Raw genomic sequence first — 57,671 nt, 5'->3', positions numbered from 1 at the left:
GGTGAGACCCTTCACCGCCTTCACCACGTCGGCAGCCGAAACGCTCGGCCAAACGCGCACGAACAGATGGATATGATCGGGTTGGATCGCCAGCTCCACGATCTCCCATCCCTGCTCGGCGCACTTCTGCTCAATCAGCCGCCGACAGTCTACGGCAATCGCATCTTTGAGGACAGCCTTGCGGCGCTTCGGCGTCCAGACGAGGTGATAGAGGATGAGATGAACCCGGTGTTCGTCGCGCTGGTACTCCATCGCCCTGCCTTGCAGTTGTTGATTTCTATGTTGACAGGATAGCATAGAATGACAACAACCGCAAGGATGTTCGATGTTCTGGCTAAAGCCAGCGAGAAACCCGCCTAACCGCACGCCCTAAAGGGCGGCGGCTTGCGGCGGGTTCCCGAAGGTCAAGATAGACCCGCATGACGTCAGTCGCTCCTTCGATGCGCAGCATTCACAGACATCGTTATTGTATCACAGGGCATAGCGGGTACGATGGGAGGGATGCGCGCTTACGGCGACCTAACGAACATGAATTAGACGGCGTTTTTGCTACTTCCGCCCGCCATACCCGTGCCACACCGCGCTTTTGCCACCTCCACCCGCCATACCCGTGCCACACCGCCCATGCGCCGTCTATGCGAGTTTTCGGTCATATTTCGCGCAGAAGCGCATCGGTAACGAGCAACGGATATTCGGTACGTTGATCAGCAAGCGCCACGGTGCAGCCGGATGAGCGGCTGGCAGCTATAGATGCGGTTCGCTTATGACTCAGCGCCTTTCGTCGTGGGATGATCCGCATCGTTTCCGCAGCGGGCTTGGTATAGCTCCACAATCCGCTCTACGCTGGCGAGGTGTTCGTGGCGGTGGGTGATTGTGAGTGTGGTGCGCCCCTGGCGTAGTTCTTCGAGTGCGGCGACGACGTCGCTGGCGGTGGTCTGGTCGAGATGAGCCGTTGGTTCGTCGAGGATGAGAATCGGGGCGTCTTTCAGCAGGGCGCGGGCAATGGCGAGCCGTTGACGTTCGCCGCCACTGAGTTTCATGCCTTGTTCGCCGATCCAGGTGTCGTAGCCGTTGGGTAGCCGGTTGATCAGGTCGCTCAGGTGGGCGCGCCGACACGCTTCGTCCAGTTCGGCCTGGCTTGCCATTGGGCGGGCGATGCGTAGGTTGTCGGCGATCGTGCCGTTGAAGAGGTGTGTGTGCTGCGCGACGACGCCAATCATCTGCCGTACGTCTTCGGCGCGATACGCCCGGAGCGGAACACCACCAAGCAGAATCTCGCCGCTCCATCCTTCCCAGAAGCGCAAAATCAACTGCACCAGGGTGCTTTTGCCTACCCCGCTTGGGCCGATCAGGGCGAGTTGCTGCCCCGCTTCGATGCGCAAACTCAGGTTTTCCAGGACGTTCTGGGACTGGCCGGGATAGCTGAAGCTGACGTTGCGCAGTTCGAGACTGTAATCTTGTGGCTCTGGTGAGGTGGCTGGTTCGTTGCTGATCTGCGCTGGGGTGTCGGTGATGGCGAAGATCCGGCGTGCCGCCGCCAGGCTTGTTTCGAGGCTCTGTAAGGCGACCGCGAGTGGGGTCACGGCTTCAAATGAGGCAAGGGCGGTCAGCGCAAGCAGGGCCAGGTAGACCCCGTCGAGCTCGCCGTTGCGCACTAGGGGGATGGCAAGCAGCAGCATTGCTAGTGCCGCGAGGTGGCTCAGCAACAGTACGAGGCCGTTGCCGAGGCCGCGTACCGTCGCCAGGTGTTCCTGGGCCTGCGCCAGGCGGCGACTATCTTCGCGCACCCGTGCCAGCAGCAGATCCTCTCGCCCAAGCGCTAGCAGGTCGTCAAGCGCTTGCACGCCTTCGACCAGGTTTGTCGAGAGGGCGGCACGGTGGGCGATGCTTGCCCCGGCAGAACGGCGACTCAGGACGTGGACAAGCAGGGGGACGACAAGGCCAGCAAGCCCGAGGAGCAGCAAGAGCATAAGGGCCAGGCGCAGATCAAAGGCGAGCATCAGTCCGCAGGCGAGCAGGCCGGCGAGCAGCGCGACGAGAGGCGGCGCGAGCACACGCAGGTAGAATTGCTCAAGCGTTTCAACATCGCCGACGGCTCGTGCGAGCAGGTCGCCCCCGCGCTGATCAATGAGACCGGCGGGGGCCAGCGGTTCGACTGTCTCATAAAACCAGCCCCGCATCCCTGCGAGCAGCCGGAAGGTAGCCGTATGCGCCGTATAACGCTCGGCATACCGAAAGAGCGCCCGCGCAATGCCAAAGAAGCGGACACCGACAATCGGTATACTCAAGACGGCAATCGAGGGCATCAGGGCGGCACTGGCGATCAGGTAGGATGACGTTGCGATCAGGCCGATGCTGCTGCCCACCGTCGCAAAACCGAGCAAGACCGCGATGGCAAACCAGCCACGATAAGGCGCGATCAGCACGAGCAGGCGTAAGAACAGGCGTGGCGTGCTCATCGCGGGGCCTCCCGCAGCATGGCTGATGGCGAACCCTGCGCTACCATCGTCTCCTTGTCGCCAAGCGGTTCGAGTTGCACCACGTGATCGACCTCAGCTAGCAGTGATGCGCTATGCGTGATGATCAGCGCTGTCCGACCGCGCAGCAACTCACGCAACGCTGTGCGGATCTCCAATTCGCTGGCCGGGTCAAGGTGCGAGGTTGGCTCATCGAGGATCACAAAAGGCGCATCTTTGAGCAAGGCGCGGGCGAGCGCGAGACGCTGGCGTTGCCCTCCCGAGAGCCGTGTTCCGCCTTCGCCGATGGGGGTGGCATACCCTTGCGGCAGCGCCGTGATGAAAGCGTGCGCACCGGCGGCACGTGCGGCCACTTCCAGCGCCTCATCGGAAGCGTCGGGGCGCGCCAGGCGCAGATTCTCGGCGACACTGCCATAAAAGAGTGCCGGATGCTGGCTGACCCAGGCCACCTGCTGCCGCCACGCGCCCAGATCGACCTCGGTCAGGGGGACGCCGCCAACAGAAATGCTGCCTTCGTCGGGTTGAACAAAGCCCATCAACAGCGCCGCCACACTGCTCTTGCCGACGCCACTTGGCCCAACCAGCGCAACCGTCTGCCCCGCCGGAATGCGCAGGTCGAACTGGTGCAAGACCGGACGGGCACCGTGGTCATAGGCAAATGAAACCCCCTTGAGTTCGAGGTCTCCGTGCGTAGGTGGTGCCTGTCGCATTGGCGAGGGTGGCACAGCCACTGGGGTTGCCAGGATCGCCTCGATCCGCCCGAGCGCCTCTTTGCCCGCCATGCCGGCGTGGTGGCGCTGGCCGAGCAGACGCAGCGGCAGGTAGAACTCTGGCGCGAGGATCAGGATCGTCAGGGCTGGCTCGAAGGCCATGCGCCCATAGAGCAACCGTAGCCCGATCTCGACCGCAATGATCGCCGTACTGAGGCTCGCAATCAATTCGAGGGCAAAGGCCGAAAGAAACGCAATGCGCAGCACCTGCATCGTCACATCGCCAAACTGCGCACTGATCGTCGCAACCTCTTGCAGGCGTTCGCGGCTGCGCCCAAAAAGCTTGAGCGTCGTCAAGCCCTGGAGTGTATCGAGAAAATGGGCACTCATCCGGCTCATATCGGCCCATTGGCGTGCCGTCAGTTCTTTGGCGAGCGAGCCAATCAACCAGAGAAAGAGCGGGATAAGCGGAGCCGTCAGCATCAAGACCAGCCCGGAGAGGGGGTCGAAGGGGAGGACAAAGACCAGCACGATCAAGGGCATCAGCGCTGCTAGCGTCACCTGGGGCAGATACTGACTCAGGTACTCATCAAGTGCCTCGACGCCCCCGAGCGTCGTATTCGCCAGTTCGCCACTGCGCTCGCCCCGGACAAACGTCGGTCCGAGGGCCACCAGATGTGTCAGTACACGTTCACGGAGCGCCTGCTTGACGAGACTGGCGAGCCGTTGCCCCGTCATCTCGCCTGCCCAACTCAGCGCTGCGCGCAGCAGCGCCAGGGCGACCAGGCCAAGCAGCAGCGCCTGCACATCGGCCAGATCGGCCCCACCCAGAAAGACCTGCGCAATCACCCTGCTCAAGAGCAACGCCTGACCAACGGCCACCACCGCCGTCAACGCCCCCAGCGCAATCGTCACCCATAACCAGGGGCGCTGCGTTGTCATCAGGTTTGATCGTCTTGACCGGGTCATATTCCCAAACCGGGCCATATTCCCAAGCATCGCAGGGGCGGGACGACAGTCCCGCCCCTGCGATGCTAATACGTCAACTCACTCTCAATGCTTATACGATGCCGAAAGACCCAGTAGGTCCAGGTCTGATACGCCAGCACGATCGGAATAAAGATCAGGGCGACGATGCTCATAATCGTCAGGGTCTTCGGGCTTGACGACGCATTGTAGATCGTCAGGCTCCAGGCGGGATCGAGGCTTGAGACCATCACCCTGGGGAAGAGCGCCATAAAGATGGTAATGACCGAGAGGCCAATATTGACGCTGGTCATCAAGAAGGCCCAGCCGAGGCGCCCGATATGCACAAAATAGGCGGCGGCAAAGAGAGCGCCCAGGGAAGCGATGGGAATCGGGCCGGGATTGACGCCGAGGCGGCTGAATGAATCGGTCATCAGATACGTTGACACAATGAAGATCGCAACCATCACCGTTGTCACCGGGCCAATGCGCCGGGTCAGGTGCAGCGCCCGTTCGCTCAGTTCACCGCTTGTCTTCAGGTTCAAGAAGATCGCCCCGTGCAGGAGAAACATCGAGAGCGACGTCAACCCGCCGATGATTGCATACGGGTTCAGCAGGTCAAAGAAGGTACCGACGTAGTGCATATCGGCATCAATGGGCACCCCACGCAGCATATTGCCGAGTGCGACCCCCCAGAGGATCGCGGGGATCAGACTACCAAAGACAATGCCCCGATCCCACCAGGCGCGCCATTTGGGATCTTCGGCCTTGCTGCGGTACTCAAAGGCAACGGCTCGGATGATCAAAGCGACCAGCATCAAAAAGAGCGCAAGATAGAAGCCGCTAAAGAGGGTCGCATACCAGTGCGGAAAGGCCGCAAAGATCGCGCCGCCAGCGGTCAGCACCCAGACCTCATTGCCATCCCAGACCGGGCCGACCGTATTGATCACCACCCGCCGTTCGGTATCGGTCTTGCCCATAATTGGCAAGAGAATGCCCACCCCATAATCAAAGCCTTCGAGGATGAAGAAGCCGATAAAGAGCACGGCGACGAGTATAAACCAGAGGATATTGAGATCCATTGCAGGGTGTCCTTTCAGTCGCCAGCGGGAGCAGGGCGCAGCGAAGGTTGTTTGCTCGGCTGAGGTTCTTCGCCGGGTACCTGACGGGCATATTTCAGCATCAAAAAGACTGTGGCGGCGATCAAGCCTAGATAGACCAGGGTGAAGCCAATCAAACTCATCAAGACATACCCGACGCCAACAGTCGCCGAGACGCCTTCACTCGTCAACATCACGCCATAGACGATCCAGGGCTGGCGACCCATCTCGGTGAAGATCCAGCCGGTCGCATTCGCCAGGTAGGGCAGGCCGATCGCAGGGATCAGCAACCAGAGAAAAGCCGTACTACTCGTAATGCGATTGCGCAAGACAGAGTAGAGGGCCACTACAGCCAGGCCAAGCATGGCAAAGCCTGCGCCAACCATTGCCCGGAAGGTCCAGTAGGCGAGAAAAACATTGGGCGTATAATTGCCAGGCCCATACGTTGCTTCGGCTTCGGCTTGCAGATCTTTGATCCCCGGAACTGCACCCTCAAACCGATTGTAGGCCAGGAAACTCAACAGACCCGGAACCTTGATCACAAAGAGATCGCGTTGTTCTGGCGTGCTTGCTATGGTAAAGAGCGACATCGGTGCGGGATCCTCGGTCTCCCAGATTGCCTCGGCTGCCGCCATTTTCATCGGCTGCACTTGGATCATATATTGCGCCTGGGCATGGCCTGCCAGAATGACGCCGACCACCCCGATAACGGCGGCAATGGCCCCAATCTGGAACGAGCGGCGGAACATGTCGTGCCCAGCCTCGCTGAGTGGGCGGCGCAGATGGTAGGCACTGATACCCAGCACAAAGAAGGCCGCTGTGCAGATCGCCGCCATCATCGTATGCGGCCACTGCACCCAGACATGCCCGTTGGCAATCAGCGCCCCAAAGCTCTCCATCTCGGCGCGGCCATTGCGGATCACATAGCCAACCGGCTGATGCATAAACGAATTCGCCACCAGGATCCAGAACGACGAAATCGTTGACCCGATGGCGACCATCCAGATGCAGGCGAGATGAACGCCTTTAGAGAGCTTGTTCCAGCCAAAGAGCCAGAGACCAAGGAAGGTCGATTCGAGGAAAAAGGCCATCAATGCCTCGATTGCCAGCGGAGCCCCAAAGATGTCCCCGACAAACCGTGAATATTCAGCCCAGTTCATGCCAAACTGAAATTCTTGCACAATTCCAGTAGCTACCCCGATCGCAAAATTGATCAAGAGTAACTTGCCCCAGAATTTTGTCATGCGTTTGTAGGTTTCATTGCCACTACGGAAGTAGACCGTCTGCATAATGGCGACAAGGAGCGAGAGGCCAATCGAGAGGGGAACAAAAAAGAAGTGGTAGACCGTCGTAATTGCGAACTGCCAACGTGCGAGAATGGTGACGTCCATCATTGCCTCCGAGCCAGGCCAAAGCCTTGGCATCAAGAGATTGTGCCAATATACACAATCGTATCAGGTTCCACCCCTGGTGCGGTTATGATCGTATAACTGGCAATGAAGGCTTGATACTTGTGGTTCGGGTTGTCGGCTGATAACCGGGTTTTCAGGCAATGCAATTTTGTTGTCTACTCTGGTTGGGTACAATAAGGGTGTTGCTTTGCTGGCACAACCGTCAGTTTTGCTGGCGGTTGTGCCAGCGAAGCAACGATTGATGGGGTGCCGCTCCTAGATATGGCTTGCTGCTCTGCTGGTGGTCTGGGTTGGCATTCCCGCGAGGGTTCGAACGAAGGAGTACGTTGATGATACGTAGAAATGTTTCACGCTGGTCGCTCCTTGGGGTGGCGACGCTCTTGCTGATGTTCGTTTTTGCTGGGCGCGTTGCTGCGGCTGATCCAGCTGCACGCGCCGTCTTTTTCTATTCGCCGAGTTGCCCCCATTGCCATACGGTCATGGACGAGGTCTTTCCGCCGCTTCAGGCGCGCTATGGTTCACAACTCCAGATTGTCCGGATTGACGTCAGTCAGCCTGCTGGTCAGACCCTTTATCAGGCGGCGATTACGGCCTTCAATATTCCCGACAATCGCCTCGGCGTGCCCACCATGGTCTTTGGCGAGACAGTGATGGTTGGCAGTGGCGAGATTCCGGCGATGTTGCCTGGTTTGATTGAACAGGCGCTTGCGGCTGGCGGCAATGCCTGGCCCACTATTCCGGGGATCGAACCGGTCATTGCGGCGCAGGTGGTCACGACTGAAGCGGGCGAGGTTGCCGTGGTGCCACAACCTGAACCTGCGGTGAGCCCGTTTCAGCGCGATCCGCTGGGCAATAGCATTGCGGTCTTGATGCTCTTGCTGATGACAGTTTCCGTCTTTGTGCTGGGCATTACCACACGCCCGCCCTTTGATCGCCCGCTGCTTGGGTGGCGCAATCTGGCGGTGCCAATCCTTGCCGTCGCTGGCATCATCGTCTCGGCTTATCTTGCGTTTGTGGAAGTGAGTGGTGCCGAGGCGGTCTGTGGCCCTGTTGGTGATTGCAATGCGGTGCAACAGAGTGTCTATGCGACGTTCCTTGGTATCCCGGTTGGGGTGCTGGGGGTTGCTGGTTATGCCCTCTTCCTGATCGCGTGGCTTGTGTATCGTTTTGGCGCAGGTCAGGCCGCCCACTATGCCAGGCTCGCGATGCCCCTCATGGCCTTCGGCGGGACGATCTTTTCAATCTACCTGACGTTTCTCGAACCCTTTGTCATTGGCGCAACCTGCATGTGGTGCATTGCCTCGGCTGCAATTATGACGGGTCTGCTCTGGGTGACGACTCCCCGTGGGGCACCGCCTGTGCAACGGGGGCGGGGCAAAGTCAATCGTCGCCCCGTGGCAGCTAATCGCTAGCGATGCTACACCACTTCGACCCCTACCAATGAAGGGTACCTATATCCTGGTACTCCAACTTGACCAGACGCTCACTCAACTTCAGATTGGGCGTCTGGGTTCTTTTGCCTTTGCACCGGGTTTTTACCTCTATGTCGGCAGTGCCTTTGGTTCGGGTGGGTTGGCGGCGCGCCTCAAGCATCACGCAAACCCCCACAAACCTCGTCTGCACTGGCATATTGATTATCTCCGGGCACAAGCCCATCTCCGCGCCGCCTGGACCTTGACTGGCACCGGGCGGATGGAGCATGCCTGGTGTCGTGCGCTTGCATCTGTTTCTGGTGTTACAATGCCTGTGCCGGGGTTTGGTGCCAGTGATAGCCCCTGCTCTACTCATCTCTTTGCGCTTGCTACGGCACCTCACCCTACGTTGCTGGCCGAGGTCATCTTCGGTTCGCTTGATCCAACCCAGAGTGCGCATGTCCAACTCGATATCCATCTCTTTGATTGAATCGTTACCATGCATCCGCTACGCTTCTCTGAAGCTCGCTTGTGCTGGTGAAAACGGCCAGCTTCGCTGGCCGTTTTCACCAGCACAAGCACGGGTTTTGAGGGCGGCAGCCCTACCGTTCATGCGAATGGGGCGCATCCCCCAGGAAGCGTACGTGTGTCAGCACACGTACGCGTTGTAGCCACCAGGAGCCTGTTATGCCTGAGAGTCTCTTTACCATCGCCGTCCACGCTGGCCGTCCCGATGAAGGCAATCCTTCGATTCCGTCTGTTCCCGGTATTGACTTGGCGGTGAGTTACCGGGCCGCTGATGCTGCCACCCTCCACGCGATGCTCGGGGGCGATGCGCCAGGCTTTTCGTATTCGCGCTATGGTAGCCCGACCAATGCTGCGCTCGAAGCGGCTCTTTGTCAGATGGAAGGGGCAGCGGTGGCGCGTGCGTGTGCTTCGGGTATGGCTGCCGTCCATCTCGCCCTGTTGCTCACCGGGTTACAGGCCGGCGATACGCTGCTGGTGGCCCAGGACTCGTATGGTGCGACGTTTGCCCTGGTTGATACGATCATGCGCCGCATGGGGGTCTGTCCGGTTTTTGTCGACGCAACGAACCGCGCCACCCTCGCGGCGGCGCTGGCCGAGCATCGTCCCCGGGCGCTGATCCTCGAGCCGATCTCCAATCCGTTGCTCCGCCTCTGTGATGTTTCGGCAGCGGCTCGGCTCTGTCACGAACACGATGTGCAATTGGTGGTTGATGCGACCTTTGCGACGCCGTATCTGTTGCGGCCACTCGAACTGGGGGCCGATATTGTGTTGCATAGTTTGACCAAGTATCTTGCTGGTCACGATGATGTGCTTGGTGGCATTGTGCTGGCTGGCGAGTCGTATGTCGCCGAGTTGCGCACTCTGACAATCCTGACTGGCGGCCTGCTCGATCCGCATGCCGCCTATCTTGCGTTGCGTGGCCTGCGCACGCTGCCCCTGCGCATGCGTGAGCATTGTCGCAATGCCGCCGAGGTTGCCAGTTGGCTCGTCGAGCAACCCGGCGTGGCCCAGGTCTACTATCCCGGCTTGCCGTCACATCCCCAGCATCACCTGACGCGCCAACTGTTGCCGAATGGTGCAGGCGGGATGGTTGCGTTTGATCTGGTGCAGGCCAACGAAGCCGCTGTGCTGCGCTTTCTCGATGCCCTGCAGATGATCTTGCCTGTCACGACGCTCGGCGGTGTCGCCAGTCAGATCCTCTATCCGGCCTGCTCTTCCCACCGCTCACTCTCGGTTGAGCGCCGCCATGCCCTTGGTATTGGCGATGGTTTGCTGCGCCTCTCGGTTGGTATTGAGGATGCGGTTGATATTCAGGCCGATCTCGCCCGTGGGTTTGCCGCTGCTGCAAAGGAGTAAACGATGATCCAGCAAACGGTGCCGCTGATTGGGGCGGCCTTACAGATCAAAGACCTTGAAGTCTATCGCGACTGGTTGCTCGATGGTCCACGTGATCTTGAAATCCAGGATCCGATTGCGCCCGAAGTCCTTGATGGTGATTGGCGCACCGCCGCTCGCCATGCTCGCGAGATGCTTCGCGGCTATACCGGGCGTCTGGGCATCCACGGGCCGTTTCTTGGCCTCGATCTGGCCCCCTACGATCCAAAGGTGCGCCAGGTGGTCATCGAACGGCTGCGCCAGGGCCTCGCGTTTGCCGAGGCGGTTGGCGCGACCCATATGGTGCTGCATAGTCCCTTTCTCTGCTTTGGCACCCCGGCCCACGTCTTTACCCCGTTTGCGCGTCGTGAGTGGACAATCAAAGAGGCCCATGCGGTCATCGAGCCACTGTTGCCCCAGGCCGAGGCGCTTGATTGCATGCTGGTGATCGAGACGATTGCCGATGGCAGTGTGGCCCCCCTGCTTGATCTGGTGCGTTCGTTCGATACGCCTCTCGTACGGCTCAGCATTGATGTAGGCCATGTGTGCATGATGCAGCAAATCGGTGGCCCTACCCCTGATCAGTGGGTGCGCGAAGCCGGCGATCTGCTTGCGCATGTGCATCTTCAGGATACCGATGGGCACCTTGACCGTCATTGGGCGCCCGGTGATGGCGCGATCAACTGGTATGCCTTTTTTACCGCCCTGCAAACCTTGTCCCATCAGCCACGTCTGTTGCTTGAACTCGAAGATCATGCGCACATCCCCCGTGGGATGGCCTATCTGACGAGGTGCGGTTTTGCGTGTTGAACCTGTCCGGGCTTCTTTTACGTAATCTTTTCACGAAGTTAACGCCGGCTTAATCTCAATGCAGTAGGCTATGCTGATGCAAGCACACGAGCTATTGGATATCTTGACCCGCTCCCCTGCGGATGCGGTCAAGCGCTTTGCGGAGGATCTGCTGCCGCGCCTTGAGCCGGTAGAGGTGTTGCGCAACCGAACAGGATTGGCGATGTTGCCATTTCGTGAAACGGCCCAGGAGAGCAGTTTTTACCTGGGCGAGATTTTGTTGGCCGAGGCTCATGTCCGTGTCGCTGGGGTTGAAGGGTATGCAGCCTGTCTTGGGCGCGATCTTGAACAGGCGCTTGCCCTTGCGCTTATCGATGCCGCCCATCGTGCCGGGATCGCTGGCCCTGCTATCGCCGATTTTGCCCGTGTCCAGGCTGCTGATCTGGTGGAGACCGATGAAGCTTTGATGCGTGCGGTTGGGCAAACCAGGGTTGATCTGGAGACGTTTTGATGTCTATGCCGCACATGACTCCCGCCGAACTCCGTCAGCACGCGACCTTTACGGCGTTGATGTGGGCGTTCAGTTACCCTGGACGCCCTCAGCGCCTCCCCGCCGCTGGCCTGGCCGCCTTTGTTGCCATCGGTGAGACGTTGCTTGATCTCGAGACCGGTTTTTTTACGCCGCATGACGATCTTGTTCCTGCCCTCGCCGCAACCGGCGGACGTCCACTTCCGCCGATCCACGCACCCTACCAATTTTATCCTCAACTCACGCTCGCCGAGCTTGATCTGCTCGTGACGGCACCGCTTGGTACCTACGCCGAGCCGGATCGTGGGGCAACCCTGGTGCTCGGCTGTGGTTTTGCGCATGGAACGCCGTTGCACCTCAGTGGCCCCGGTCTTGCCCAGCCATTGACGATCACGGTTGCTCGGTTGCCTGACGAACTTTGGCGTGCCCGTGCGACGGTGGCTGTCTATCCGCTTGGCTGGGATCTCTATCTCGTGGATGGCGATCAGGTCATTGGCTTGCCACGGACGACCAGGGTGGAGGTGGGTTGATGGCGTATGTGGCAGCACGCGGCGGCGAGGCGGCGATCCTTCAATCCGAGCAGTTGCATCAGTTGCTCAATGCTCCGTTGAGCCTCGCGACGGTGCGGATGATCGAAGCGAGCCTGCCGTATCTTGTTGATCGCGTGATGGGCGAAGGTTCACTCTATGCGCCTGAATTGGCTGCACTTGCGCTCGCCCAAACGGGCGGCGATCTCTACGAGGCGGTCTTGCTCTTGCGGGCCTATCGTTCGACGCAACCCCGCCTTGCGTATGCCGAGCCGGTGACGCAGACTGAGTTGCTGACCGTGCGCCGCATTTCGGCCTCATTCAAGGATATCCCGGGGGGGCAGATCCTCGGGCCAAGTCTTGATTATAGCCATCGCTTGCTGCGGCTTGATCTGCTCGATCAGGACAATCAGGAGCACAGTGCATCCGCGCCTCCTGCGGCTACCGTGTCATCTGATGCACCAGCGGGCGAGGCTCCTCCCTCGTACGATCCATCGCCGCTGGCGGTCGCTGATTGGCAACGTAGCGAAGGTTTGCTTGCGGCAGTGCCTGAAGTCCCGCCCACCGATCCGGCCTCTTTACCTGATCTGACCCGCGAGCCGGCCGATTTTCCGGCCCCTCGTGCGCATCGCCTGCAAGCCCTGGCACGCGCCGATACGGGGGGCGTGCTGGCACTTGGTTATGCCAGTATGCGTGGCTATGGCCTCGCTCACCCGACCGTCAACGAGTTGCGGCTGGCCTATGCCGATGTGCGGCTGCGCCATCCCGTCACCGGCGAAGCTTTTAGCATCGGGCGGGTGCGGGTCAGCCAGTGCGAGGTCGTCAATACGCAGGCCACCGAATTGCGCCTCGGCTACACGGCAACCCTGGGCTGGAATGAGGTCAAATGCATCGCCGGGGCGATGCTCGATCTCGAGATGGATGCCCCGCAGCCGCATCCGGCCCACAGCGAAGAGTTTGTGCTCTACCATACTGAACCCGTCGAAGCGTCCGGCTTCTGCATCCACTACAAACTCCCTCACTATGTCACATTCCAGAGTGGCCTCGATGCCCTTCGCGAGGCACGCGCAACCGCTGCCGACGCCCCCACAGAGCCAGGAGACGCGCAATGAGCCTTGCCTCGCTTGCCCATCCTCGTCAGGATTTCAGCTACGGTTTTCTGGATGCGTTCGCGAAGCGTGAATTGCGTCGGCGCATGCTCAAGGCCATTGCCATTCCCGGCTTCCAGGTGCCCTATGCCAGCCGCGAGTTGCCGATTGCCCGCGGTTGGGGCACCGGCGGCCTCCAGGTGACGCTGAGCATCGTGAGTCCAACTGATACGCTCAAGGTGATCGACCAGGGTGCCGACGATTCGGTCAACGCGGCTAACCTGCGCCGCTTCATTGCCCGCATGACGAGTGTCGCTACGACAACCGATACCCTGGCCGCCACGGTGATCCAGAGCCGCCATCGCGTGCCCGAGGAACGTCTGCGCGAGGGGCAGGTGCTCGTTTTGCAGGTGCCCGATCCAGAACCTCTGCGCCAGGTGCAACCTGATAGTTCACGTGCCCGCGAGATGCACGCCGATGCTGACTATGCCCAGATGTGGCTGACGCTCTATGAACAACTGGTGCGCTTCGGACGGTTCATGCAGGGGGCCAGCTACCCTGTTCTTGTCCACGGGCGCTATCTGATGAGTCCTAGCCCCATTCCACGCTGGGATACGCCTGCGCTGCACCAGGCTGCTCATCTCACGCTGCTCTCGGCGGGACGTGAAAAGCGACTCTATGCGGTGCCGCCGTATACCGACGTGCGCCCGATTGAATTTGAAGATGTCTTTTTCCAGGTCGAGAACATGGCCGGACGAATCTGTATGCTTACCGGGGCGCGCAACAAATTTATGGATGAACTACCAGTTGCCGAAGGTGGTTCACAGTTCCGCCTTTCCGACACTGGGTATGCCGCCAAATTGCTACGTCGCGCACGCGGCGACGCAGCCACCCTTGGCGCGACCTATTTTGATGATGAGGGCCATTTTTATCAGCCAGGGGTCATCCGTGCAGAGTGAGCCAGGTATGAACATCGAGCCTGTGACGCCTCAACCGCAGCCACACCAGCGGCGCCTGCTACCGCCGCGCCTGGTTCGACAGGCACCCCTGCTGGAACTACGCGGCCTGAGCAAGCGCTATGGGCGCATTGTTGCGGTGCAGGGCGTGAACCTCGAACTCTACCCTGGCGAAACAGTGGGCATTGTCGGTGAGTCGGGCTCGGGCAAATCGACCGTCTTGCGGATGCTCAACCTGGAAGAGGCAACCGACACAGGCACGTACCACCTGGCTGTGCCAGGGTTCACGGGGCAGAACCTCTTTGCGCTCGATCGCTTTCATCAGCGGCAACTGCGCATCCAGCAGATTGGCATTGTCTACCAGCAGCCGCATATGGGCTTGCGGATGCAGGCGACCAGTGGCGGCAATGTGGCCGAACGGCTCATCATGGCGGGCGAGCGTCGTTTTGCGACGCTGCGGCGGGCTGCAAGCGACGCGTTGGCAAGTTCCGAATTTCCGGCTGATCGCATTGATGATCCGCCAGCGGTGCTGTCGGGCGGGATGCAACAGCGGGTGCAACTCGCCAAAGCCATTGCGCTGCGACCGGCCTTGCTGCTGCTTGACGAGCCAACAACCGGCCTCGATGTCTCGATTCAAGCCCTCGTCCTTGACACCCTGCTCCGTCTGAGGCGTGAGCGCCAGATCACCACGCTCATCGTCTCGCACGACCTGGGCGTCATTCGTACCCTGGCCGACCGGGTACTCGTCATGCGCCATGGTGCAGTTGTCGAATGCGGCCTGACCGATCAGATTCTTGATGATCCCCAACATCCCTACACCCAGCAACTCGTCTCGGCCCGTCTCTGATGGAGGGCTGTCGCCCTAAAAGCCCATACTGCTTCTGGCAAAAATTGCCAGCAAGGTTGGTAGTTTTTGCCAGAAGCAGCCTTTTCCAGGAGGCCGTAAGCCTCACACTCGCAGCCGGAGGCTGAACGTATGCCGCTTCTTCACGTCGAAGATCTGAGCAAGAACTTTGTCATTCACGCCCTGGGTCGCACCATTCCAGCCTTTCAAGGCGTTAGCTTTACGCTTGAAGCGGGCAGTCTGTTGCTGATCCGTGGGCCGAACGGGGCCGGCAAATCGTCGCTTTTGCGTTGCCTCTACCGCACTTACCTGCCTGAGCGGGGTCAGGCGCTCTTTGCGGCGGCTGACGGAACAATTGATCTTGCCTCGGCCGCTGATGTAGACATAGCCCTCTTGCGCCGGACCGAAATCGGCCATGTCACCCAGTTCCTGCGCCCACGTCCACGAGTGACGGCGCTTGACCTTGTCGCTGAGCCATTGCTCGTGGCGGGGCATAGCCTCGCCGAAGCGCGTGAGGCAGCAGCGGATTGGCTTGGGTCGCTGGGGCTCAAGGCAGCGATCTGGCAGGCCTATCCGAGCACCTTCTCGGGGGGCGAGCAACAGAAGATCAACCTGGCGCGTGCGATGATCGCCCCGCGGCGCCTGCTGCTACTCGACGAGCCAACGTCCGCCCTTGACCCCGACGCCCGCGCTGCGCTGTGCTCGCGGATCAAGACCCTCAAGGCTGCTGGCGTTGCGATGATCGGTGTCTTTCATCACCCCGAAGATATCGCAGGATTGATTGATGTAGAATTTCATGTAGCATGATTAGTGTGTAACCTACGTTTCTTGATCCCAGCGGGAGCTTCGACAGGCTCAGCCTCCGTCCGTTCGCACCGCCCATCGTCCGCCGTTGGCTGAGCTTGTCGAAGCCAATACCGAGAGCAGAAAACTTTTGTTACAGACCAATGATGTGTGCAAACGGCAAAAGCTGTAATTGTCCTAGAGGAGCAAGCGGTCTATGTTGATCACGAATGTTCGTATCGTCCTCCCTACGATGGTCATTGAGCGTGGCTGGCTTCGCATTGAGGGCGAGCAGATCGCGGCGTTTGATGAAGGTGACGCCGTTGTTGGCGATATGCCAATTGTTGAGGGGCGTGGGCTAACGCTCATCCCTGGCATGATCGACATCCACGGCGATATGCTCGAACGCGAGATCGAACCGCGCCTCGGGGCCGATTTTCCGATTGATATGGCGATCTTTGAACTTGACAAGCGCCTTGCTGCGGCAGGCATTACCACCGCCTACGCGGCCCTTTCATTCTGGGATCATGATAGCCACGATAATACCCGCCGCCTCGATACCGTGCGCCTGATGACGGAACATATTCACCAGTTGCGACCACAATTGTTGATCGATCTACGTGTGCATGCACGTTTTGAAGTCTCAACGCCGATTGTTTCGCCGATGCTTGGCGATCTGCTTGAGACCGGACAGATCGAGTTACTCTCGCTGATGGATCACACGCCGGGGCAGGGGCAGTACCGTAACATCGAGCGCTATGTCACATCAATGTCGCAATGGCGACGCATTCCGCGTGATCATGTCGAAGAGGAATTAGGGCAACGTCTTGCGCAGGCAGGAAGCCTGGAAGAACGATGGGCGCTGGCGCGTGACATTGCGGCGCTGGCCGCAGAAATGGGCCTGCCCATTGCTTCGCACGACGACGATACGTCGGCGAAAGTTGATCTCGTCGCCACCCTCGGTGCGACCATCGCCGAGTTTCCCGTGACGCTTGAGGCGGCCCAGGAGGCCCGCCTACAGGGCATGGCGATCGTGATGGGTGGCCCCAATGCGCTGCGCGGCGTCTCCCATTCGGGAAATCTGAGTGCTCGTGAAGCCGTTGCCGCGGGTCTTGTCGATTGTCTGGCGACCGACTACCACCCCGGCACACTCCTCCATGCGGCCTTTGGTCTTGCCCGCGAGGGCATCACCGATCTTCCCACCAGCATTGGCCTGGTGACTGCCGGGCCTGCTGCTGCCCTCAACATGGCCGAACACGGGCGTATTGCCCCCGGCCTGCGTGCTGATCTTTGCCTGGTCGAAGATGGTCGCTTGCCTCGCATGCGGGGGACGATCCGCAATGGCACGCCGATTTACTGGGATAAGGTGATGTGGGAGCGAGCAAGCCGGGGGTGAGGGCGTTAGCCCTAAACTTCAGCGTGCCTCTGCTGTTCCAACAGCCTTGTTGGTTGTTGGAACAGCAGAGGCACGCACACAGCTCACTTCTTGTGCAAGAGCGTGTGGAATGCGCTATTAAACGCCTTGGGCTTTTCGAGGTAGGGGCTATGCCCGCAATCGGCCAATTCGATCTCGTGGAAATAGCCACCAGCTTCGATATAACGTTGCAAGACACGTCGTGTCTGCCCCTTCATTGGCTGGGGCGGAAAGGCCTCTTCGCCGGGCCAGTCAGGGACAGCCTGGATCTTGCCGAGCGTCCCGAGATCAAAGAAGCTCATATCGCTGACGATCTGATCATCGGCCCCGTGGATCCAGAGGATCGGCGGTTTATGCTCGGCGGAGAGGATGCGTTCGACCAAATCGCCCACATACTTGGGTGACAACGCATTATTCGGGCCAATCACACCCGGCCCGACCCCGGGCCAGTTGGCTGATTTGACCATATCGCCGGGATAGTGATCTGCCTTCACGCGAATCGTGAACATGCTCGACAGCAGCACCTCTTCGCGGTCAGTGCGGAACGGCACTTTCCAATAGAAACTATTCATCACCAAGCGGGGCGAGGCGCGGGGATTGTCAATGCCACGGTCTTGCGCAGCCAGGAGGCCAGCAAATTCAGGGCTCACCAGACCACCCCCCGAGCCGGCAAAATCAGGCCAGCATGGTGTGCCTTCGAGATCCTTGGTGCCCCCAAACCCATACGGTGAGCCAGGTGCGGCGAGGGTGATCGTCTGCAGGCGTTCAGGTGCCGTCGCCAACAACTGGAAGACGACCGAGCCGCCCATCGAATGACCAACAACATGGAAACGGTCACACCCCAGCGCATCAGCAAGGGCCAGGATATCATCAGCAAAATCGCCGAGGCCACGGGTCGCGTCGACGGGCTTGAATTCGCTCTCGCCGTACCCTCGCAAATCGGGGGCGATCCCGCGAAAACCTTCGGGCAATGCCAACATTGTCTCTTCCCAGAATGTGCCGGATGACACATTGCCATGAATGAAGATCACGGGCTCGCCGGACTCAGGGCCGCTCAGGCGGACGTGTTGGAGCAGCCGACTGGTGGCGACCTGCTGAGTTGTTATGCCCGGCATAGTGGGGAGATTGATCATCGGACAACCTTTCCAGATATGGTTTCTCTTCAATCCGGTATCTGCGTGCGTAGCGAACACATTAGCAGGGGAGTGCATCCAGGTGACGCAACCATTGCTTGCTGACACACACACACAAACCGGGTATCACCTTTCATGATGCGCATCATTGTCCAGATACGTGCGGAGCAGCGCATGCTTATCAACTTTGCCTGCCGCCGTTTTAGGCAACGGTTCAGCTTGGATAATCACCTGACGGGGCAATTTATAGCGGGCGAGGCGTGTTCCGGCAAAGTCTAGCAAGTCATGGCTCTGCAAATTATATCCTTTCCGGGGCACGGCCACTGCCCAGCCGACTTCGCCCCAGTGCGGGTCAGGCACAGCCACCAGGGCAGTCTCGGCGACCGCCGGATGGCCTGCAAGTACGCTCTCGACCTCAGCAGGATAAATATTCTCGCCCCCTGAAATGATCACCTCTTTCAGCCGCCCGACGATGGTATAGTACCCTTCGGCATCGCGGCGGGCGAGATCGCCTGTCCGTAGCCATCCATCGGGCGTAATGGCCCGGGCGGTCTCTTCAGGTCGGCCCCAGTACCCACGACACACATGAGGACCGCGTACCCAGAGTTCACCGACCTCATCGGATTCACATTCGCTCCCTTGTTCGTTGGTAATGCGTATATCAATGAAAAGGAGCGGAAAACCGACGGAACCCGGCTTGCGCCGCACATCTTCGGGGGGGAGCCAGAACGTATTGGGGCCAGCCTCGGTGAGACCATAGCCCGTCTTGAAATCAACCCCACGACGCCAAAACTCTTCAAACACGGGCTGTGGGCAAGGTGCGCCGCCACTGATTACCAGTTTCAAGGGGCTAAAATCAACCTGGCTCCAGCGCTCGTGTTGTTGCAGAGCGAGAAAGATCGTCGGCACGCCAAAAAAGATGCTGACGAGTCGACTGGCGATCAAATCAAAGATCTGATTGACATCAACACTCTTGCAGACAATCGAAGCCCCGCCTACCATGACCAGGGGTGCCGTAAAGACATTGAGGCCGCCTGTATGAAAGAGGGGCATATTCAGGATCGTCGTATCATCGGCATTGAGTCCCCAGCTCATCACGGTATTGATCGCATTGAAGGTCAGATTGCCGTGGGTCAAAATGGCACCTTTGGGCAGCCCGGTGGTACCGCCGGTATAGCAGATCACCCACGGATCATCAAACCCAAGCTCGATTGGCGGAACGGGTTCGTGGTGCTCATCGCGGGCCATCAAAGGCACATCAGCAGCATGCGCCACGGTCGCTGTCTCGATGGCGATCCAATGGCGTACCGACGTGGCCGTGGTACGTAGCGTGAGCGTTGTGGCCGCAAATTCTGGCCCATACGCCAGTACGCAAGGGTTCGCGTCATCAATCAGACCAGCCAATTCAGCCGGGGTCAAGCGCCAGTTCAACGGTTGCATGATCGCCCCAAGTTTGCCACAGGCAAACCAGAGATCGAGAAACGCGAGACTATTGTGGGCAAGTACAGCCACGCGATCGCCCCGTTCAATCCCGAGCGAGCGGAGCAAAGCTGCCGTACGCGTCGCGGTCGCATTCCACTCATCGTAACTGATCTGGCGCATATCACCCTGAGCGTCGTAGAGTGCCGTACGTTCGGGCGAAAGTTGCGCTCGCCGTCCAAGCCAGTCACCAAGGTACATCTGGAACTGTCTGCTCATAACCTGCTCACTGAGGGGGGGGCAACGAAAATGGTTATCAACGGGACGGCTCATAAAACAAGCCGATCCATTCCTATTATACAGGCCCCAGTTTCGTTGATATGCGTGTTATAAGCCGTGGGCCAGTCCGTGCATCTTCCACACCTCACTCTGCTCATACAACCGCAACTCCCATTGCACTGGTGCTGTTGGATCGACCATGGCCTGGGCCATGCCCCCAAGTGCTGGGCCTTCGGTGGCGTTGAACCCATAGGCCAGACTCAGATGCAGCTGGCTTTTGAGCCGGATGGTCTCGCGTCTGCTTGGCGACACCGCCCGCGCCGCAAAGTTGGCGGCCAGGTTCTCGAGCCACGGCGAAACGATCAAGAGGCCGTGAAAGGCCTCAGTGCAGGCCAGTTCCGTGATGATGACCGGCTGATCTGGTCGTTGCGCCATGGCTGTTGTCCAGGCCGCCGTGAGGGCGCTGGTATAGATAGGAAGAGCCGTGGCCTCGTCGTGAAAGAAACCCGTTAGCGTGATATGGGGTGGATACGTGTGCGCCTTGTTTGGCCCAAACTGGGCACGACTGGCATCGTAAAACGCCGCGATCTGCTCGGCCATTGGCCCCAACGGGCACGCATAGACAATCAAGCGGGCAAGCGATGAAACCATACACCTTCCTCACCCATGCTTGTGCTGGCGAAAACGGTCAGCGCAGCTGACCGTTTTCGCCAGCACAAGCGAGATTCTTGGGGGCCGCAGGCCCCAACCCCCACCGCCGGAGGCAAACTCTCTGGCTTTGTTGTGAGCAAAGCCAGTATGGTATACTATACACGCTTTTTGATTGCTGGCCCTGTTGCCGTGGAGCAAGCTATGTCGCGCCTGGCGGTTGTCATTCTGAACTATAATCGGGCTGACTTGCTGGCTGATTGCTTGGCTTCGCTCTATGCTGCCCCCACCCGTTGTGATCTGACGGTCTGGGTGGTTGACAATGACTCCAGTGATGCGAGTGTCGCGATCGTTCGCGACCGCTTTCCTCAGGCCCGCCTGATCGTCAGCCCGATCAATGGCGGCTTTTCCTATGGCAATAACCTGGCCTTACGGGCGATCAGTGCCGAGCAGTCGGCTGATTATGTGTTGCTGCTCAACAATGATACGGTTGTACCGGCAGGTGCCCTCGATGGGTTGGTCGATTATCTTGTCGCCAATCCCGCAGTGGCGGTTGTCGGGCCGCGCTTGCTCTTGCCCGATGGCAGCCTTGATCTGGCCTGTCGGCGCAGCTTTCCTAGCCCCGAGATCTCCTTTTATCGCATGTCAGGGCTGGCGACGCTCTTTCCCCGTAGTCGCCGTTTCGGGCGCTATAACCTTACCTATCTTGATCCGGCCTGTGAAACCGAGGTTGATGCGGTTGTTGGGGCGTGCATGCTCTTGCGGGCGTCGGTGATTGATGAGGTCGGGTTGCTTGACGAACAGTTTTTTATGTATGGTGAGGATCTTGACTGGTGTTATCGCATCAAAGCGTATGGTTGGCGCATTGTCTATTATCCACAGGTGATCGTTCATCACTACAAGCGGGCTTCGAGTACCCGCCGCGCCATCCCGTCGATCCGTGCTTTTTATGATGCGATGCGCATTTTTCATCGAAAACATTACGCGGCTACAACCGCTGCCCCACTCAATCTCTTGATTGAAGTTGGTATTAGTTTGAAGGAGTTCATGGCACTTGGCCGCAATCTCCTCCTCCCCCCAGCCGCACGCCGCGTCGGCTAAGGTGCGTCCACACTTGCGATCACGCACCTGGCGGGCGTTGCTGCTTTTGATGTTGATCGCTGGCGATCTGCTCGCCCTGAATGGTGCGTTGATTGGCACCTATCGTTTCTTTGCGCCCGCAATCGAGACTTCGGGGGCCATTATGCCCTCTGATCCAGTTGTGGTCGCCCGCTTCTTGCTGTTTTTTAATCTGATGGCGCTCGCGGTCTTTACCTTCAACGGTCTCTACGAGATGCGCCGTGGGGCGTCACGGGTCGATGAGGCGTTCAAGGTTTTTACCGCTATCTCGCTGGTCGCGATCGGTGCGATTGTGATCAATACGCTCTTGCCCCAGATTGGGGCTGATGAGTTGCCCTTTACCCGCGACGTGCTGGCCTGGAGTTGGACGATGGCGATTGCGGCATGTGTGATGCTGCGGGCGCTCCATCGATCAGTCGTGATCTGGCTGCGTCGCCATGGGATTGACACCCGGCGTGTCTTGATTGTGGGAGCACGCGATCCCGGCCAACTCGTTTGGAATATTATTCGCCACCGCCCCGAACTGGGCTACCGGGTGCAGGGCTTTGTCTCGGATAGTGCCCCGATTGGGAGCATGGTGCTCGATCTGCCGGTACTTGGCCGTACCCCTCAGCTCGGGCGGGTCGTGCGGGCAACCCGTGCCGACGAGGTCATTATTGCGCTTTCAGCCCGCTCGACCCAGGATCTGCTGGAAATTATTGCGCTGGCAGAGGATGAGGCGGTCACGATCAAGGTCTATCCCGACACGTTTCAGTTGATCACCAATAACGAGCTCTCGATTGGCGATCTCAGTGCCCTCCCCCTCGTCAGCGTCAAAAATGCAGCCCTCGATAATCCGTGGAACCGGATCTTGAAACGCACCCTTGATCTGGTGGTGGCATCGCTTATCCTCCTCTTTGGCGCACCGATCTTCATGCTTATTGCGCTCGCGATCCGTCTCGAGTCGCCGGGGCCGGTCTTTTTTCTCCAGGAACGGGTTGGGATGGATAAACAGCCCTTCTGGATGATCAAGTTCCGCACGATGCGCCCCGATGCCGAGTTGCTAGGCACATGGACAACCGAAAATGATCCCCGCGTCACCCGTGTGGGCCGTTTTTTGCGCCGCACGAGCCTTGATGAGTTGCCCCAGTTGATCAATGTGCTGATCGGCGAAATGAGCATCGTTGGCCCCCGCCCCGAACAGCCGCGCTGGGTTGAACAGTTTAGCCAGGAGATCCCGCGCTATATGCGACGTCATAAAGAGAAGGCTGGCCTCACCGGATGGGCCCAAGTCAATGGTCTCCGCGGCGATACCAGCATCAAAGAACGTACCCGCTATGACCTTTACTATATCGAGAACTGGTCGCTCCTCTTTGATCTCAAGATCATTCTGCGCACAATCGCGAATTTCCTCACTGGCAAGCAGGAAAACGCGTATTGACACAGGGTACTGATGGGTGTATAATGTAACACGCTGGGCCAACCAGCCAGTTTATTCGCGCCCCTCGTTACGTTTTGGTGACGGGTTTCGCGTTCCGGGAAGGCACCCGGCACTGCGCAACACGCAACATCGAACACGAAACGGATGTCGCTCTGAGAAGCGTAACCATTGTGGGTTGCCGCTTCTGTCCCCAGGGTGCCGAGCGGGCTATGGTGAGGGTCTATGGACGGTAGTGACAATATACGCACCTGTGTGCGGCACAAAAAAGTTGATCGTACCGATCTGCAGATCGCTGGGGGCTGGTCTATCCGCCTACCCTGGTAATGTCATGACGCGCTTCTGAGGCGTCCTGACGGACGCCTCTTCCCCCAACGACTCCTGCCATCGGCGCAGGGGTTTTTTTGTGCTTCCCCATTGTGTCGCTTGCCATGCTTGTTCGCAAGCCGTGAGGGTCTGAATGCCCCACGGTCTGACTCGTTGCGTCTTGATCTTTATCCCGAGGGAGGGTTCTGGTACAATTGAAGCAGCAGACATATACCACCTATCTTCAGAATCAGTTCGATCTTGATGGTGATGGTGCGTTGACCAGTTTTATGACGCGTCAACGTGGCGAGCTTATGTTGGGTGGACGGGTCAATTTGAATGTGCTGGCGCAGCAGTATGGCGCTCCTTTAGAGGTCGTCTATACGCCCCAGATTACTACTCAGGTTTCCCGGATGCAGGCATGGGCGGCCCAGGCACGGGCAAGCAGTGCCTATCCCGGTCGGTTTCTGTACGCCTATGCGACCAAGGCAAATTTTGCTGCCGAGGCCGTCGAGACAGCGTTGCGGGCCGGGGTTCACTATGAGACATCGGCGGCTGCCGATGTGACCATTGCGCGCAGTCTCTACCGTCAGGGGTTGCTGCCGACTGATCGCTTGATCTGCTGCAATGGCTCGAAAGAACCAAACTATCTTGAGGCTATCCGTGGTCTGCGTCTTGATGGCTGCACCAATGTGATCCCGGTACTCGATGATCTTGCCGAACTAGAGGCGCTGCTTGAGACGTCGGCCCCGCTGCGCTTTGGCGTGCGTGAGCGTGCAGCCGGCAATCGGGATGGACGGCATCCTGGCAATGACCGCTTTGGCTTGACGAGTGCGGAGATCGAGGTCGCCGCTGAGCGGATCGCCAACAGCCAGCACGATCTCGTGCTCTACCATGCGATGGTTGGGAGCCAGATCGAGGACGAGGCGCATTTCCTGGCGACGCTGCGCGAGTCGGTGGCCGGCTATTGTCGGCTGCGCCGTCGGGTGCCGAGTCTGCGTTATTTCAATTTCGGTGGCGGGATTCCAACCGCCGGCTATCGTCTCGATTTTGCGTTTGATTATGCCGGTTTTCTCACGCGTTTGATGCATGAAATCAAGGCTACCTGTGCCGCCTACGATGTTCCACCGCCCGATCTGATTGGTGAGTTTGGCCGCTATACGGTGGCAACGCACAGTGTCTACCTGCTCGAAGTTGGGGCCGTCAAAGCTGGTCAGCCGGGTGAGCCTGATTGGTACCTGATCAACGGAAGCATGATGGTGACCTTGCCCGATGCGTTGTTGGTCGAAGGTCAGGAGTTTGTCATCTTTCCCTTGACCGACTGGGATCGCCCGGTGCGCCCGGTGCGCCTGGCTGGGCGGCGTACTTGCGATAGCGACGATGTCTACCCGCGACCCGACGCTCCCCCGTTGATGTTGCCCGACACCGGGGCTGGCCTGGTCATTGCCATTTGTGGTGTCGGTGCCTATCAGCAGATGATCTCGGGGCGTGGCGGGGCGCATCACTGCCTCAGCCCCGAGCCGGGGCGGGTCATTATCAGCGAACTTGATGGGCGCTTGCAGACCCGGTATGTTCCGCAGCAGGATCAGGCGTCAATCATGGAGTTGCTCGGCTATCAACCCCAACGCTTCCCGGTTCCGCTGGAGATCGAGCGTCGCACGCCGGTTCCCGTCATGGCGCGGCGGCGCATGGTGCAACGCCCGCCACGACTGGCGCGTGCGAGTGCCCACCTGGAATAAGCATCCTTTTGCGTCTACATCCGAACAACCAAAAAGGCCGCCCCAATGGGGGCGGCCTTTTTGGTTGAGCTACGACTCAATTCCGTACCGTCTGGCGTTGGGGTTGCTGGTCAAAAGCGAGCCAGAGCATAATTGCCAGGAGGAGCCAGTGGATCTGGTCGCGGATCACCAGCAGGATGGCTACCACCTGACGCGAGGCAGGTAACGCATCGTAGATCCGTTGCAACCCGATCAGCGGCGCGTAGCGCAACTGCTCAACCATCGCGATCAGCCCGAGCTCAGCCCCAACCGTACCATAAAACTGCCAGGCTATCCCCAGCGAAAGGCCAACCGCCGCTGCCGTCAGCACCAGCACGAGCATGCTGTACCACGACTGCGGACGCGGTGGTGCTGGCACAGCCGGAGCGGGTACCTGGTTGCCAGGCACCAGAGCCAGCAGGCGTGCTGATACCTCTGGAGGCGTTTCCCAGTGCAACTCTTGACGTAACACCGCATCGAGGCGGTCGTCAGGATCACGGGAAGGAGTTTTCATCAGATCGTTCATCTGTTCACCTCTATGCACCGCCAAACATCAAACGCACTGGCACCGCACCCGTCCGGGGGCCATCGGCATCATGGCGCGGCTGGCGGGGCACAGCCTGGGCAGGAGGAGGTTGCTCTTCTGCTTCCAGGATGGCGGCCAGACGATCCTTGCCCCGGCGAATATGGCTTTTGACGGTGTTGAGCGGAATATCGAGGATCTCGGAAATATCGGCATACTTCAGATCATCGAAATAGTAGAGCGTTAAGACTAGGCGATAGTGTTCTTCAAGTTGATCAAGCGCACGCCGTACCTGACTCCGCACCTCTTGCGAATCAAGGGCATGCTCGGGACTCGTCCAGCGGTCATCATCAGCCACACTTGCCAACTGGTCGGCCTCGTCTTCTTCGAGTGCCGGCGGGGTCAGAGGAACCTGACGCCCGCGCCGTCGCAACTCATCGCGCCCCAGATTAACGACGAGCCGGTAGAGCCAGGTAGTAAACCTGCTCTCACCATTATATTGTGGCAGCGCCCGAAACAGCCGGATAAAGGACTCTTGCGTGAGATCTGCCGCATCCTCGGGATGTTTCAGGACACTCATCGCAATGCTATAGACATAATGTTGCTGACTCAACACCAGTTGTGTCAAGGCTTGCGGGTCGCCCTGCTGGGCCTGTTCAATCAACTCACGAGATGGTTCAGCCACCGTACACCTTTCCCTGGCGCGTATGCGCCGTCGCTGATTGTGCTAGAGAGAGTATCGCACAACTACGGCCAACGGGCATCGCTCATGCGACAGAGTGCGGGCCTCAACTTTGGTTGGAGGTTTCCCGTCACAAAGTAGGACGTACGACCTGGGTCAAAAGTTGCAGTCTATTCTATGGGACAGGATCGTGCCCACCTGGCCCCCAGGGGTGGCAGCGTGAAATGCGTTTGATCGCCATCCAGCCCCCACGTACGGCTCCATACTTGCTGATCGCCTCAAGGCCATACTGCGAACAGGTTGGCTGATAGATGCAGCTTGGAGGGAGCCATGGCGAAATGGCGAGCTGATAAAAGCGAATCAATTTCAGCAATAACCAGCGGATCATACTATTCAAGCGGCTCCTTGCTAATGGTAAAACGACAGGATGGAGCGCCCTGAGCGATGCAACTACACTGTTCCACGGCAAAATGACGCCCACCCGAGACCCAGAACGTCGCCTCTTCAATGATGCCACGGGCAATATAGAAGACCGGCCCCGGTTCGGGGCGATCAAGACAATTCGAGCAGCGGGTGATATGGTAGCTAAACTGGCCGCGCTCTTCTTCGACATGGCTTGACTGGTCACTGAAGCGGTCAAACGTCTGGGCCGTGGCATTGAGCACAATCTTCAACTTCATGGTGACTGGCATCAACTTGAGCGCCAGATCAGCCATCCCGAGCAACGGCCCAAACTCTTTAAGGCCCAACGAAAACGCGACGCGCCCGGCCCGTAACTCTAGGCCACGTGCGCCGCGCGGCCCATACATGGTGCCAAGCGCCACCGAATAGGCCGCAATCGCCTCGAAGGGGAACTCGCGTTTCAGGTCATTGGGCGGATACGCATCAATATATTGATGGAGATCGGCGAGGCGCAGCAACGCCTTGACCCCGTTTTCGCCCATCACCTCTTCCAATGATAGAAAGCAGAGACGACCGATGCGATTAGGATAATGCAGATTACGAAAAGCATCTACAGAGGTCATTGGCGTGCATGCTCCTTCGCATCACTGGCGTACTGTCTCCCAGATCAGATGGGCTGTCTGTGGAATGATCAGCTTATCAAGCGCGAGCTTGACGGCTGCAGTTGAGCCAGGGAGACAGAAGATCAGCGCCCCACCATAGACACCAGCGATTGCCCGTGAGAGCATTGCCGCCGGGCCGATATCGTCGTACGAAAGCATGCGAAACAACTCGCCAAACCCGGGCAGACGTTTCTCGAGCAGCGTGTCAATGGCATCAACCGTACTATCGCGACGGGCAATGCCTGTGCCACCGTTGGTGATGATCAGCTTGCAACCGTCAGCGGTATAGCTGCGTACCAGTGCGACGATCTGGTCAGGTTCATCGGGAACTACGCTATATCTTACCACATCATGCCCTGCCTGAGTGAGTGCCGTGCGAATGGTGCTTCCACTGGTGTCATTGTCAGGTGTGCGCGTATCGCTAATCGTCAGCACCCCACACCGAATCGTCAGCGGACCTTCACGTTGTGCCTGTGCTTCATGTTCCTGATGTCCCATAGTCTCCTCGTTTCTGCTTTGCACCGGTGTATCAAGGATGGTACCACAAACACAGGAGGGATGAAGTAGCTGTCCGTTGGGGGTTTGGTACGTGTTCACACTTCGCCTGAGAGCGAGGGCGGGACGACCTCGCTCTCAGGCTGTGTGAACAGATACGGAGCCTGCGGCCTTCCCCAAGAACCACACGGGTGCCCCGTAACTTTTGGCAGGTTGGTACGGTTCACTCACTATAAACGTTGTCTTGGTGGATGCTCTGTGAAATCATAGCCTTGACAGATGCATCGTGCGCCGACGTTCACAGGGCCAGGGGGTTGTTATGACTGTCGCTACCCATCATCAGATGTCCAACGCTTCGCCATCCGTCGTTCTCGAACAGACCATTTATGCCCATCTGTGTGTCTGGCGTCATCAACGTGCTGCACGCCGGGGTTGCCCCGAGCAAATGCTGGTTGATGATGCTACCCTGCGTGAGATTGCCCGCCACCATATGTCACCCGAACTCGCTGCAACCTTTTCAGGCGCACGCAAACATCCGCGCCCTGATAAAGCTTCACTCTGCCTGATCGCCTGAGTCGTCAAAAAGATTATCTTCTCTGCGGGGGACACCAACTCAGTTGGTGTCCCCCGCAGAGAAGATTCCATAACGTATGGTGAAGATCTTCTCCTCTAGATCAACAATGAGCCAATGAAGTATACTGTGTATGAGGGCTGTTAGATCCTGGTTGGGGAGTAGCCACCTGCTCGCAGGTTCGATTGTCGTCAAGACAGCGGTGCCCCCGCTCGGCAATCGATTCGTGTTTCGACACGATTGGCAAGACCACCACGATAACAAGGTATCGTGGTGGTTTTTGTGCATGATTGTGCGCACCATCACCTGTAGTGATGAGGTTCCCCGATGAATATTTCGCTCCCCCCTTCCCACGATCAGGGCAAAGGTTCCCCTGACACAATGCCTACCAAGCCGCAGGATCAGATGTGGCACTGCTTAGCGCCCGAGGCGGCCCTTGAGATGTTATCGAGCGCCTCAACCGGCCTTGATCAGGGTGAAACCCAGGCTCGTCTGGCCCAGTATGGCCCCAATGAACTCATCGAGCGTGGTGGCAAACATCCCGCAAAGATCCTGTGGGAGCAGTTTACCAATGTGATGGTACTGATCCTGATTGCTGCGGCAGTGCTTTCGCTCTTCCTTGGCAAATTCCTTGAGGCGGGGGCGATTCTGGCGATTGTGGTGCTCTTTGCGGTGCTCGGCTTTTTTCAAGAGTACCGCGCCGAGAAGGCGATCGCGGCGCTCAAGAAACTTGCTGTGCCCAGTGTTCGTGCCTATCGCAATGGCAAACTGCTTGAGTTGCCCGCACGTGAACTGGTGCCCGGCGATGTGATTGCGCTCGAAGCGGGCAATCTGGTGCCCGCTGATGTGCGCATTATCGAGAGCATTAACCTGCGCATTCAAGAGTCGGCCCTCACCGGTGAGTCGGAACCGGTTGAGAAGGTTGCCGAAGCGCTGACCCGCGCTGAGGTGCCCCTTGCTGATCGTCGCAATATGGCCTACCTTGGGACAACGGTGACCTATGGCCGGGGGAGTGCGCTGGTGGTGGCAACGGGTATGCAGACCGAGCTTGGCACGATTGCCGATCTGCTGCAGGCCGTGCCCAACGAGGCGACGCCACTGCAGATGCGCCTCGATATGGTTGGCAAGCAACTGGCCTTTGCGGGCGTGATTGTGGCGGTGCTCATCTTTGGCATTGGCCTCTGGATGGGTGAGCAGGTGACGATCATGCTGCTTACCGCCGTCTCGCTGGCTGTCGCGGTGATCCCCGAGGGTCTGCCGGCTGTGGTGACGTTTACGCTGGCGCTTGGTGCCCAACGTATGCTCAAACGCAATGCGCTGATTCGCAAGTTGCCTGCCGTCGAGACGCTCGGTTCGGTGACGACGATCTGCTCGGATAAGACCGGGACGCTCACCGAGAACCGGATGACCGTAACGATGGTGGTGCTGCCGGGGATGCTGGTTGAGCTAAAGAATGGCCACCACGGCCCGGTTGCGCTCTTGAATCCTGATGCGGCTATGCAGGAATTGCGCACCCAGAAACCCATCGGCTCGGCGCTCTTGCTTGCCGGGGCAGCGCTCTGCAATGATGCAACGCTGAGCCTTGATCCCGCTACAGGTCAGTATGAATTGGTGGGTGATCCAACCGAGAGCTCGTTGCTGGTGGCGGCTGCCAATGGGCAGTTGCTCAAGCATGATCTTGAGCACGCGATGCCTCGGGTCGCCGAGTTGCCCTTTGATAGCGACCGCAAGCGTATGACCACTGTGCATCACCGTCCCCAGAAGATCATTGATGCCCATCTCGGTGCGATCTGGGGGGTTGAGGGGTATGCGCCTGAGATGGCCTATGTTGCGGTGACCAAAGGGGCTGCCGATGGCTTGCTGGAAATCACAAGTCAGGTCTGGACTGAAGGTGGGCCTGAACCGCTGACCGAGACGTGGCGTCAGGCGATTTTGACCGATAATGAACGGCTGGCCCGCAATGGGATTCGGGTGCTGGGGGTGGCTTTTCGGCCTCTCGTTTCGACCGAACGGATCCACGAGGTCGAGCGCGATGTGATCTTCCTCGGTCTTCTCGGCATGATCGACCCACCGCGTGCCGAGGTGCGTGCGGCCGTCGCAACCTGTCGCGAGGCTGGTATTCGGCCCGTCATGATTACCGGCGACCATCCCTTGACCGCGAGCTATATTGCGCGGACGCTTGGCATTGCTACTGACGAGACCGTCGTCACCGGCAGCGAACTGAGCGCAATGAATGATGCGCAACTTGTGCAAGCGACTGCTTCGACCGCCGTCTTTGCGCGGGTCAGCCCCGAACATAAACTCAGAATCGTCGCCTCACTGCAACGCCAGGGGCACGTTGTTGCGATGACGGGCGACGGAGTCAACGACGCGCCAGCCTTGAAAAAAGCCGACATCGGCGTGGCAATGGGCATCACTGGCACCGATGTCTCCAAAGAAGCATCGGCGATGGTGCTGCGCGACGACAACTTTGCCACGATCGTTGCTGCTGTCGAAGAGGGCCGGGTGATCTATGATAACCTGCGCCGCTTTGTCAAGTTCGCGGTCGCGGGCAATATCGGCAAAGTGCTGGTCATGTTACTCTGGCCGTTGCTCTTTTTTGTGGTTGGTATGCCGACACAGTCTGCCGTCGCGCTCTTGCCCCTGCAGTTGCTCTGGCTCAACCTGATGACCGACGGACTGCTCGGGTTGAGCATGGGCATGGAGCCTGCCGAGCGGCATGTGATGCACCGTCCGCCCCACTCTTCGACCGAGGGCATCTTTGCGGGCGGTATGGGATGGCAGGTGACGTGGGTTGGGGTGGTGATTGGCGTGCTCGCCCTGGGGGTAGGTTTCTGGTATTACCAGGACGGTCTGGCGCAATGGCAGACGATGATGGTAGTGAGCCTAACCCTCTTGCAAGTTTTTCAAGCCCTGGCGACCCGCTCGAATACCGAGTCGATTCTCACCATCGGGGTCTTCTCGAATCGCGTTATGTGGGGTATCATTGTTCTTGTAGTCGGGTTACAGGTGCTTGCCCTCTTTAGCCCACTGGGTCTCTTTCTTGGCCTGTTGCCCTTGACACTCAACGACATGCTGATCTGTGTGGGCATGGGCATGCTCCTCTTTGTTTTGATCGAAGTTGAAAAACTGATCCAACGGAGGCGATCATGAAAAAAATGGCCTGGAGCGAACTCTCCCCCAAACAACGGGGTCTCCTTCTTGTGCTGACGAGTGTCCAGTTGAGTTTGCTGGCGACAGCACTGGTGGACCTCTTCTTCCGCCCGCCCGAGCAGGTCAACGGCCCGCGTTGGGCGTGGGCACTGGCCTCATTCGTGAGCTTTGTCGGGCCACTGGCGTATTTGCGCTTTGGGCGGAAGCAAGCGGAATAGGGTTTTCGGTTCTCTGCCCAAGCTGGGGCGCACAATGACAGCAACGCTGGCATCGTGCGCCCCAGCCTTGTCATGCACAACTGGGCCTTACGGTCATCTTCCCACCTCACGCAAACCTGGGAAGAAAGTGCCCTCGTTTGGGACACGCATCAGACGCTGGCTCGTTATACTCAGTGCATACCTGAATGCATTGGGGAGATCTATGGCACTGATGGAGATGACCGGACGACCGCGTGTCTGGCTACACCGCTACCTCCCAGCTGAAGCTGCTGGCCTCGTTGCCACGGTTGTCTGCACCCTACTCGCCCTCGAATGGAGTGGCAATATTCTGCTTGCGGCGCTCGTTGGTACCTGGACCGAGAGTCTGGGTTTTTATAGTGTCATCTTCTGGCGCGATCTCCAGCGACGCGGAGGGGCCTCTTGGTCGTCCTTGCGTGCGACGTTCACGGCGATGCTGGTGGAATTTGGTCCTGCGGAACTCTTCGATAGCTTACTCGTAGGGCCTGCGGTACTTGCCCTTGCCCTCGTGATCTTCCCCTCGCCCCTGTTCGGCACTATTGTTGGTAAACTGGCTGCCGACGCCATCTTCTACCTATTGACGATTACGAGCTACGAATTGATCAAGCGTCGGTGAGATGCGAAGGGTACGCGTACCCTAAAGATTGTCCCTTCGCCGGGGGCGCTGTCGACACTGACCTTGCCGCCATGCGCTTCGATGATCGAGCGCACGATGGCGAGGCCAAGGCCCGAGCCGCCGGTGGTTTGCTGGCGTGAGGCGTCGGCGCGGTAGAAGCGCTCGAAGATGTTGGGCAGGTGCTCGGGTGCGATGCCAGTTCCAGTGTCTGAGACCTCGAAGACGAGATGCGCTGTTTCGCGATGGGCGGCGAGCATCACTTCGCCACCTGATGGGGTGTGGTGCAGGGCGTTGCCGACGAGGTTGTTGAGGGCGCGGATCGTCTGCTCGATGTCTACCTCGATGGCTGGCAAGCCGTCGGGTACATTGAGGATCAGCGCGACGCCCTGCTGATCGGCGGTGTGCCGATAGCTCGTGGCGACACGCTCAAGCAAGGCCTTTGGTTCGGTGGGTTGGCGCTTGAGCTTCAATTCGCCCGCGTCGGCGAGCGAGAGGGTGTGCAGGTCTTCGACGAGCCGCAAGAGTACCTGGGTCTCGTCGTGCATCGCGGCAAAGCGGGCCGGGGTAGGGCGCAGGCTCTCGTCACGCATGGCTTCGAGATAGCCTGAAAGCACCGTGAGCGGCGTGCGTAGATCGTGGGCTATGTCGGCGGTCATGCGCCGACGCAATTCGGTGGCGTGGGCAAGATCAGCGCTCATCGTGTTGAACTGGGTGGTGAGTAGGCCCAGTTCATCGCGTGAGCGAACAGGGACTTGTTGCCCAAGTTCACCCGCGCCAAGTGCCCGGGTCGCGCTGGTGAGATCCTGGATCGGGCGGGTGATCAGGCGGGCCAAGATAAACCCCAGGCTCAGGGCGACAAGCACCGCGCCGAGCGCGGCGGCACCAAGCGCAAGATCGGTACGCACCAGGTACGCTTCTTCGGCAGGGTTGCGCTCGAGCGGTGGCTCGAGCAGGACAAAGGTGCCAACCTGCTCGTTGTTGACCAGAATCGGCGTGCCCCGAGCGAGATCTTCAGCCCGCGCTGGTTCTCCCCGCCAGAGCGGATTCGGTGACAGGACGATGCGCCCTTCGGCATCGGCAATAAAAAACGCGATGCGCTCAAAGTGATTTCCATCAGGCTGCCATCCGCCCGGCCTTGACAGGTCGTCGCTGCGGTTCTCGAAAAAGGTCGCAGGTGTCATACCTTCCCAGCTTCCGTGGGTCGCGTAGTAGTTGGCGACCCGGGTGACAAACGCATCGCGGCGCTGTTCAAGCACATACGCATCAAACTGCGTCGTGACAAATTGACGCACAAAGATCGCCGCAAGGCCAATCGAGGCCAGGCTGGTGATGGCAAAGGCAAGCACAAGGCGTGTGGTAAGGGATTTCATGTTTATGCCCTGCGGGCGGCTGAGATAGTGTAGGGCTGCCGCCCTGCAACTCGTTTTTTTAGCTAGGAGCTGTAGGCCCCACCTACCCGCTAGGCGGGGCGGTGACGACAGCGGTACCCTGCACCAAAGACGGTTTCGATGTAGCATGGATGGGTCGGATCGGCTTCGATTTTGCGTCGCAAGTTGCGAATGTGAACGTCAATCGTGCGCTCGACGCCTTCGTACGTATTGCCCTGCAGCAGTTCCAGCAGGTGCTCACGGCTGAAGACTCGCCCCGGGGCCGCCATCATCGCCTCGAGCAAACTAAATTCCGATGGCGTGAGACTCACTGGCTGGTTGCCGACAAGCACTTCCCGCGTCCCCCGGTTAAGGCTCAGGTCACCGACACGCAGCAGTTCGGCCACAAGCGTCTGTTGAACCAGGCTGGCCCGGCGCAAATGGGCCCGTACCCGTGCGAGCAATTCTTTCATGCTAAAGGGTTTGGTCAGGTAATCGTCGGCCCCGAGTTCTAACCCCACAACTTTGTCGGTCTCTTCCACTCGTGCGGTCAGCATAATCACCGGGGCTGTATAATCGCGACGAAAGGCTTGCAGAAAACCTAACCCATCTAGCTTTGGCATCATGATATCAAGCAAGACGAGATCTGGTTTGCCCTGACGGGCAACGACGAGCCCTTCCTCACCATCAGCCGCCGTCAGGATGTGATAATCTTGTTCGGCGAGATACTCAGCCACCAGTGTTCGCACACTCTGATGGTCATCAATAATCAAGATTGTTGCGCGCATAGGCTACTTCGTTTTCCAGGGATTCGTAAGGTTGCTGACGTGTATGTGTGCAGTATACTCCAGGATCAGTTGCATAACCTACTCATAGCGTAGCGCGACAATCGGGTCGAGTCGGGCTGCGCTGCGGGCTGGCGCGATGCCAAAGAAGAGCCCGACCGCCAGAGCAAAGCCAAACGCAAGCAGCGCAACGTCCCAACTCAGGCTGACGGTGACGAGGCCCGTCAGGTTGACCGAAAGCGCGATCGCGCTGCCAAGGATCAGTCCCGCCAGCCCGCCTACGCCACTGAGGGCCAGCGACTCGAAGAGAAATTGCAAGAGAATGTCGCCCTCTTTGGCCCCCAACGCTTTCCGTAGCCCGATCTCGCGGGTGCGTTCGCGTACCGAGACGAGCATGATGTTCATGATGCCAATGCCACCAACGAGTAGCGAGATTGCTGCGATAGCGCCAAGAAAGAGCGTGAGCAGTTGCGTCGTCTGCGTTACGGTCTCCAGGATTGTTTGCTGGTTAATCGCGCTAAAGGTGTCGCCGCTGCCGTCGGCGGGCAGGCTGTGATCTTCACGGAGAATCGTTGCGACTTCTTCGGCGGCTGCATCCACTGTTTCCGCACTGGTTGCCTGCACCACAATCGTCGAGACGCTCCAGCTGCCGCCAATTGCCCGTGCGCCAAAGAGTTTACGCTGCGCAGTCGTTAGTGGTACGATGACGCCGTCGTCGACCGAGCCAAAGCCAGTGCCGCCACTGCTTTTGAGCACACCAATCACGGTAAAGTTCTGCCCGTTCAGCCGCACCTGTTCGCCGACCGCTCCGCCATCAGGGAAGAGCGTGGTTGCGATGGTTGCGCCAAGGATGACGACGTTCTCGGCGCTGCGGTTCTGGGCTTCACTGAGGAACCCACCCTCTTCGACGGTGGTATTGTGTACCTCGGCGTAGACTGGGGTGGCCCCGGTGACGCGGGCGTTGGCGTTGTTGCTACCCGTAACAAGCTGCGCTGAGCCAGCATATTCCGGTGAGACTAGGGCGATGTTTGGTGCGCGCAAAGGATCGGCCAGCGCTTCGGCATCGTTCATGGTCAGGCTGTCGCTTTCGCCGACGGCACCGCGTACGCCGCCACTCGTTGAGGCACCTGGCCGAAGCGTGATCAGGTTGGCCCCGTTGGCGGTGATGCTGCTGGTGATCGATTCTTGCGAACCACGTCCAATGGCGAGCAGGGCAATCACTGCCGCAACGCCAATCAAGACACCAAGGGCGGTTAGGAGTGTTCGCACTGGATTGGTGCGCAGCGTCTCAAACGCAAAGTGCGCTGTTTCACGCCAACTGATGCCCCCGGCGAGCAGGTCGTCAATGGCGGCATCAAGGGCCGCTGCCTCGTGCGTCCGTACCGCGCTTGGCTCACCTGCGCTATCGTGTGCTGTCATGGCGCTATCCTCCATTGTTGGCGCACCGGTAGCCGCCGTCGGCGTTGGGTTGGCGTCGGCTGGCTCGCCCAGGCTTCGCTTGTTGGCACGTCACGCATCAGCCGACCATCGCGGATTTCGAGCAGCCGCCGGGTGGCGCGGGCGACATCTGGTTCGTGGGTTACCAGCACGACGGTCATGCCACTACGGTTCAGGTCGCTAAAGAGGCCCAGGATTTCGGCGCTGGTGGCGGTATCGAGTGCGCCTGTTGGTTCGTCGGCGAGCAAGAGCGCCGGGTCGTTCACCAGGGCTCGGGCGATGGCAACGCGTTGCTGCTGACCACCAGAAAGCTGGTGCGGACGATGATCAAGCCGATTGCCCAACCCGACCCGTTCGAGTGCCGCCGCAGCGCGTTCCATCCGTTCGTTTGACGAAATGCCGCCCCGGTAGGCCAGCGGCAGCGCCACATTCGCCAGCGCAGTTCCTCGTGCCAGTAGGTGAAATTGTTGAAAGACAAAGCCAATCTTGCGGTTGCGCATGGCGGCTAGCAGTTCCGTATCAAGCAGTTCGACCGGCAACCCATCGAGTTCGTAGCTCCCCTCGGAGGGTGCATCGAGACAGCCAATCAGGTTCATCAGGGTACTCTTGCCTGAACCCGAAGGGCCGATGATGGCGACAAATTCACCACGGTGGATGTCAAAGCTGACCCCGCGTAACGCGTGAATCTCGATGTCGCCCATCTGGTAGGTGCGCGCCAGATCCCGTACTTTGATCATCGTTTGCATCATTATCTCCCCATGCCTGGCGGCGGCCCGCCCATACCGCCGCCATCGAGCATCCCAGGACGGAGCGTGTCGGCATTGGTCGTTGTGCTGCTACTCGTGGCAGTGGTCATCAGGAGCGTATCGCCCTCTTGCAGACACATCTCACCAGTCTCAAGACAGCGCACGATTTCGGTCTGCCCGCCACTTGTCGCTCCGGTCTCAACGCGTACCACCACTGGTTCCTGCCCTTCAGCCTGTTGCACCTGCACGAATGAGGCGCGACCGCCGGTTTGCACGGCCCGACTCGGTACGAGGATCACATCGTCGCGTGCCTCGATGATGATCGTGCCACTGGCACTCATCCCGATCTTGACCGGTGCTTCACCTGCGGCAAACGCGACGCGTACCGGATACGTTGCGACATTCGAGGTCACGGTTGCCACTGGGGCAATCCGCTCGACTGTGCCCTCGATCGCAATCTCGCTCAGCGCATCAAAGGTAAGCTCCACAGTCTGGCCGACGGTCACGTCGGCAATATCGCTCTCACTCAAACTCAGATCGACATACAGGGTTGATTGGTTAATGATGGTGACGGTGGCATTGGCGCTGACACTATCGCCAGCATTCATCGTGACGTCGGCAATCACACCTGCGAATGGAGCGGTGAGCGTCGCCCGCTCCCGATTGAGTTGCGCGGTCTCAAGCGCAACTTCAGCCTGGGCAAGGCTGGCTGCGGCGTTGGCAACACTGCTCGCCGAACCGGGGCTACTCAGTTGCTCAAGACTCAGCTGCGCTTGCTCAACACTTGCCTGGGCAATCGTCAGTTGCTCGGCGGTTGCGGGTTGTCGCAGTGAGGCCAGATTCGCCTGGGCCGAGGCGACACTTGCGCGGGCCGAGGCGATTTCGGCTGTGGTCGCCCCGTCTTCAACGGCTGCAAGTTGGATCTCGGCATTGCGCAGCGTTGCTTCAGCCTGCTGTAGCCCGATGACCTCATCTTGCTTGGCCTGTTCAAACGCGATTTGGGCCTGATGCAGGCTCTCTTCGGCATTGCTGACGGCGCGTAACGCCGCTGCTTCGTTGTCAATGTTTGCCTGTGACAAACCGCTGGGCCGTTGCTCAAGCTCACGATTTTGCCAGTAAATTGTGCTGTACGCTTCTTGTGTATCACGCAGCGAATTGGCGGCAGTGGTGACATTGCTCTCGGCGCGGGTCTTGGCGGTCGCGAGGCTTGCCTGTTGCGCTGCGAGACTCAGACGGGCCTGGTCTACACTCGCCTGCGCCGCAGCACGGTTCTCGGTGGTTGGCCCGGCCAGCAGGGTCGCCAGATTCGCTTGCGCACTGGTGAGTTGTGCCTCGGCACTGGCAAGCTGCGCTGCGGTGACGCCGCCATTGCTTGTCTGCGCATACTGCGCTTGCGCCGAGCGCAGCTGCGTTGCGGCAGCGGCTAGCTCCTCAGGCGTTGCGCCCTCGCCATTGGCGGCGGCAAACCCGGCCCGCGCCGAGGCAAGGTTGGCTTCGGCTTGCCGCACCGCCAGTTCCAGTTCAGTGGTGTCGAGATGCGCGAGAGTCTGCCCTGCGCTCACTGCATCGCCACTATCTACCAGTACTTCGGCAATCGTGCCTGAAACCGCAAAAGCGACCGCACGACTCTCCGCAGGCTCAACCGTGCCACTTCCCGCAACGGTGATACGTAGCGTGCCCTGCTGAACAGTGCCTGTAGACATAACAGTGCTGGTGGCCGCACGCCCAGACAAACGCCAGAGGCCAAAGCTGCCTGCTGCGACCACCACGATCAGGGCACCGATCCACCAGATTCGTTTGCGTTGCCGCGCCTTTCGGCCTAGCTTCTGCCCTGCCAGACGCTGAGTTGGTGATATTGTACTCATGCTGATCCTCCTGCCGCAGGCTGTTTGCGTTGACGCATCTTCCAAAGCCGCGTGACAAGGGCAAAGATGGCGATGATGGCACCGATCTTGAGCAGAGTCACACCAACATTGGTAAAGCCAGCCAGGCTCGGTTCCCAATTGCCGTGGCCCCCACCTTCGCCGCTCTCCCCTTCAGGACGACCACGCATGCCTCGCCCCGGACGGCTGGCGAAGTTACCTTCGCCCTCTTCATGCGAACCTTCGACGGTTTGTTCAGGGAGCGCACCACGTTCACCATGGTCTTCGTGGGCCTTTGCTTCGATCAACTGGCTCATCGTGGGCGATTGGCTCAAGCCAAAGAGGGTTGCGGCAACAAGCAGACCAGCCGCCAGAATAAGCAGTATCCGTGTGATCAGCTTCATAGTGTGCTCTCCTGTGACGTGGCTGGTTGCGTAGCACCAGACCTTCCCGCTTTGCGCGTACTGCGTGCAAACAGCCGACGTGTCGTATTGACAAGCCAACTCCAATGCAAAGCAATATGCAACCCGAGGATCACGATCGTTGCATCACTTGCCATGCGGTGCAGGCCGAGCCAGAAATCATCGCGCGCAATGCTGATCCCGATGAACGGCAAAGCCACCTCGGAAATCATGATGCCAGTGACAATGATTGTTGCGAAAGCGATGAAGAGCAGACTGTTCAGTAGATAGTTGAGCCGTGCTGTCCAGGATGCTTTGCCAAAAAAGCGACGGGCTACCTGCACAATCCAGTTCCAGTGCAAAAGCAAGTGGGTGATCAGGGCAGCCCCGAGGGCCAGACTGAGCCATTCGTGAATGGCAAGCCCAGAGAGATGCGGGGCTGTGGCGACCAGAAACGCGAGAAACATGGCCCCGTCAATCAACAGATTGATGGTTGTCCGACGCACTGGGGTTCGTTTTGTTTCCATACAGGCCTCACTGATATCAAGCTATGCTTCAATACTGCCAGCATAGCTTGCTCATGTTTAGAACTGATGAAGATCATGTTGAGAGGACGCATAGTTTGCGGGCCTATGACCCGCAAACTATGCGTCCTCTCAACATGGGCGTCAAGCACCACAAGTTATAACCTCTAGCGTCTGTTACATACCTGACGTATAATAGATAGCTATAGACGCTGGGTGGGGAGGCTCGGATGCGCACGACATCTTCGGTGACAACAGAGGGCCAGGACTTTATTCAGGCTGCTCTGGACGGTCTTTCCGCCCATATTGCTGTCCTGGATCTGAACGGCAGTATTGTTGCCGTCAATAAGGCCTGGTGTACTTTCGCCGATGAAAATCCGCCGGTTCCAGTCAACTATGGCCTGGGCGCAAACTACTTTGCGATCTGCGAATCTCGGCCTGATCCGCATATCTACGCCCTCACCGATGCATGTGATGAGACAATCCCCCAAGGCATTCGCGAGGTCATTGCAGGCGAACTTGATGAGTTTATCCACGTCTATCCATGCCATTCACCCACCAAGTTGCGCTGGTTTCGGTTACGTGTGACCCGGTTTGCCGATGACAGTCACCTGATCACCGCCCACGAAAATATTACCCAGCAGATCCTGGCTGAACAGGCGCGCGAGACGGCCCAGCAAGCGTACCTTAACTCTGTCGAGGCGGGTAGTCGGCAGCTTGAGTTGCGTGAAAAGTACTTTCGTGCGTTGATCGAGCACGCGGTTGATGGCATTGTGCTGGTCAAAGAAGATGGCACACTGATCTTTGCCAGCCCTTCGGCTCGGCGTACTTTTGGCTATGCTGAAGATGAAGCGCTTGAGTTCAAACCCATCCAGGCGACGCATCCTGATGATCTCCCGCGTGTCGTTGAGGCGCGCACCCAGGCAATCAATCATCCTGAGCTTCACCCGACCATTGAGTATCGCGCTCAGCACCGTGATGGATCGTGGCGCTGGATCGAGACAACTTTTACCAATCTTCTTGCCGAACCGAGTGTTGCCGGGCTCTTGATCAATTTTCGTGATATCACTGAACGCAAACAGGCTGAGGAGGATCTTTATCATCGGAACCTCCTCCTGCACATCGCAGGACGTATGGCACGTCTCGGTGGTTGGTCAGTCGATCTGAGCCGCAATCGGGTGATCTGGTCCGACGAGGTTGCTCATATCCACGATGAACCCGCTGGCATTTCACCTTCGCTCGATCAGGGCCTCAACTATTATGCCCCCGAATATCACGAGCGCATTGCCAAAGTCTTCGGGGCCTGCGCCCGCGATGGTACGCCCTACGACGAAGAATTGCAGATCATCACCGCCAAAGGTCACCGGGTCTGGGTGCGTACCATTGGTGAGGCGGTATGCGATGCTGATGGTACGATTATCCTGGTGCATGGGGCGTTCCAGGATATCAGCGAGCGCCGTAAGGCCGAGGAAAAACAGCGCACCCAGTTGGCCGAGTTGCAACGCTGGCATCTGTTGACCCTCGATAATGAAGAGCGCATCATCGCTCTCAAGCGTGAAATCAACCATCTGCTGCAAGACGCTGGCAAACCCCCACGTTATGCAAGTGTCGATCTGCACCCTGTGGTTGCGCAGGAGCACGAGCGGTATATCCTCTGTCTCTATATTACCGGGATGACGACCCATTCTTTCCGTGCGGTGACCAATATTACAGCGATCTGTGAAGAATACCTCAAGGGACGCTATGAATTAGAGATTATTGATCTCTATCAGCAGCCCCAGCTTGCCGAAAAAGAGCGTATCATTGCGGTGCCGACGCTGGTGCGTCAGCAACCACTGCCTGCCTGTCGCATTGTTGGTGATCTCTCTGATACGGCACGTGTGCTCATTGCCCTCGATCTCTAATCCACAGAATCTGAGTCTATCATGGAAGATAAGCCCCTCACGAGCGTTGATGTCGATTCCATTGCTCAATTACAACGCGAGAATGCTGATCTGCGTGCCCGTCTGCTTGAACTCGAAGAGGTCATTGGCGCAGTCCGTGATCGCAAGGTTGATGCCCTGGTCATGAGTGGTGCCTGGGGCAAGCAGATCTTTACCGCCAGAACAGCCGATCAGACCTATCGCACGCTCATTGAGGCGATGAGTGAGGGTGCCCTCTTGGTGAGTGCGCAAGGCATTGTGATCTATTGCAATCGGCGTTTCGCCGAGATGCTGATGACTATTGCCGAACGGGTGACGGCTTCACGTCTGCAAGATTGGGTGACGCCCACGGGTCGCAAGTTCTTTCAGTCGCTTCTCTATGGCGGTGGGCGTGGTGAGTTTCTCCTCGAAGGCTATGGCGGGGTGAAGGTGCCGGTGTTGCTCTCGTCGAGTGAGGTGCAACTGGCTGATGGCGAACACCTGTTGTGTGTTATTGCCACGGATCTGACGGAACAACGACGCCATCAACTCTCCCTCGAAGTGGAACATCAGGCGCGCGTGGAACTGGAACAGTCCGAACGTGCCCGGCGTACCCTGCTCAGTCTGCTCGAAGACCAGAAGCGCATCCGCTCACGCTACCAGTCGATCTTCCAGTTTGTCCCGGTTTCGATCTGGGAAGAAGATTGGACGGCAGTCATCGCGATGATCAGAGCATTGCGCCAGGCCGGGGTTACTGATTTCCAGGACTACTTTGCTCAGCATTCCGACCGTGTCAACGAGGCGCTGCATCAGATTCGTGTCCTTGATGTCAATGATGCAACCCTCAAGATCTTCAAGGCGCAGTCGAAATCGCAGATGCTCAAGTCGATTGCGACCAAGTTTGCCATCCCCGAAACCATGCCAGGCTTTGTGCAGCAGTTACTCGCCCTGGCCAATGGCGAGACTGTCTTTGCAACGGAAATGATGCTTTCGACAGCCTCCCTCGAACGCCTCTATGTCTTGCAGACGATGGTCTTTCCCTCGCTCGACAGTGACACAGGTACGGTGCTGGTAAGTTTGATGGATATTACCAGACGCAAAGAAGATGAGCAGCGCATTGCAGAAAATGCCCGGCGTCATCAGATTTTGGCCCGCCTCAGTGTGCAAATTTCTGCGCCGATGGCGCTCGAAGCAAAGTTGCAGATCCTGACGGATGGTCTCCGTGAGGCCATTGGTGCCCAGATAGCGCTTACGTTTCTCGCCGCCCAGCGCAGTCTGACGCGTCCTCTGCTCATGCCGTCCTTCGGTGCTGACGATGCACAGTGTCAACAGATGGATCATGCCGCGCTTGGTTCAGCGGTGCTGGCCTATTTGAAGTCGCATCACCATTTGGTGCGTCTGACGCAGGCCGAGCTTGAAAAGTTATCCATGTTGCGTCAACTCGTTAGCCACACCGAGCCGTGCCTGCTCTGGGATGGTCTGCTTGCTTCCTTGCTGCCTGGCAACAATGGCGAACCTCTGGGTTGTGTCATGCTCTCGCGTGCTTCTTCGGGTGCGTTTAGCGTTGACGATGAAGCCGTATTGATCCAGATCAACCAGATGGTTGCAGGAGTGGTTGAGCAAGACTGGTTGCTCAAAGTGACCCGCCAGCGGCTCAATGAACTCGAAGCGGTCTATGCGGTTGTCCGTTCACTTCGCGTGGTGCCGACCTACCGCGAGTTACTTGATCTCTTTCTGGAAAAATCACGCACGATCCTGGGTTTTACGGCCAGTTTCTTCCTGTGGCGCGATCTCAACGCGTATCAACTCGTCCCGATGGCAATGTCAGGTGACTTTGCTGATTTGTCTTTGCTCCCCCTCGAACAGGGTGAGGCGGTCGTTCAAACCTTGATCAATGCGGGCGAAATCCTCTTGGTGGACGATTTTCAGACCGATCCGCGCATTGATGGTTCATTGCGTCACCAGATGCCGCCGGGGTGGCAGGGCATCTGTGCCGTGGTCGAGTCAAGCAATCTGATCGAGGGGATTCTCATCCTTGCTACACCGGTTGGATCTGGTGAGCGCTCTTATAGCCCCCATCTCTTTGCCACTTTGCTCGATATTTTTGGCAATTCGTTGCATCGGGTGCGCCTCCAGCAGGATGCGCAGATGCGCGCCGAACACCTTGCGCTGATCAATCAACTTGGTCGCGATCTCTCGAGTACGTTTGATCTGCCGACGATCTATGCGACCGTCAGTGCGACCGTGCAGAAACTCTTTCCTGATGTCGAAGCTATTCTGTTGAGTCGCTATGATGCCGAGCGCCACATCATCATCCCGGCGCATATCTACCATGATGGGCAAACCGAAGACCTCACGCACGTTCCTCCTGTTGCCCTTGAGCCACCTGGTTGGGGCACCCATAGCGAGGCGATCCATACCAGGCGACCGGTGATTCTTCCTCATTATCAAGAGGCTATCAGTCGCGTCAAATCAACCCTTAGCAATACAGGTGCTGAGTTGATCCAGTCGGCGATCTTTGTGCCCATGCTCGCCAAGGATGCTGTTGTTGGTGTGCTGGCGCTGCAGGATCGTCAGGTCAATCGTTTTGGCGAGACCGATGCTGAATTGCTGACCTGGGTTGCCAATACTACGGCAATTGCGCTGCATAATGCTGAACTCTTCTGCGAAACGCTCAAGAAGATCGAGCAGCAGCAAGCCCTGCGCATGATTGATATGGCGATTACGTCGAGTATGGATCTCAGCATTACGCTTGATCTTATCCTCAACCGGGTCACGACGCTGCAAGATGTGGCCGCGGCAACTATTTTGCTGCTCCAGCCCTATTCCCATGAACTGCGCTTTGCCGCAGGATATGGTTTTCAAACCGATGCGGTCAAACACTCGCTGGTCAAGATCGGCGGAGGGCTCTCTGGCACGGCTGCGCTCGAACAATGCTCTGTCCGTGCCTATAGTACTGAGGAGATCAGCGCGCACTGGATCGGTGACCGTTTCTATGAGCGTGAAGGCTTTACGCATTACCTGGCTTTGCCGCTGATCGCCAAAGGTCAGGTGCAAGGCGTGCTCGAGATTTTTGACCGCAAGCCGATCCCCGAAGATCAGAACTGGATGAACTTCCTCGAGGTGATTGCCGGTCAGTCGGCGATTGCCATTGATAATGCGACGATGTTTGAAAATCTGCAACGGGCCAATACGGAACTTGCCCTTGCCTACGATAAGACGATCGAGGGTTGGTCATATGCTCTTGATTTACGTGATAAAGAGACGGAAGGCCATTCGCTGCGGGTCACTGAATTAACGCTGCATCTGGCCCGTGCCGTCGGGATGAGCGATGAGGAACTTGTCCATATTCGACGGGGTGCGTTGCTCCACGATATTGGCAAAATGGGCATCCCCGACGCGATCTTGCTCAAATCTGGGCCGCTGACGCCCGAAGAGTGGGAGATTATGAAGCGTCACCCGACCTATGCCTACGAGTTGCTCTATCCCATTACCTACTTGCGCCCGGCCCTCGCTATTCCCTACTGCCACCACGAAAAATGGGACGGCACGGGCTACCCTCGGGGCCTCAAGGGCGAAGCGATCCCGCTGGCGGCGCGCCTCTTTGCGATTGTTGATGTCTGGGATGCCCTGCGCTCGGATCGCCCCTACCGCAAGGCATGGCCTGAAGGACGCGTGCGTGAGCATCTCGCAGGCCTCTCAGACACTCACTTTGATCCGCAGGTCGTCGAGCTCTTCTTCCGCATCCTCAACGAAGAAGCCTGACCTCGGCGGCCCTGCTTTTTAACGCAGAGACGCAGAGGCGCAGAGTTGGTCTACCTCTCTGCGCCTCTGCGCCTCTGCGCCTTTGCGTCAAAACCTACAACCTACGCCTCTTTATCATCCTCCGCAGCCTCGACTTCGGCAGGCTCTTGCTCAGGCACACGCTTGGGCTGAGGCCCAAGTACCAGCAGAGGCATCCCGGCGAGGTGCATTCGTTTGGGAAGCAGCCCGGCCTCACGCGGCGGTTCTTGCAGCCGACCATAGATATAGCTGAAGGTATCACGGGCCACAGCCCCAACCGGTGCCGACAAGATTGCGCCGATAATGCCAAAGACTTGCGCCCCCACAACCAGCAGGATCATCAGGATCGCCGGATGGAGCCCGACGCTCTCACCAACAATGCGCGGCACCAGGAAATTGTTCTCGAGTTGCTGGATAACCACATAGAGGATCAAGACCGCGATGCCTGTCGTTGGCGAATCGAGAAAACCGAGCAAAATCGCCGGAATCGAGCCAAGAATCGGCCCGATGATCGGGACAAGTTCGGTGACACCGGCAATCACGGCGAGCAGCAGCACATACGGAATCTCAAAACCTACGAGATTCAGTGCCAGCAACCCGATCCCGGCCGCACTGCCCACGGCTGCCCCGAGCAACAACTGACCCCGTAGGTAGCCACTGAAATCATAATCAATAATCGTCAGCACCGTCCAAAAATCGGTACGGATCCAGGTGGGCAGCCAACGATCAAGCTTATCGCGCCCTTCTTGCTGATCCATCAACACATAAAAGAGCCAGAAGGGAATCAAGAAGAACCCAAGCAAAAATGAGACCGTATTGACGACTGAGAAGACACTGTCAATAAGGAAGTTGCCTACCCCCTGGACATAACCGATAAAGTTGGTGCGAAGCGTCGTGGCTGCCTGCGCAATAATCTCCGTCACCGAACTCCGCACTTCATTGCGCATTTCTTCCGGCAGACTCGCGAGCAACTGTTCATACTCATCAATCAGGGTCGTGACCCAGCGTTGAATAACCTGAATATCGGGAATCGCACGAATAAGTTGCCCGACCTGATCAACAAGAGGTGGCACCAGGAAGCCAAAGAAGGTTGCTACGAAGCCAAGCACAATCAGATAGACCAGCAAAATGGCGACCCAACGCGGCATATGCGGGTTGAACCGATTGACCAGCGGGAGGAAGAGATAGGCGAGGATCGCCCCAAAGATAAAGGGGAGCAGGGCTGACATGGCCTGCACGATCATCCATCCAATGATGTAGAGTGCAGCTAGCACCAGCGCCCATCGCGAAACATCGCGTGCTGTAAAGCGAGCTAAAAAAGTTCTCATACCATCCCTGGAGCAGGCTATCTGCCCATGATAGGCCGGGGTTTGCGTTACCGATCCTCGCGTCCACCGAGGACACTGATCGTCAAAACGTGTGCTGTGTTTGTCCCCGTATTGACCCAGCTATTGGGCACATCTTCGCGATAAAAGAGCGTATCACCTGTATTGAGCGCGTACTCTTCATCACCGAGGGTAAAGTTCAAGACCCCCTCAAGCACCAGCACCATCTGGCTGCCACGGCTCGAGAAACTCTGTTGCCCACTGCCTGGTCTGGCCTCGATCAAGCGGGCCTCAAGATCACCATTAGGTGGGAGCAGCGCAAAAACCTGGACGGGTGCCTCATCGAGGCTCAGCCTGATGCGCTCGCTGGTGCGCATCATCTGCCCAACCTGTTGATTATCTTCACCTTCAAAAAAATGGGTCATCTGCACACTGAAAAACTGGGCTAGTTTACGCAGATTAGCTACCGAAATATTGACTTTGTCCCGTTCCAGGCGGCTGAGAAAGGAAGGCGTCAGCCCGGAACCCTCTGAAACTTCCTGTAGGGTCAGCCCACGCTCCTGGCGGAGCCGACCGATTTTTTGTCCGAGCGACATTGTGTACCGCCTTCCGAGGCTAGTGGATGGTTTTGAAGGGCTTTGGCTGGTACTATACGTAGGTACCTTTCTAGAGCCTTCATGTATTATACGTAAAGCAAATTGGCCTGTCAAGGATGTGCACACCCCTGCCTAGTTATGTATTTGGCATCATAATGGGTTTTTTTTGCCCTCTGCTTGTATTTTTGCAAAGGGCCTATGCGCATCATCTTGAACTATAGACAATAACGCCTGGTTTTCAAGTCAATACCCAGGAGATACTATGGCGGGTATGCTATAATCAGCATAGCTTTAGGCTGCATCCTTTTTACCCTGCCCAACGTCCTACTCAGTGCGATGTGCAAGCTCAAAGGGGCGTAACCAGTGACCGCTGTGGGTTCCCGATCCTGTTCTGTCTGTGGTACAAGCCTTAGCCCGGGGGCACGCTACTGCACCCGCTGCGGTGCCGTTGTGGGCGATGAACCCGAAGAGATCGCTCTCTCGGGGGGACGACGCCTCCACCTGGCCGCTGATACTCTTAGTTTGCGTGAACTACTGGCTGTCGTTGAGTCGGGGGTGACGTTCTGGCGGCAACGCCTCGAGTCGACGGATGGGGTGGCGCGTACGACAGCCGCAGCAGCCATTAAGGATCTCTCGCAGATCCTTGATAGTCTGGCGACCCAGATCGCGCTCGGGCGTGAGACGGTGCAGGTGACCGGGCGTTTGCCCGCCCAGCGCCTCTTCCCGCTCCCATGCGCTGTCTGTGGCCGAGGTAATCGCGCCAGCGCCAAGTATTGCATTGCCTGCGGAACCCCGCTGCGGCCTGATCTCCAGGCGGTGCCCCGCGTGCCACCCTTGCCACGGTTGCAGATCGCGTCACGTACTGATATTGGGATGGTGCGACCAGTTAATGAAGATACGCTTTATACTGGTGAATTTACTACTGCTAATGATACAATTGGCACGTTGCTGATTGTCGCTGATGGGATGGGTGGGCATCAGGCGGGCGACGTGGCGTCAACTCTGGCAACGACAACGCTGAAAACCTATCTTACCAGTGCCTTGAGCCACGGGGTGCCCACCGCTGATGCCGGCTGGCATGCATTGTTGCAACGGGCAGTCTTGCAGGCGAATCAGGTCGTCTATCAGCACGCCCAGGACCATTCCTATCAGCAGGGCATGGGCACAACCATGACTGTTGCACTGGTTGTCGGTCGGCGCGTGCATCTTGGGCACGTCGGCGATAGTCGTGCCTATCTGATCAATCCGGCCGGAGTGGTCAACGAGCGGTTGCCCTGGTTGCAACTGACGACTGACCATAGCCTCGTGGCCCGCCTGGTTGATATTGGGCAGATCACGCCCGCCCAGGCGCGTACGCATCCGCAACGCAATGTGGTCTATCGTTCGCTTGGTGGTGATGCGACCCTGGAGGTCGATACGCGTAGCCATGCGCTCGCTCCCGGTGATACACTTTTGCTCTGCTCGGATGGCCTGGTCAACCATGTTGAGGATGAAGAACTTGCTCGTATGGTACTCGATGCTTCCTCGGTTGCTCAGGCGTGTGCGCAGTTAGTCGCTCGCGCCAACGAGGGCGGGGGCAAGGATAATATTACGGTTGTGATGGCCCGTGTGGTCTGATCTTGTGGTGAAGTTCCGCGAGGCCCCCAGGAGAAGATGATGAACCAGTCAGCCCCTAATCTGTTTGCCGGCCGCTATGTGCTTCCCGAGGGCGATCACTCTGGTACGATCAGTGTGGTGGATACGATGCCCTGGCAACGCTGCTGGGCCTGTGGCTCGCTCTCTAATGAGTCTGGTGATGCGTTTTGCAATGATTGTGGCGCAGCCCTTGATGAGCGGAGCTATCGGGCCATCTTGACTACTCCCGATGCCCTGATCGGCCCGGCCCTGGTGCCGACGATTGATGCTGAAGAGGTGCGCCTCCTCTTGCCCGAGGTTGTCGCCCAGGTTACCGAGGATGATCTCGTCCTGACGCTCTTGCACGATCACGGGCCAACGACGCTCGCGGCCCCGCTTGATGAACTTGCGGCGCTTGATCTTGGAATAACGCTCGCCAGGTTGCTGGTCTATTTGCACGATCACGCGATGGCGCTCGGTTCGCTGGCAATGACCGATCTCGAGGTGATGCCCAGTGGTCGCGTGCGCCTCCGTGATGCCGCCGGGTTGCGTCGGGTCGAGGCTGACCAGGCCTCGACGGTGGTGCGCGCTGATCTGATGACCCTCGCTGAGTTGCTCGAGCAGTTGACGGTCACGCCGCGCACAACCCGACGCTTGAGTGAAGAGGCTGCTGTCGCTGCCGAGGCCGAACAGCCGGGCTTGCCTCTGCTGTTGCGTCAGGTACGTACCGGCGAGTGTACCAATGCCCTGACGTTGCTCACGCGTCTCGAAGCGATGCGGGCTGAACGTGCTTTGCCGGTTTGTTTGCGCCAGATTGTTGGGGCCGCAACGCACGTTGGGATGGTGCGTGACCATAATGAAGATAGTTACCTGGCTTTGCAACTCGCCGCAAATAATAATAGCTCCTTCCAGGCTATCGGCCTCTATCTTGTCTCGGATGGCATGGGCGGCCACGCGGCAGGTGAGCTTGCCAGTGGCCTCGCGATGCGGGCTGCGGCGCAACTTGTGGTGCAGGCGTACCTGACCCAGGCGCTTGATCCTGAGCACGCCTATAACCAGGTGGAAGTTGGGGATCTTGTCCGCCGTGCGGTGCTGGCCGCGAATGAGGCGGTGGTCAACGAGGCCCGTACCCAGGGCAATGATATGGGCGCGACCCTTACGATGGCGCTGGTTGTTGGTGATCGGGTGACCGTCGGCAATATTGGTGATAGTCGTACCTATCGCTATCACGAGGGACGCCTTATCAGGATCAGCAAAGACCATTCGCTGGTGCAACGCCTGGTTGATCTTGGTCAGATTGCCGATCAGGATATTTATACCCATCCCCAACGCAATGCCGTGTTGCGTTCGCTCGGCGATCGCCGTGAGGTCGAAGTTGATATCTTTCACGAGCGCGTCCGCGCCGGTGATGCCTTGCTCCTCTGCTCTGATGGGCAGTGGGAGATGACCCACGATCCCGAGATGGAACTGTTGCTGGCCGCTGATGATGATCCCCACGTGATCTGTGAACGCCTGATCGCCGCAGCCAATCGTGCCGGCGGCGAAGATAATATTGCGTCGATTCTGGTTCGTTTTGCTGATACTCCCGGAGGCATATGATGGCTGATGCCGTCACGTTGACATGTACATGGGGGCGTGCGCCGTTACCTGTGACCGGTACGCCCCAGGTAGCCTATTTGCTTGTCGAGGCTACCCCCGCGACCAAACCCTCGGTGCCCGTGCCCCTCAATTTCTGTTTTGTGCTTGACCGCTCGGGTTCGATGCAGGGTGCCAAGCTTGAGAGTATGAAGGCCGCCACAAGCCGCGTCATCGAGACGTTGACCCCGGCGGATGTGGTTTCAATTGTCATCTTTGATGATACGGTGCAGACCCTTGTTCCGGCGACGCCCGCAACTGATCCTGCGGCCCTCCTTGCGGCGGTCAATACGATTACCGAGTCGGGTGGCACCGCGATGTCCCTTGGTCTGCAAGCCGGCCAGGCCGAGTTGCAAAAATATCTTGGCCCCGACCGCCTTAGCTATCTCGTGCTCCTCACTGATGGGCAGACCTGGGGTGATGAGGATCTCTGTCGTACTCTTGCCAATGACCTTGGGCAGGCCGGGGTTCGCATGACGGCCCTGGGGCTCGGGGCCGAGTGGAATGAGAAGTTGCTTGATGATCTCGCTGACGCGACCGGCGGGGTCTCTGACTATATCGCTGAACCGGCACAGATTGCAACCTTCTTTCAGCGTGCGCTACGTAGTGCGCAGGGTACGGCCGCTACGGATGCCCGTCTCTTGCTCCGGCTCGTCAAAGAAGTTGTTCCCCGCGCCGTGCATCGTGCAACCCCAACCATTGCTAATCTTGGTTATCAGCCCATTGGCGAGAGCGAAGTTGCCGTTAAACTTGGCGATCTCGTGCATGGACAGGTCAATAGTGTTGTGCTCGATCTGATGGTTCCCGTACGTGCCGCTGGTACCTTCCGTATTGCCCAGGCCGAATTGCACGCTACCCTTCCCGGTGCAACTGCGCCTGAGGTGGTAAAACAGGATCTGTTGTTGTCCTTCACTGCCGAGGTTGAGACCTCGGCCTATGACCCACGTGTGATGAATCTTGTCGAGAAAGTCACCGCCTTCAAGCTTCAGACCCGGGCGCTCGCCGAGGCTGAGCTTGGCAATCTCTCTGGGGCAACGCAGAAACTTCGTGCTGCCGCAACGCGCCTGCTCGACCTCGGCGAATTAGATCTTGCGGCGAAGACGACCGCTCAGGCCGATCAACTTGAACAGGGGAGCGGGTTGAGTGCTGAAGGCCAGAAAGAGTTGCGGTATGCGACCCGACGGTTGACCCAGAAATTGGATGAAGCAGATGTGTGAAGGAGTCATGATGATTACCTGTCCCTCGTGCGGTGCGCTGAATGATCCAGCCAATCGCTTTTGTGACCAGTGTGGCGCTCGTTTGACCAATGATCAGCCAGCATCGCCTCCGCCTCCCGTGGCTGTGACTGCTGCTCCTGCCCCAGTCCTGCCGACGGCACCGGTGTGCCCGAGTTGCGGTGCTTCGGTCTTGCCCGGTGAGGCGTTTTGTGATAATTGTGGTGCCGATTTGCAGATGCTCTGGCAGCAACTTGCTGCTGCTTCGTCTCAGCCAGCGTCGCCTCCTTCGCTCCCTCAGGTGCCCCTTGAGGTTCCAGCCGCCCCCGAGTCATCAGCAACGACGCCAGAGCCGGTCGCTCCTGCGCCCGTCGAGACCGAGCCGGTGGCCCCTGCGCCGGTCATGGAGGCGGTGCCGATTGTAAGTGAACCCGAGGCCCAACCCGTCGAGGCCGAGCCGGTGGCCCCTGCGCCTGTCGAGGCCGAGCCGGTGGCCCCTGCCCCGATCGAGGCCGCGCCGGTCGCCCCCGTGATGGAAGCGGTGCCGGTTGTCCATGAACCTGAACCCGAACCAGTGTCCCCTATGCCCATCGTGGCTGAGCCAGTCGCTCCTGCACCAGCGCTAGAGGCCGAGCCAAGCGTAAGCGCGTCCGCGCCGGTCGCACCTTCGCCAGTGGATGTCGCGACCTACGAAGCACAGCGCAACGAACTCGAGGCCGAGCTTGCCCGCCAGGCCCAGATCATCATTCAGTTTGAGCAAATGCAAGCCACCTTTGGGGCCGCCACGCCCGCCGCAGTTGTCGCTGGTCTGGCCGAGGCACGTGAGGCCTATACTCGGATCGAGGCTTCGTTGGCAGCGCTTGTTCCCCCTGCCCCAACAGTTGACCCTGCGGTGGTCAGTACCTTGCAGGCAACGGTGGCCCGCCAGCAACAGATCATCAGTCAGTTTGAGCAAATGCAGGCCACTTTTGGGGCAGCAACACCGGCGTCCGTCGCGGCTGGTCTCGCTGAAGCACGTGAAGTGCTGATCCGTGCCCAGGATGAATTGAATAAACTCGGCCTTGCTCCAGATGCAGCATCGGCTGCGGTGGCCCCCGTTGCGCCACCGGCCCCGGCTGCGGTGGCCCCGGTCGCCCCGCCGTCCCCGGTCGCCCCGCCGCCGCTCGGACCGCATTTTGTCATCGCTGACGGCGGGCAAATGCTGACCTTGCCCACTGATCGGGCCGAAATTATCGTCGGCCGCGAAGATCCGGTGAGTAGTATCTTTCCCGAGATTGACCTGACCTCATTTGGCGGTGAAACAGGTGGCGTCAGCCGCAAGCATGCACGGATCACGCACAAAGACGGTCAGTGGATGCTGACCGATCTCGATAGCACCAACCACACACGGATCAACGGCGAGCGCTTGCTCCCCAACGTCCCAACCCCACTCCCCGACCAGGCGAAAGTCCAGTTTGGGAAAGTCGTCGTAACGTTTCACGCCTAAACGTTGACGCCTGATCATGGAAAAAAGCCAGCGTAGCTGGCTTTTTTCCATGTACAACCATAACATCAGGTCTTTAGCGCTGCAACGTAGCCATCCCACGCTCGGTGACGAGCAACCGCCCACGCGTACCCTCGGCAAGATCCCAGAGCCAGAGTTCAACCGGGTTGCGCGGAGTGAGCGCAACTGGACCACGCGGCCCTGCCGGTGAGCTCGTCAGCACATAGGCAAGTTGATTGCCTTGCATCACTGTCTGACCAAGGCCACCTGTACGCTGGCCTGCCAGGATCAATTCGGTACGTTGCGCACCGTTCCATCGGTAGATCTGGTAATCCTGTACTGCCTGACTTGCGCAGAGCGTTGTGAGATAGACCAAATGACCGCTATCATCCCAACCAAGTGCTCTTGTCCAGAAAGGCCCCTCGCGCACTGGTTCGAGCAGCGGTGTGGCCGTTGGTAGCGGTGTCGCGATAGGCGTCACCGTTTGTTCTGGCTCGGTGGTAGCCGTTGGCGTGAGCGTTGGTTCGGCGGTGGTCGTGGTGGTGACGGGCTCGGTGGGGACACTAGTCGGTGTCACCGTTGGTACCGCGGTACTGGTGGGCCTGATGGTTGGGGTAAGCCTGGGCCCCGGCGCGATGTCGATCAAGGTTTCTGTGCCGAGGATATCAAGGATCGTACCGTCGGCATCGAGAACCACCAGGTCGGCACCACGCTCATCGTTGCGCCAAGCCTCAACCGCAAAACGTTTGCCATCAGGGGCCACGAGTGGCTGCCCGAGTGCGCTATAGGGAGTCTCGCCATCATCGCGTACGAGAATGGCTGCCCCGACATCAACGACCGTGCCATTGGCGCGCCGCAAAAAGATCGTACTCCGTCCATCTTGTGAGGTAGCCGCGATCACCATATCACCGTTATCCAGCCACTGGGGGCTGGTGCGACCCCACTCATCCACGCCTTCGTGCATGCGGCGTGGGAGCGTACTCGCGGTGGTGGGGATACTATAAATGGCGCGCTGGATCGGCATCGCCCCGGTCTCATCTACGGCAAAGGCAACACTCTTATCATCAAGGCTAAACGCTGGATCGGCACAACTGACGCCAATCTGGGCGATGGGGCGCTGATTCGTGCCATCTGCTTCCATCAACCAGAGCGTACTTGGTACAGGGAGGTCAGTTTCGGCGGGATCAAGCCCGGGCAAGGCGCGACAGAACGCCACGAGCGAGCCATCGTGACTGACCGCAAGATGTGTCTCGGTCTCGGGCGAGTCGGTCAGATTGACGGCCCCAGCATTTTCGGCACTGATCGCATCGGTAGCGGCATCACTTCCGTGCTCGATGCGCCAGATATCGCCATCGAGCAGCATAAAGAGGGGGGCTGCGAGTTCAGCACGGGCAGCATCGACACCGAGCGCCAGCGGATCATTTGCGCTGCTCAGGGGCGACGTACGGGCAACCGCGATTGTGAGCGTTGCCGGATCACCACTGAGGTTCAGCCGAAACGGCAGCGGCTCATTCAGGGTGAGTTTCACCACCGCCCCGGCCTCACCATCATCGGCAGGCACAAGCTGCAGCCCGGCAATTGTCCGTGTGCTGGTGACAGCTTCAGTGAGCGCAGCGACCGACTCCTCGAAACGGGCATCCCTGATCCAGCCGGGGAGGTAGACCTCAAGGTGATGGAGCGTCTGATCATTGCCGTAGGCAGTCACACACGACGCGCGCGCACCGATTTGGTTGGCCCCAGGGGCGGGTTCAAAATTCAGGACAACCTGCTCGGAGGCCGGATTGCCCCTGATGTCGACTGATACGAGGCGGGCTGAAAAGAGACCGCGCAGATCACCAACGAATTGATCGCAGAAGCCAAACCCGACGAGCGCCGGATTCGGCGTAGGGGTTGGGGGCAACGGCGTACTCGTTGGCAACGGAGTGAGTGTGGGTGGTTGCGTTGGGCTAGGAGTAGGCGCGATCGTCGGCGTACTGGTTGGCGCGGGTGTACTGCTGGCGGTCGGGGTTGGCGAAGGCGTCAGGGCCAGGATCGTCTCGATCCCAGCGATCTCTTCGCGTTCCCCAGCCGTGGTCAAATCACAACTGGCGAGCAGCATCATCAGCATCAGTGGAAGCGCGAGCAGAGCGCGCGAGAAGCGGTTTAGAGTCATTGATCAATCACCAGGAAGCACCACCTTGATCCAGCCGCGGCGCATCGCATAGACGACCGCCTGCGTTCGGTCATTAACGGCAAGCTTGCGCAGGATCGAAGAGACATGGTTTTTAACCGTCTGATTGCTAATATCCAGCCTGGACGCAATTTCTCTATTTGTACGACCGGCGGCCACCAGTTCGATCACTTCAAGCTCACGAGGCGAAAGTGGCGAATAGATACTCTGCGTATCTTCATCAACAACCATCTGGCGAAACGCAGCAATCACCTGAGCGGCGACCTCGGGCAGCGAGAGCACCAGATCGTTGATCGGATAGCCTCCATTGCGCACCTCGTTCATCAACTCAAGCAAATCGGGCCAGGCAATATTCCGTGGCACATAGGCTGCGACGCCGGCCCGGATTGCCTTCACCACCGAACTACCTTCCATTGAGGTGTTAAAGAGAATAATACCCGTTTGCGGATGGGTGCGTTTCAGCGCCCGTGACACCTCAAGCCCATTGACCCCGGGTAGATCGACATCCATCAACACCAGATCAGGGTTGCTATGATCAACAATCTGGATCGCCTGCTGACCATGCCCTGCTTCCCCGACGATGATGGTATCAGGCAAGGCCATGATGTGATGGCGGAGACCTTCGCGAAAAATCGCATGGGCATGTACAAGTACAATCGAATTGATACTCAAGAACGGCTCCCTTGCACTGATCCAGAGTGCGCACGAGCACGTAAATCGCGACGAGCTATGCCTGGCGTTACGATGCTACATTTTCCAGAACTGACTCAGTAGTATAGCTGATGGATCGTCCTTCGACAACCTAGCGAATGCTCATGGGCATAATAATATGAATATAGCCATCTTGACCAACGGGCTTAAAGACCCCGGGACTCTGGGGCGATTGGGTCTCTAAGGTGATCTGGGCACTCTTAATTGCCCCGAGCAATTCCGTCAAATATTTGACATTGAGGGCAATCTGCCCGCCCTCGCCCTGAATCATACCATCAATTTCGCCGGTATTATCACCAACTTCGGCGGCATTCGCACTGATGATCACCCGTCCTGGGCCAAGTTCGCCGCCGGGTTCCATCGTCAATTTCACGACGTTCTGACTCGCCGTAGCGAAATACGAGGCAAGTTTGACTGCCTTCGCGAGCTCACTCGTTTCGAGCACCGAGCGGGTTATGTGTTGCTGGGGAATGATCCGCTCGACATCGGGGAAGCGTCCATCAATAAGCCGCGAGACAAGCTCGGTCGTCTCGGTATGGAAGAGCACCTGGCTGCCCCCGGTGGCTACGGTGATACTCACCTGGCCCTGGGTTTCGCTGGCGATCCGGGCCAACTCGGCGAGCGTCCGGGCAGGCACAATGAATTCGCTCTGGCGCGCGACTGGTTCAGGCAGGGGCACATTCCGTGTTGCCAGACGAAAGCCATCGGCAGCGGCGAAAAAGAGACGCGTATCGTTCAACCGCACCAGCACACCGGCAAGCACAGGGCGCGACTCATCGGTTGCGGCCGCGAAGACTACCTGGTCAATTGCTTCCCGCAGCACATCAGGAGGCAGCGAGGTGAGTGGCTCTTGCCCGGTGATCGACGGAATCGTTGGAAACTCGTCTGCCTCGATACCCTTGATATTGCTTGTGAAACGTCCACATTCGACCTTGAGTGTCTGCGTACGGGCATCAAGGGTCAACGTCACCCGGTCATTGGGCAGGCTCCCAATGACATCTGCCAGTAATTTTGCTGGCACCGTCACGGCACCTTCTTCCTGGATTTGTGCCCCGATCCAGTGCGTAATGCCAACTTCGAGATTCGTTGCCGCGAGTTTCAGCCGACCTTCGTCGGTGGCAAGCAACACATTAGAGAGGACAGGCAGGGTGCTTTTGCCGGCGACTGCATGGCTGACTGTGGCGAGGCCACGTTTGAGGTTATCTTGCAGACAGGTCAACTTCATAAGACGTGCTTGCCTTTAATATAAAAAAGCTGCTTTCCTCGGGTACAAAACGAACCCGTGGCAAGGAAGGCGCGGGTGCTGCTGGCTTCTTCCTCGATACCTGACCACAGGCGTTGCAATGTATCTTTGTTGTGTGCGACAATTATAGCATAGAACTGCGTAAGCGCTTCTTGGGGGCTTGCGCCCAATGTTAGGGTGGCAGCCCTAACAACTATTCTTGTGCTGGCGAAAACGACCAGCTTCGCGGCCGTTTTCGCCAGCACAAGGGAGATTCTTGGTGGTCGTAGGCCCCCAAACCCTACCGCACCGCGTGATCCACCACACGCCCATCGGGGCCGATCAGGCTGATCGCAAAAGCCGCCTGGCCTACCGCGTGGGTCGAGCAGCTCAGGCACGGATCATATGCTCTGATGCCGGCCTCGACCCGATTGAGCAAACCTTCTTCGAGGCGATCCCCGCGCAGGTAATGGCGGGCGATCTGCGCGACGGTCTGGTTCATTGCCAGGTTATTCTGCCCTGTCGCGATGATCAGGTTTAGATAGGTGATCAGGCCGTTCTTGTCGAC

General features: G+C 58.5%; 51 protein-coding genes (2 of these 51 cut by a window edge). 24 read left to right on the top strand and 27 right to left on the bottom strand.

Features of this window, described 5'->3' with window-relative positions:
• The 5 genes from tnpA to EYB53_RS05970 all read right to left on the bottom strand — a co-directional run.
• Positions 1–252, bottom strand: the 5' portion of a protein-coding gene (gene tnpA, locus EYB53_RS05990) for an IS200/IS605 family transposase (protein WP_135477292.1). It extends 138 nt beyond the left edge of the window; only the first 252 of its 390 coding nucleotides appear in the window; it begins with the start codon at positions 250–252; the stop codon falls past the left edge of the window.
• A gap of 509 nt (positions 253–761) precedes the next feature.
• Entirely contained in the window at positions 762–2,459 is a 1,698-nt protein-coding gene (cydC, locus tag EYB53_RS05985) for a thiol reductant ABC exporter subunit CydC (protein ID WP_135477291.1), read from the bottom strand.
• A complete protein-coding gene (cydD, locus tag EYB53_RS05980; protein WP_205712589.1) occupies positions 2,456–4,129 on the bottom strand; it encodes a thiol reductant ABC exporter subunit CydD in 1,674 nt (557 codons plus the stop codon). Before cydD ends, cydC begins: the two co-directional genes overlap by 4 nt.
• 92 nt (positions 4,130–4,221) lie before the next feature.
• Positions 4,222–5,235, bottom strand: coding sequence for a cytochrome d ubiquinol oxidase subunit II (gene cydB / locus EYB53_RS05975; protein ID WP_135477289.1), 1,014 nt, complete (start codon positions 5,233–5,235; stop codon positions 4,222–4,224).
• Positions 5,236–5,249: 14 nt separating this feature from the next.
• A complete protein-coding gene (locus EYB53_RS05970; protein ID WP_254150920.1) occupies positions 5,250–6,647 on the bottom strand; it encodes a cytochrome ubiquinol oxidase subunit I in 1,398 nt (465 codons plus the stop codon).
• Between the two features lie 347 nt (positions 6,648–6,994).
• Between EYB53_RS05970 and EYB53_RS05965 the strand changes: the two genes are divergently transcribed.
• The 11 genes from EYB53_RS05965 to EYB53_RS05915 all read left to right on the top strand — a co-directional run bounded on the left by EYB53_RS05965 (position 6,995) and on the right by EYB53_RS05915 (position 16,891).
• Positions 6,995–8,077 carry a vitamin K epoxide reductase family protein gene (locus EYB53_RS05965; RefSeq protein ID WP_135477288.1) on the top strand — a complete coding sequence of 361 codons (1,083 nt, stop codon included), beginning with the start codon at positions 6,995–6,997 and terminating at the stop codon, positions 8,075–8,077.
• 28 nt (positions 8,078–8,105) lie between these two features.
• Entirely contained in the window at positions 8,106–8,567 is a 462-nt protein-coding gene (locus tag EYB53_RS05960; protein WP_135477287.1) for a GIY-YIG nuclease family protein, read from the top strand.
• 197 nt (positions 8,568–8,764) lie between these two features.
• Positions 8,765–9,961, top strand: coding sequence for a trans-sulfuration enzyme family protein (locus tag EYB53_RS05955; protein WP_135477286.1), 1,197 nt, complete (start codon positions 8,765–8,767; stop codon positions 9,959–9,961).
• A 3-nt stretch (positions 9,962–9,964) separates the two neighbouring features.
• Complete coding sequence (locus tag EYB53_RS05950) at positions 9,965–10,789, top strand: sugar phosphate isomerase/epimerase family protein (protein ID WP_205712588.1); 825 nt, start codon at positions 9,965–9,967, stop codon at positions 10,787–10,789.
• 70 nt (positions 10,790–10,859) lie between these two features.
• Positions 10,860–11,279, top strand: a complete 420-nt coding sequence (locus tag EYB53_RS05945; RefSeq protein WP_135477285.1) for a phosphonate C-P lyase system protein PhnG — start codon at positions 10,860–10,862, stop codon at positions 11,277–11,279.
• On the top strand, positions 11,279–11,827 hold the full coding sequence (gene phnH, locus EYB53_RS05940; RefSeq protein WP_135477284.1) for a phosphonate C-P lyase system protein PhnH: 549 nt from the start codon (positions 11,279–11,281) through the stop codon (positions 11,825–11,827). The genes EYB53_RS05945 and phnH overlap by 1 nt, the downstream gene beginning before the upstream one ends.
• On the top strand, positions 11,827–12,936 hold the full coding sequence (locus EYB53_RS05935; protein ID WP_135477283.1) for a carbon-phosphorus lyase complex subunit PhnI: 1,110 nt from the start codon (positions 11,827–11,829) through the stop codon (positions 12,934–12,936). Before phnH ends, EYB53_RS05935 begins: the two co-directional genes overlap by 1 nt.
• Complete coding sequence (locus tag EYB53_RS05930; RefSeq protein WP_135477282.1) at positions 12,933–13,871, top strand: alpha-D-ribose 1-methylphosphonate 5-phosphate C-P-lyase PhnJ; 939 nt, start codon at positions 12,933–12,935, stop codon at positions 13,869–13,871. Before EYB53_RS05935 ends, EYB53_RS05930 begins: the two co-directional genes overlap by 4 nt.
• Positions 13,872–13,878: 7 nt before the next feature.
• On the top strand, positions 13,879–14,715 hold the full coding sequence (locus EYB53_RS05925) for an ATP-binding cassette domain-containing protein (protein WP_135477281.1): 837 nt from the start codon (positions 13,879–13,881) through the stop codon (positions 14,713–14,715).
• 129 nt (positions 14,716–14,844) lie between these two features.
• On the top strand, positions 14,845–15,519 hold the full coding sequence (locus EYB53_RS05920) for a phosphonate C-P lyase system protein PhnL (RefSeq protein WP_135477280.1): 675 nt from the start codon (positions 14,845–14,847) through the stop codon (positions 15,517–15,519).
• A gap of 193 nt (positions 15,520–15,712) precedes the next feature.
• Positions 15,713–16,891, top strand: coding sequence for an alpha-D-ribose 1-methylphosphonate 5-triphosphate diphosphatase (locus tag EYB53_RS05915; protein ID WP_135477279.1), 1,179 nt, complete (start codon positions 15,713–15,715; stop codon positions 16,889–16,891).
• 83 nt (positions 16,892–16,974) lie between these two features.
• On the opposite strand, the gene EYB53_RS05910 is transcribed toward EYB53_RS05915, so the two are convergent.
• The 3 genes from EYB53_RS05910 to EYB53_RS05900 form a co-directional block, all read right to left on the bottom strand.
• Positions 16,975–18,042, bottom strand: a complete 1,068-nt coding sequence (locus EYB53_RS05910) for an alpha/beta hydrolase (protein WP_135477278.1) — start codon at positions 18,040–18,042, stop codon at positions 16,975–16,977.
• Positions 18,043–18,168: 126 nt separating this feature from the next.
• Entirely contained in the window at positions 18,169–19,740 is a 1,572-nt protein-coding gene (locus EYB53_RS05905) for an acyl-CoA synthetase (protein ID WP_254150919.1), read from the bottom strand.
• Positions 19,741–19,848: 108 nt separating this feature from the next.
• Positions 19,849–20,391, bottom strand: a complete 543-nt coding sequence (locus tag EYB53_RS05900; protein WP_135477277.1) for a hypothetical protein — start codon at positions 20,389–20,391, stop codon at positions 19,849–19,851.
• Positions 20,392–20,538: 147 nt separating this feature from the next.
• Between EYB53_RS05900 and EYB53_RS05895 the strand changes: the two genes are divergently transcribed.
• The 3 genes from EYB53_RS05895 (at position 20,539) to EYB53_RS05885 (ending at position 24,969) form a co-directional block, all read left to right on the top strand.
• On the top strand, positions 20,539–21,489 hold the full coding sequence (locus EYB53_RS05895) for a glycosyltransferase family 2 protein (protein ID WP_307726695.1): 951 nt from the start codon (positions 20,539–20,541) through the stop codon (positions 21,487–21,489).
• 13 nt (positions 21,490–21,502) lie between these two features.
• On the top strand, positions 21,503–22,927 hold the full coding sequence (locus tag EYB53_RS05890; protein WP_254150918.1) for an undecaprenyl-phosphate glucose phosphotransferase: 1,425 nt from the start codon (positions 21,503–21,505) through the stop codon (positions 22,925–22,927).
• A 518-nt stretch (positions 22,928–23,445) separates the two neighbouring features.
• The gene (locus EYB53_RS05885) at positions 23,446–24,969 is read left to right on the top strand and encodes a type III PLP-dependent enzyme domain-containing protein (RefSeq protein ID WP_254150917.1); all 1,524 of its coding nucleotides are present in this window, start codon (positions 23,446–23,448) and stop codon (positions 24,967–24,969) included.
• A gap of 76 nt (positions 24,970–25,045) precedes the next feature.
• On the opposite strand, the gene EYB53_RS05880 is transcribed toward EYB53_RS05885, so the two are convergent.
• The 5 genes from EYB53_RS05880 to EYB53_RS05860 all read right to left on the bottom strand — a co-directional run bounded on the left by EYB53_RS05880 (position 25,046) and on the right by EYB53_RS05860 (position 27,754).
• Positions 25,046–25,513 (bottom strand): anti-sigma factor, encoded by a 468-nt coding sequence (locus tag EYB53_RS05880; RefSeq protein WP_135477276.1) that lies wholly within the window; start codon positions 25,511–25,513, stop codon positions 25,046–25,048.
• Positions 25,514–25,523: 10 nt separating this feature from the next.
• On the bottom strand, positions 25,524–26,195 hold the full coding sequence (locus tag EYB53_RS05875; protein ID WP_135477275.1) for an RNA polymerase sigma factor: 672 nt from the start codon (positions 26,193–26,195) through the stop codon (positions 25,524–25,526).
• A 172-nt stretch (positions 26,196–26,367) separates the two neighbouring features.
• Positions 26,368–26,580, bottom strand: coding sequence for a membrane protein insertion efficiency factor YidD (gene yidD, locus EYB53_RS05870; protein ID WP_097651897.1), 213 nt, complete (start codon positions 26,578–26,580; stop codon positions 26,368–26,370).
• Between the two features lies 1 nt (position 26,581).
• A complete protein-coding gene (locus tag EYB53_RS05865; protein ID WP_135477274.1) occupies positions 26,582–27,217 on the bottom strand; it encodes a 4-vinyl reductase in 636 nt (211 codons plus the stop codon).
• A 21-nt stretch (positions 27,218–27,238) separates the two neighbouring features.
• Entirely contained in the window at positions 27,239–27,754 is a 516-nt protein-coding gene (locus tag EYB53_RS05860) for a MogA/MoaB family molybdenum cofactor biosynthesis protein (protein ID WP_135477273.1), read from the bottom strand.
• Positions 27,755–28,070: 316 nt separating this feature from the next.
• Between EYB53_RS05860 and EYB53_RS05855 the strand changes: the two genes are divergently transcribed.
• The 4 genes from EYB53_RS05855 (at position 28,071) to EYB53_RS05840 (ending at position 32,327) form a co-directional block, all read left to right on the top strand.
• Complete coding sequence (locus EYB53_RS05855) at positions 28,071–28,325, top strand: HRDC domain-containing protein (protein ID WP_135477272.1); 255 nt, start codon at positions 28,071–28,073, stop codon at positions 28,323–28,325.
• Positions 28,326–28,649: 324 nt separating this feature from the next.
• A complete protein-coding gene (locus EYB53_RS05850) occupies positions 28,650–31,475 on the top strand; it encodes a cation-translocating P-type ATPase (protein WP_205712587.1) in 2,826 nt (941 codons plus the stop codon).
• Positions 31,472–31,693 carry a PLD nuclease N-terminal domain-containing protein gene (locus tag EYB53_RS05845; RefSeq protein WP_135477271.1) on the top strand — a complete coding sequence of 74 codons (222 nt, stop codon included), beginning with the start codon at positions 31,472–31,474 and terminating at the stop codon, positions 31,691–31,693. The genes EYB53_RS05850 and EYB53_RS05845 overlap by 4 nt, the downstream gene beginning before the upstream one ends.
• 202 nt (positions 31,694–31,895) lie before the next feature.
• The gene (locus EYB53_RS05840) at positions 31,896–32,327 is read left to right on the top strand and encodes a hypothetical protein (protein ID WP_135477270.1); all 432 of its coding nucleotides are present in this window, start codon (positions 31,896–31,898) and stop codon (positions 32,325–32,327) included.
• Here EYB53_RS05840 and EYB53_RS05835 read toward each other — a convergent pair.
• The 7 genes from EYB53_RS05835 to EYB53_RS05805 form a co-directional block, all read right to left on the bottom strand.
• Positions 32,303–33,697 (bottom strand): sensor histidine kinase, encoded by a 1,395-nt coding sequence (locus tag EYB53_RS05835; protein ID WP_135477269.1) that lies wholly within the window; start codon positions 33,695–33,697, stop codon positions 32,303–32,305. The two genes, EYB53_RS05840 and EYB53_RS05835, sit on opposite strands and share 25 nt — an antisense overlap.
• A gap of 89 nt (positions 33,698–33,786) precedes the next feature.
• Complete coding sequence (locus EYB53_RS05830; protein WP_135477268.1) at positions 33,787–34,482, bottom strand: response regulator transcription factor; 696 nt, start codon at positions 34,480–34,482, stop codon at positions 33,787–33,789.
• A gap of 78 nt (positions 34,483–34,560) precedes the next feature.
• The gene (locus EYB53_RS05825; RefSeq protein ID WP_167857280.1) at positions 34,561–35,898 is read right to left on the bottom strand and encodes an ABC transporter permease; all 1,338 of its coding nucleotides are present in this window, start codon (positions 35,896–35,898) and stop codon (positions 34,561–34,563) included.
• Positions 35,895–36,653, bottom strand: coding sequence for an ABC transporter ATP-binding protein (locus EYB53_RS05820; RefSeq protein WP_167857279.1), 759 nt, complete (start codon positions 36,651–36,653; stop codon positions 35,895–35,897). Before EYB53_RS05820 ends, EYB53_RS05825 begins: the two co-directional genes overlap by 4 nt.
• 11 nt (positions 36,654–36,664) lie before the next feature.
• Entirely contained in the window at positions 36,665–38,527 is a 1,863-nt protein-coding gene (locus tag EYB53_RS05815) for an HlyD family efflux transporter periplasmic adaptor subunit (RefSeq protein ID WP_135477266.1), read from the bottom strand.
• A complete protein-coding gene (locus EYB53_RS05810; protein ID WP_135477265.1) occupies positions 38,524–38,928 on the bottom strand; it encodes a hypothetical protein in 405 nt (134 codons plus the stop codon). Before EYB53_RS05810 ends, EYB53_RS05815 begins: the two co-directional genes overlap by 4 nt.
• Complete coding sequence (locus EYB53_RS05805; protein WP_135477264.1) at positions 38,925–39,452, bottom strand: DUF4405 domain-containing protein; 528 nt, start codon at positions 39,450–39,452, stop codon at positions 38,925–38,927. Before EYB53_RS05805 ends, EYB53_RS05810 begins: the two co-directional genes overlap by 4 nt.
• A 227-nt stretch (positions 39,453–39,679) precedes the next feature.
• Here EYB53_RS05805 and EYB53_RS05800 point away from each other — a divergent pair, with 227 nt between their 5' ends.
• Positions 39,680–41,353 carry a PAS domain S-box protein gene (locus EYB53_RS05800; protein ID WP_135477263.1) on the top strand — a complete coding sequence of 558 codons (1,674 nt, stop codon included), beginning with the start codon at positions 39,680–39,682 and terminating at the stop codon, positions 41,351–41,353.
• 21 nt (positions 41,354–41,374) lie between these two features.
• Positions 41,375–45,115 carry an HD domain-containing phosphohydrolase gene (locus EYB53_RS05795; protein ID WP_135477262.1) on the top strand — a complete coding sequence of 1,247 codons (3,741 nt, stop codon included), beginning with the start codon at positions 41,375–41,377 and terminating at the stop codon, positions 45,113–45,115.
• Between the two features lie 101 nt (positions 45,116–45,216).
• Here the strand turns inward: EYB53_RS05795 and EYB53_RS05790 are convergent, their stop codons facing one another.
• Both EYB53_RS05790 and EYB53_RS05785 read right to left on the bottom strand, forming a co-directional pair.
• A complete protein-coding gene (locus EYB53_RS05790) occupies positions 45,217–46,461 on the bottom strand; it encodes an AI-2E family transporter (protein WP_135477261.1) in 1,245 nt (414 codons plus the stop codon).
• A 47-nt stretch (positions 46,462–46,508) separates the two neighbouring features.
• Positions 46,509–47,054, bottom strand: coding sequence for a helix-turn-helix domain-containing protein (locus EYB53_RS05785; protein ID WP_135477260.1), 546 nt, complete (start codon positions 47,052–47,054; stop codon positions 46,509–46,511).
• A 363-nt stretch (positions 47,055–47,417) separates the two neighbouring features.
• Between EYB53_RS05785 and EYB53_RS05780 the strand changes: the two genes are divergently transcribed.
• Genes EYB53_RS05780 through EYB53_RS05765 form a run of 4 tightly spaced genes read left to right on the top strand, consistent with a single transcriptional unit; the run spans position 47,418 to position 53,003 of the window.
• Entirely contained in the window at positions 47,418–48,671 is a 1,254-nt protein-coding gene (locus EYB53_RS05780; protein WP_371879070.1) for a Stp1/IreP family PP2C-type Ser/Thr phosphatase, read from the top strand.
• Positions 48,672–48,707: 36 nt separating this feature from the next.
• Complete coding sequence (locus tag EYB53_RS05775; protein ID WP_135477259.1) at positions 48,708–50,267, top strand: PP2C family protein-serine/threonine phosphatase; 1,560 nt, start codon at positions 48,708–48,710, stop codon at positions 50,265–50,267.
• Complete coding sequence (locus tag EYB53_RS05770; protein ID WP_254150916.1) at positions 50,264–51,520, top strand: vWA domain-containing protein; 1,257 nt, start codon at positions 50,264–50,266, stop codon at positions 51,518–51,520. Before EYB53_RS05775 ends, EYB53_RS05770 begins: the two co-directional genes overlap by 4 nt.
• Before the next feature lie 7 nt (positions 51,521–51,527).
• Positions 51,528–53,003 (top strand): double zinc ribbon and FHA domain-containing protein, encoded by a 1,476-nt coding sequence (locus tag EYB53_RS05765; RefSeq protein WP_254150915.1) that lies wholly within the window; start codon positions 51,528–51,530, stop codon positions 53,001–53,003.
• A 73-nt stretch (positions 53,004–53,076) separates the two neighbouring features.
• Here the strand turns inward: EYB53_RS05765 and EYB53_RS05760 are convergent, their stop codons facing one another.
• From EYB53_RS05760 to EYB53_RS05740, 5 genes are all read right to left on the bottom strand, one after another.
• Positions 53,077–55,152 (bottom strand): TolB family protein, encoded by a 2,076-nt coding sequence (locus EYB53_RS05760; RefSeq protein ID WP_135477258.1) that lies wholly within the window; start codon positions 55,150–55,152, stop codon positions 53,077–53,079.
• 3 nt (positions 55,153–55,155) lie between these two features.
• A complete protein-coding gene (locus tag EYB53_RS05755; protein WP_135477257.1) occupies positions 55,156–55,842 on the bottom strand; it encodes a LuxR C-terminal-related transcriptional regulator in 687 nt (228 codons plus the stop codon).
• Positions 55,843–55,972: 130 nt separating this feature from the next.
• The gene (dnaN, locus tag EYB53_RS05750; protein ID WP_135477256.1) at positions 55,973–57,106 is read right to left on the bottom strand and encodes a DNA polymerase III subunit beta; all 1,134 of its coding nucleotides are present in this window, start codon (positions 57,104–57,106) and stop codon (positions 55,973–55,975) included.
• Positions 57,103–57,369 carry a hypothetical protein gene (locus EYB53_RS05745; protein ID WP_135477255.1) on the bottom strand — a complete coding sequence of 89 codons (267 nt, stop codon included), beginning with the start codon at positions 57,367–57,369 and terminating at the stop codon, positions 57,103–57,105. The genes dnaN and EYB53_RS05745 overlap by 4 nt, the downstream gene beginning before the upstream one ends.
• Positions 57,370–57,404: 35 nt before the next feature.
• Positions 57,405–57,671: the 3' end of a Ni/Fe hydrogenase subunit alpha gene (locus EYB53_RS05740; protein WP_135477254.1), read on the bottom strand. Its footprint extends 1,158 nt past the window's final position; 267 of the gene's 1,425 nt are visible here — the last part of the coding sequence; the start codon falls outside the window, past its right edge — the gene reads right to left on this strand; the stop codon is at positions 57,405–57,407.

This window comes from Candidatus Chloroploca mongolica (genome assembly GCF_004762035.2).
GTDB lineage: Bacteria > Chloroflexota > Chloroflexia > Chloroflexales > Chloroflexaceae > Chloroploca > Chloroploca mongolica.
This window is presented reverse-complemented; position numbering and strand designations above follow the sequence as displayed.

Excerpts from the sequence above, each read along its gene's own strand:
- cydC (WP_135477291.1), bottom strand. The coding sequence starts at position 2,459 with ATGAGCACGCCACGCCTGTTCTTACGCCTGCTCGTGCTGATCGCGCCT.
- cydD (WP_205712589.1), bottom strand. The coding sequence starts at position 4,129 with ATGACAACGCAGCGCCCCTGGTTATGGGTGACGATTGCGCTGGGGGCG.
- cydB (WP_135477289.1), bottom strand. The coding sequence starts at position 5,235 with ATGGATCTCAATATCCTCTGGTTTATACTCGTCGCCGTGCTCTTTATC.
- EYB53_RS05970 (WP_254150920.1), bottom strand. The coding sequence starts at position 6,647 with ATGATGGACGTCACCATTCTCGCACGTTGGCAGTTCGCAATTACGACG.
- EYB53_RS05965 (WP_135477288.1), top strand. The coding sequence starts at position 6,995 with ATGATACGTAGAAATGTTTCACGCTGGTCGCTCCTTGGGGTGGCGACG.
- EYB53_RS05960 (WP_135477287.1), top strand. The coding sequence starts at position 8,106 with ATGAAGGGTACCTATATCCTGGTACTCCAACTTGACCAGACGCTCACT.
- EYB53_RS05955 (WP_135477286.1), top strand. The coding sequence starts at position 8,765 with ATGCCTGAGAGTCTCTTTACCATCGCCGTCCACGCTGGCCGTCCCGAT.
- EYB53_RS05950 (WP_205712588.1), top strand. The coding sequence starts at position 9,965 with ATGATCCAGCAAACGGTGCCGCTGATTGGGGCGGCCTTACAGATCAAA.
- EYB53_RS05945 (WP_135477285.1), top strand. The coding sequence starts at position 10,860 with ATGCTGATGCAAGCACACGAGCTATTGGATATCTTGACCCGCTCCCCT.
- phnH (WP_135477284.1), top strand. The coding sequence starts at position 11,279 with ATGTCTATGCCGCACATGACTCCCGCCGAACTCCGTCAGCACGCGACC.
- EYB53_RS05935 (WP_135477283.1), top strand. The coding sequence starts at position 11,827 with ATGGCGTATGTGGCAGCACGCGGCGGCGAGGCGGCGATCCTTCAATCC.
- EYB53_RS05930 (WP_135477282.1), top strand. The coding sequence starts at position 12,933 with ATGAGCCTTGCCTCGCTTGCCCATCCTCGTCAGGATTTCAGCTACGGT.
- EYB53_RS05925 (WP_135477281.1), top strand. The coding sequence starts at position 13,879 with ATGAACATCGAGCCTGTGACGCCTCAACCGCAGCCACACCAGCGGCGC.
- EYB53_RS05920 (WP_135477280.1), top strand. The coding sequence starts at position 14,845 with ATGCCGCTTCTTCACGTCGAAGATCTGAGCAAGAACTTTGTCATTCAC.
- EYB53_RS05915 (WP_135477279.1), top strand. The coding sequence starts at position 15,713 with ATGTTGATCACGAATGTTCGTATCGTCCTCCCTACGATGGTCATTGAG.
- EYB53_RS05910 (WP_135477278.1), bottom strand. The coding sequence starts at position 18,042 with ATGATCAATCTCCCCACTATGCCGGGCATAACAACTCAGCAGGTCGCC.
- EYB53_RS05905 (WP_254150919.1), bottom strand. The coding sequence starts at position 19,740 with ATGAGCAGACAGTTCCAGATGTACCTTGGTGACTGGCTTGGACGGCGA.
- EYB53_RS05900 (WP_135477277.1), bottom strand. The coding sequence starts at position 20,391 with ATGGTTTCATCGCTTGCCCGCTTGATTGTCTATGCGTGCCCGTTGGGG.
- EYB53_RS05895 (WP_307726695.1), top strand. The coding sequence starts at position 20,539 with ATGGTATACTATACACGCTTTTTGATTGCTGGCCCTGTTGCCGTGGAG.
- EYB53_RS05880 (WP_135477276.1), bottom strand. The coding sequence starts at position 25,513 with ATGAACGATCTGATGAAAACTCCTTCCCGTGATCCTGACGACCGCCTC.
- yidD (WP_097651897.1), bottom strand. The coding sequence starts at position 26,580 with ATGATCCGCTGGTTATTGCTGAAATTGATTCGCTTTTATCAGCTCGCC.
- EYB53_RS05865 (WP_135477274.1), bottom strand. The coding sequence starts at position 27,217 with ATGACCTCTGTAGATGCTTTTCGTAATCTGCATTATCCTAATCGCATC.
- EYB53_RS05860 (WP_135477273.1), bottom strand. The coding sequence starts at position 27,754 with ATGGGACATCAGGAACATGAAGCACAGGCACAACGTGAAGGTCCGCTG.
- EYB53_RS05855 (WP_135477272.1), top strand. The coding sequence starts at position 28,071 with ATGACTGTCGCTACCCATCATCAGATGTCCAACGCTTCGCCATCCGTC.
- EYB53_RS05850 (WP_205712587.1), top strand. The coding sequence starts at position 28,650 with ATGAATATTTCGCTCCCCCCTTCCCACGATCAGGGCAAAGGTTCCCCT.
- EYB53_RS05845 (WP_135477271.1), top strand. The coding sequence starts at position 31,472 with ATGAAAAAAATGGCCTGGAGCGAACTCTCCCCCAAACAACGGGGTCTC.
- EYB53_RS05840 (WP_135477270.1), top strand. The coding sequence starts at position 31,896 with ATGGCACTGATGGAGATGACCGGACGACCGCGTGTCTGGCTACACCGC.
- EYB53_RS05835 (WP_135477269.1), bottom strand. The coding sequence starts at position 33,697 with ATGAAATCCCTTACCACACGCCTTGTGCTTGCCTTTGCCATCACCAGC.
- EYB53_RS05830 (WP_135477268.1), bottom strand. The coding sequence starts at position 34,482 with ATGCGCGCAACAATCTTGATTATTGATGACCATCAGAGTGTGCGAACA.
- EYB53_RS05825 (WP_167857280.1), bottom strand. The coding sequence starts at position 35,898 with ATGACAGCACACGATAGCGCAGGTGAGCCAAGCGCGGTACGGACGCAC.
- EYB53_RS05820 (WP_167857279.1), bottom strand. The coding sequence starts at position 36,653 with ATGATCAAAGTACGGGATCTGGCGCGCACCTACCAGATGGGCGACATC.
- EYB53_RS05815 (WP_135477266.1), bottom strand. The coding sequence starts at position 38,527 with ATGAGTACAATATCACCAACTCAGCGTCTGGCAGGGCAGAAGCTAGGC.
- EYB53_RS05810 (WP_135477265.1), bottom strand. The coding sequence starts at position 38,928 with ATGAAGCTGATCACACGGATACTGCTTATTCTGGCGGCTGGTCTGCTT.
- EYB53_RS05805 (WP_135477264.1), bottom strand. The coding sequence starts at position 39,452 with ATGGAAACAAAACGAACCCCAGTGCGTCGGACAACCATCAATCTGTTG.
- EYB53_RS05800 (WP_135477263.1), top strand. The coding sequence starts at position 39,680 with ATGCGCACGACATCTTCGGTGACAACAGAGGGCCAGGACTTTATTCAG.
- EYB53_RS05795 (WP_135477262.1), top strand. The coding sequence starts at position 41,375 with ATGGAAGATAAGCCCCTCACGAGCGTTGATGTCGATTCCATTGCTCAA.
- EYB53_RS05790 (WP_135477261.1), bottom strand. The coding sequence starts at position 46,461 with ATGAGAACTTTTTTAGCTCGCTTTACAGCACGCGATGTTTCGCGATGG.
- EYB53_RS05785 (WP_135477260.1), bottom strand. The coding sequence starts at position 47,054 with ATGTCGCTCGGACAAAAAATCGGTCGGCTCCGCCAGGAGCGTGGGCTG.
- EYB53_RS05775 (WP_135477259.1), top strand. The coding sequence starts at position 48,708 with ATGATGAACCAGTCAGCCCCTAATCTGTTTGCCGGCCGCTATGTGCTT.
- EYB53_RS05770 (WP_254150916.1), top strand. The coding sequence starts at position 50,264 with ATGATGGCTGATGCCGTCACGTTGACATGTACATGGGGGCGTGCGCCG.
- EYB53_RS05765 (WP_254150915.1), top strand. The coding sequence starts at position 51,528 with ATGATGATTACCTGTCCCTCGTGCGGTGCGCTGAATGATCCAGCCAAT.
- EYB53_RS05760 (WP_135477258.1), bottom strand. The coding sequence starts at position 55,152 with ATGACTCTAAACCGCTTCTCGCGCGCTCTGCTCGCGCTTCCACTGATG.
- dnaN (WP_135477256.1), bottom strand. The coding sequence starts at position 57,106 with ATGAAGTTGACCTGTCTGCAAGATAACCTCAAACGTGGCCTCGCCACA.